Annotated in this window: 53 protein-coding genes, 1 other RNA gene and 1 pseudogene (1 of these 55 cut by a window edge); 13 read left to right on the forward strand and 42 right to left on the reverse strand. The window is 64.9% G+C overall.

What is annotated here, in order from left to right; genetic code table 11:
* From P0R31_RS41170 to P0R31_RS35260, 3 genes and pseudogenes are all read right to left on the reverse strand, one after another.
* A pseudogene (locus P0R31_RS41170) lies at window positions 1-142 on the reverse strand (septal ring lytic transglycosylase RlpA family protein); the annotation flags it as partial.
* 103 nt (window positions 143-245) lie between these two features.
* A complete protein-coding gene (locus tag P0R31_RS35255) occupies window positions 246-1,091 on the reverse strand; it encodes a CmcJ/NvfI family oxidoreductase (protein ID WP_275519341.1) in 846 nt (281 codons plus the stop codon).
* A gap of 475 nt (window positions 1,092-1,566) precedes the next feature.
* Window positions 1,567-2,022, reverse strand: coding sequence for a hypothetical protein (locus tag P0R31_RS35260; protein ID WP_275519343.1), 456 nt, complete (start codon window positions 2,020-2,022; stop codon window positions 1,567-1,569).
* A gap of 337 nt (window positions 2,023-2,359) precedes the next feature.
* Between P0R31_RS35260 and glgC the strand changes: the two genes are divergently transcribed.
* Genes glgC through P0R31_RS35275 form a run of 3 tightly spaced genes read left to right on the forward strand, consistent with a single transcriptional unit; the run spans window position 2,360 to window position 5,366 of the window.
* Window positions 2,360-3,622, forward strand: coding sequence for a glucose-1-phosphate adenylyltransferase (gene glgC / locus P0R31_RS35265; RefSeq protein WP_275519345.1), 1,263 nt, complete (start codon window positions 2,360-2,362; stop codon window positions 3,620-3,622).
* A complete protein-coding gene (glgA, locus tag P0R31_RS35270) occupies window positions 3,619-5,073 on the forward strand; it encodes a glycogen synthase GlgA (RefSeq protein ID WP_275519347.1) in 1,455 nt (484 codons plus the stop codon). Before glgC ends, glgA begins: the two co-directional genes overlap by 4 nt.
* 32 nt (window positions 5,074-5,105) lie before the next feature.
* Entirely contained in the window at window positions 5,106-5,366 is a 261-nt protein-coding gene (locus tag P0R31_RS35275; protein ID WP_036006700.1) for a SemiSWEET transporter, read from the forward strand.
* A 46-nt stretch (window positions 5,367-5,412) separates the two neighbouring features.
* Here the strand turns inward: P0R31_RS35275 and P0R31_RS35280 are convergent, their stop codons facing one another.
* Complete coding sequence (locus tag P0R31_RS35280; protein WP_275519349.1) at window positions 5,413-6,207, reverse strand: DODA-type extradiol aromatic ring-opening family dioxygenase; 795 nt, start codon at window positions 6,205-6,207, stop codon at window positions 5,413-5,415.
* Between the two features lie 154 nt (window positions 6,208-6,361).
* Here P0R31_RS35280 and P0R31_RS35285 point away from each other — a divergent pair, with 154 nt between their 5' ends.
* Window positions 6,362-6,541, forward strand: coding sequence for a hypothetical protein (locus P0R31_RS35285; RefSeq protein ID WP_124159907.1), 180 nt, complete (start codon window positions 6,362-6,364; stop codon window positions 6,539-6,541).
* A gap of 7 nt (window positions 6,542-6,548) precedes the next feature.
* Here P0R31_RS35285 and P0R31_RS35290 read toward each other — a convergent pair whose 3' ends face one another.
* Window positions 6,549-8,033 (reverse strand): carboxylesterase/lipase family protein, encoded by a 1,485-nt coding sequence (locus P0R31_RS35290; protein ID WP_275519351.1) that lies wholly within the window; start codon window positions 8,031-8,033, stop codon window positions 6,549-6,551.
* Window positions 8,034-8,110: 77 nt separating this feature from the next.
* Window positions 8,111-8,287 carry a hypothetical protein gene (locus P0R31_RS35295; RefSeq protein WP_225114513.1) on the reverse strand — a complete coding sequence of 59 codons (177 nt, stop codon included), beginning with the start codon at window positions 8,285-8,287 and terminating at the stop codon, window positions 8,111-8,113.
* A 264-nt stretch (window positions 8,288-8,551) separates the two neighbouring features.
* Here P0R31_RS35295 and P0R31_RS35300 point away from each other — a divergent pair, with 264 nt between their 5' ends.
* Window positions 8,552-11,236, forward strand: coding sequence for a flavin-containing monooxygenase (locus P0R31_RS35300; RefSeq protein ID WP_275519353.1), 2,685 nt, complete (start codon window positions 8,552-8,554; stop codon window positions 11,234-11,236).
* A gap of 85 nt (window positions 11,237-11,321) precedes the next feature.
* Here P0R31_RS35300 and P0R31_RS35305 read toward each other — a convergent pair whose 3' ends face one another.
* Window positions 11,322-12,710, reverse strand: coding sequence for an MFS transporter (locus tag P0R31_RS35305; protein ID WP_275519355.1), 1,389 nt, complete (start codon window positions 12,708-12,710; stop codon window positions 11,322-11,324).
* 60 nt (window positions 12,711-12,770) lie between these two features.
* Between P0R31_RS35305 and P0R31_RS35310 the strand changes: the two genes are divergently transcribed.
* The 3 genes from P0R31_RS35310 to P0R31_RS35320 all read left to right on the forward strand — a co-directional run bounded on the left by P0R31_RS35310 (window position 12,771) and on the right by P0R31_RS35320 (window position 14,557).
* Entirely contained in the window at window positions 12,771-13,736 is a 966-nt protein-coding gene (locus P0R31_RS35310) for a LysR substrate-binding domain-containing protein (RefSeq protein ID WP_275519357.1), read from the forward strand.
* A gap of 143 nt (window positions 13,737-13,879) precedes the next feature.
* Entirely contained in the window at window positions 13,880-14,152 is a 273-nt protein-coding gene (locus P0R31_RS35315) for a hypothetical protein (protein WP_275519359.1), read from the forward strand.
* 84 nt (window positions 14,153-14,236) lie between these two features.
* On the forward strand, window positions 14,237-14,557 hold the full coding sequence (locus P0R31_RS35320) for a hypothetical protein (protein ID WP_275519361.1): 321 nt from the start codon (window positions 14,237-14,239) through the stop codon (window positions 14,555-14,557).
* A 53-nt stretch (window positions 14,558-14,610) separates the two neighbouring features.
* Here the strand turns inward: P0R31_RS35320 and P0R31_RS35325 are convergent, their stop codons facing one another.
* From P0R31_RS35325 to P0R31_RS35395, 15 genes are all read right to left on the reverse strand, one after another.
* On the reverse strand, window positions 14,611-14,778 hold the full coding sequence (locus P0R31_RS35325) for a hypothetical protein (protein ID WP_275519363.1): 168 nt from the start codon (window positions 14,776-14,778) through the stop codon (window positions 14,611-14,613).
* Between the two features lie 104 nt (window positions 14,779-14,882).
* Window positions 14,883-15,401: a septal ring lytic transglycosylase RlpA family protein gene (locus P0R31_RS35330; RefSeq protein WP_036006723.1), complete on the reverse strand. Its 519-nt coding sequence runs from the start codon at window positions 15,399-15,401 to the stop codon at window positions 14,883-14,885.
* 201 nt (window positions 15,402-15,602) lie between these two features.
* Window positions 15,603-17,255, reverse strand: coding sequence for an NAD-dependent malic enzyme (locus P0R31_RS35335; protein ID WP_275519365.1), 1,653 nt, complete (start codon window positions 17,253-17,255; stop codon window positions 15,603-15,605).
* Between the two features lie 406 nt (window positions 17,256-17,661).
* Window positions 17,662-19,986 carry a mechanosensitive ion channel domain-containing protein gene (locus P0R31_RS35340; RefSeq protein ID WP_275519367.1) on the reverse strand — a complete coding sequence of 775 codons (2,325 nt, stop codon included), beginning with the start codon at window positions 19,984-19,986 and terminating at the stop codon, window positions 17,662-17,664.
* A gap of 827 nt (window positions 19,987-20,813) precedes the next feature.
* On the reverse strand, window positions 20,814-21,851 hold the full coding sequence (locus tag P0R31_RS35345; protein ID WP_275519369.1) for a patatin-like phospholipase family protein: 1,038 nt from the start codon (window positions 21,849-21,851) through the stop codon (window positions 20,814-20,816).
* Entirely contained in the window at window positions 21,848-22,777 is a 930-nt protein-coding gene (locus P0R31_RS35350; RefSeq protein WP_275519371.1) for a polyphosphate kinase 2 family protein, read from the reverse strand. The genes P0R31_RS35345 and P0R31_RS35350 overlap by 4 nt, the downstream gene beginning before the upstream one ends.
* Window positions 22,737-23,756: a branched-chain amino acid ABC transporter permease gene (locus tag P0R31_RS35355; RefSeq protein ID WP_275519373.1), complete on the reverse strand. Its 1,020-nt coding sequence runs from the start codon at window positions 23,754-23,756 to the stop codon at window positions 22,737-22,739. The genes P0R31_RS35350 and P0R31_RS35355 overlap by 41 nt, the downstream gene beginning before the upstream one ends.
* The gene (locus P0R31_RS35360; RefSeq protein ID WP_036006719.1) at window positions 23,753-24,634 is read right to left on the reverse strand and encodes a branched-chain amino acid ABC transporter permease; all 882 of its coding nucleotides are present in this window, start codon (window positions 24,632-24,634) and stop codon (window positions 23,753-23,755) included. The genes P0R31_RS35355 and P0R31_RS35360 overlap by 4 nt, the downstream gene beginning before the upstream one ends.
* A gap of 5 nt (window positions 24,635-24,639) precedes the next feature.
* Window positions 24,640-25,344: an ABC transporter ATP-binding protein gene (locus tag P0R31_RS35365; protein WP_275519375.1), complete on the reverse strand. Its 705-nt coding sequence runs from the start codon at window positions 25,342-25,344 to the stop codon at window positions 24,640-24,642.
* 3 nt (window positions 25,345-25,347) lie between these two features.
* Complete coding sequence (locus P0R31_RS35370; protein ID WP_275519377.1) at window positions 25,348-26,115, reverse strand: ABC transporter ATP-binding protein; 768 nt, start codon at window positions 26,113-26,115, stop codon at window positions 25,348-25,350.
* A gap of 12 nt (window positions 26,116-26,127) precedes the next feature.
* Window positions 26,128-27,450 carry an ABC transporter substrate-binding protein gene (locus tag P0R31_RS35375; protein ID WP_275519379.1) on the reverse strand — a complete coding sequence of 441 codons (1,323 nt, stop codon included), beginning with the start codon at window positions 27,448-27,450 and terminating at the stop codon, window positions 26,128-26,130.
* A gap of 93 nt (window positions 27,451-27,543) precedes the next feature.
* Window positions 27,544-28,248 carry an NUDIX hydrolase gene (locus P0R31_RS35380; RefSeq protein WP_275519381.1) on the reverse strand — a complete coding sequence of 235 codons (705 nt, stop codon included), beginning with the start codon at window positions 28,246-28,248 and terminating at the stop codon, window positions 27,544-27,546.
* Between the two features lie 28 nt (window positions 28,249-28,276).
* Complete coding sequence (locus tag P0R31_RS35385; RefSeq protein WP_036037483.1) at window positions 28,277-29,302, reverse strand: ABC transporter substrate-binding protein; 1,026 nt, start codon at window positions 29,300-29,302, stop codon at window positions 28,277-28,279.
* 148 nt (window positions 29,303-29,450) lie between these two features.
* Window positions 29,451-30,239 (reverse strand): ABC transporter permease, encoded by a 789-nt coding sequence (locus P0R31_RS35390; RefSeq protein WP_275519383.1) that lies wholly within the window; start codon window positions 30,237-30,239, stop codon window positions 29,451-29,453.
* On the reverse strand, window positions 30,239-31,057 hold the full coding sequence (locus P0R31_RS35395) for an ABC transporter ATP-binding protein (RefSeq protein ID WP_275519385.1): 819 nt from the start codon (window positions 31,055-31,057) through the stop codon (window positions 30,239-30,241). The genes P0R31_RS35390 and P0R31_RS35395 overlap by 1 nt, the downstream gene beginning before the upstream one ends.
* A gap of 156 nt (window positions 31,058-31,213) precedes the next feature.
* On the opposite strand from P0R31_RS35395, the gene P0R31_RS35400 reads away from it, so the two are divergent.
* Together P0R31_RS35400 and P0R31_RS35405 are read left to right on the forward strand one after the other, a co-directional pair.
* Complete coding sequence (locus P0R31_RS35400; RefSeq protein ID WP_275519387.1) at window positions 31,214-31,996, forward strand: ABC transporter ATP-binding protein; 783 nt, start codon at window positions 31,214-31,216, stop codon at window positions 31,994-31,996.
* A complete protein-coding gene (locus P0R31_RS35405) occupies window positions 31,993-33,552 on the forward strand; it encodes an ABC transporter permease/substrate-binding protein (protein ID WP_275519389.1) in 1,560 nt (519 codons plus the stop codon). The genes P0R31_RS35400 and P0R31_RS35405 overlap by 4 nt, the downstream gene beginning before the upstream one ends.
* A 3-nt stretch (window positions 33,553-33,555) precedes the next feature.
* Here P0R31_RS35405 and P0R31_RS35410 read toward each other — a convergent pair whose 3' ends face one another.
* A complete protein-coding gene (locus P0R31_RS35410) occupies window positions 33,556-35,268 on the reverse strand; it encodes a sulfatase-like hydrolase/transferase (protein WP_275519391.1) in 1,713 nt (570 codons plus the stop codon).
* Window positions 35,269-35,478: 210 nt separating this feature from the next.
* On the reverse strand, window positions 35,479-36,048 hold the full coding sequence (locus P0R31_RS35415; RefSeq protein ID WP_275519437.1) for a TetR/AcrR family transcriptional regulator: 570 nt from the start codon (window positions 36,046-36,048) through the stop codon (window positions 35,479-35,481).
* Window positions 36,049-36,238: 190 nt separating this feature from the next.
* On the opposite strand from P0R31_RS35415, the gene P0R31_RS35420 reads away from it, so the two are divergent.
* On the forward strand, window positions 36,239-36,859 hold the full coding sequence (locus tag P0R31_RS35420) for a hypothetical protein (RefSeq protein WP_275519393.1): 621 nt from the start codon (window positions 36,239-36,241) through the stop codon (window positions 36,857-36,859).
* A 223-nt stretch (window positions 36,860-37,082) separates the two neighbouring features.
* Here P0R31_RS35420 and ilvC read toward each other — a convergent pair whose 3' ends face one another.
* The 8 genes from ilvC to miaA form a co-directional block, all read right to left on the reverse strand.
* Window positions 37,083-38,102 (reverse strand): ketol-acid reductoisomerase, encoded by a 1,020-nt coding sequence (gene ilvC / locus P0R31_RS35425; RefSeq protein WP_027577255.1) that lies wholly within the window; start codon window positions 38,100-38,102, stop codon window positions 37,083-37,085.
* Between the two features lie 133 nt (window positions 38,103-38,235).
* Entirely contained in the window at window positions 38,236-38,838 is a 603-nt protein-coding gene (locus P0R31_RS35430; RefSeq protein ID WP_275519395.1) for a LysE family translocator, read from the reverse strand.
* Between the two features lie 8 nt (window positions 38,839-38,846).
* Window positions 38,847-39,722, reverse strand: coding sequence for an EamA family transporter (locus P0R31_RS35435; RefSeq protein ID WP_275519397.1), 876 nt, complete (start codon window positions 39,720-39,722; stop codon window positions 38,847-38,849).
* 50 nt (window positions 39,723-39,772) lie between these two features.
* On the reverse strand, window positions 39,773-40,468 hold the full coding sequence (locus P0R31_RS35440; RefSeq protein ID WP_225131730.1) for a class I SAM-dependent methyltransferase: 696 nt from the start codon (window positions 40,466-40,468) through the stop codon (window positions 39,773-39,775).
* Between the two features lie 3 nt (window positions 40,469-40,471).
* Entirely contained in the window at window positions 40,472-41,014 is a 543-nt protein-coding gene (ilvN, locus tag P0R31_RS35445; RefSeq protein ID WP_018640841.1) for an acetolactate synthase small subunit, read from the reverse strand.
* 22 nt (window positions 41,015-41,036) lie between these two features.
* Entirely contained in the window at window positions 41,037-42,008 is a 972-nt protein-coding gene (locus P0R31_RS35450) for a threonine dehydratase (protein ID WP_275519399.1), read from the reverse strand.
* Window positions 42,009-42,012: 4 nt separating this feature from the next.
* Window positions 42,013-43,788, reverse strand: coding sequence for an acetolactate synthase 3 large subunit (locus P0R31_RS35455; protein WP_275519401.1), 1,776 nt, complete (start codon window positions 43,786-43,788; stop codon window positions 42,013-42,015).
* A gap of 329 nt (window positions 43,789-44,117) precedes the next feature.
* Window positions 44,118-45,059, reverse strand: coding sequence for a tRNA (adenosine(37)-N6)-dimethylallyltransferase MiaA (gene miaA / locus P0R31_RS35460; protein ID WP_275519403.1), 942 nt, complete (start codon window positions 45,057-45,059; stop codon window positions 44,118-44,120).
* 11 nt (window positions 45,060-45,070) lie between these two features.
* Between miaA and serB the strand changes: the two genes are divergently transcribed.
* On the forward strand, window positions 45,071-45,976 hold the full coding sequence (serB, locus tag P0R31_RS35465) for a phosphoserine phosphatase SerB (RefSeq protein WP_157284713.1): 906 nt from the start codon (window positions 45,071-45,073) through the stop codon (window positions 45,974-45,976).
* Between the two features lie 143 nt (window positions 45,977-46,119).
* Here the strand turns inward: serB and P0R31_RS35470 are convergent, their stop codons facing one another.
* From P0R31_RS35470 to P0R31_RS35515, 10 genes are all read right to left on the reverse strand, one after another.
* Entirely contained in the window at window positions 46,120-47,643 is a 1,524-nt protein-coding gene (locus tag P0R31_RS35470) for a Do family serine endopeptidase (protein WP_275519405.1), read from the reverse strand.
* A gap of 144 nt (window positions 47,644-47,787) precedes the next feature.
* Complete coding sequence (locus tag P0R31_RS35475; RefSeq protein ID WP_025038031.1) at window positions 47,788-47,994, reverse strand: DUF2065 domain-containing protein; 207 nt, start codon at window positions 47,992-47,994, stop codon at window positions 47,788-47,790.
* A gap of 72 nt (window positions 47,995-48,066) precedes the next feature.
* Complete coding sequence (gene hflC / locus P0R31_RS35480) at window positions 48,067-48,963, reverse strand: protease modulator HflC (RefSeq protein WP_275519407.1); 897 nt, start codon at window positions 48,961-48,963, stop codon at window positions 48,067-48,069.
* Complete coding sequence (gene hflK, locus P0R31_RS35485; RefSeq protein ID WP_275519409.1) at window positions 48,960-50,096, reverse strand: FtsH protease activity modulator HflK; 1,137 nt, start codon at window positions 50,094-50,096, stop codon at window positions 48,960-48,962. The genes hflC and hflK overlap by 4 nt, the downstream gene beginning before the upstream one ends.
* 153 nt (window positions 50,097-50,249) lie before the next feature.
* On the reverse strand, window positions 50,250-50,759 hold the full coding sequence (locus P0R31_RS35490) for a dihydrofolate reductase (protein ID WP_275519411.1): 510 nt from the start codon (window positions 50,757-50,759) through the stop codon (window positions 50,250-50,252).
* On the reverse strand, window positions 50,759-51,244 hold the full coding sequence (locus P0R31_RS35495) for a GNAT family N-acetyltransferase (RefSeq protein WP_275519413.1): 486 nt from the start codon (window positions 51,242-51,244) through the stop codon (window positions 50,759-50,761). The genes P0R31_RS35490 and P0R31_RS35495 overlap by 1 nt, the downstream gene beginning before the upstream one ends.
* Window positions 51,245-51,250: 6 nt before the next feature.
* Window positions 51,251-52,045: a thymidylate synthase gene (locus P0R31_RS35500; protein WP_128263120.1), complete on the reverse strand. Its 795-nt coding sequence runs from the start codon at window positions 52,043-52,045 to the stop codon at window positions 51,251-51,253.
* 173 nt (window positions 52,046-52,218) lie between these two features.
* Entirely contained in the window at window positions 52,219-53,199 is a 981-nt protein-coding gene (locus tag P0R31_RS35505) for a tripartite tricarboxylate transporter substrate binding protein BugD (RefSeq protein WP_275519415.1), read from the reverse strand.
* 140 nt (window positions 53,200-53,339) lie between these two features.
* Window positions 53,340-54,854 carry a tripartite tricarboxylate transporter permease gene (locus P0R31_RS35510; RefSeq protein WP_157284717.1) on the reverse strand — a complete coding sequence of 505 codons (1,515 nt, stop codon included), beginning with the start codon at window positions 54,852-54,854 and terminating at the stop codon, window positions 53,340-53,342.
* 7 nt (window positions 54,855-54,861) lie between these two features.
* Window positions 54,862-55,623: a tripartite tricarboxylate transporter TctB family protein gene (locus P0R31_RS35515; RefSeq protein ID WP_275519417.1), complete on the reverse strand. Its 762-nt coding sequence runs from the start codon at window positions 55,621-55,623 to the stop codon at window positions 54,862-54,864.
* 583 nt (window positions 55,624-56,206) lie between these two features.
* Here P0R31_RS35515 and ssrA point away from each other — a divergent pair.
* Window positions 56,207-56,329, forward strand: a transfer-messenger RNA (tmRNA) gene (gene ssrA / locus P0R31_RS35520); it runs 244 nt beyond the window's last position.

Here is a 56,329-nt window from a genome sequence, read left to right on the forward strand (position 1 = left end):
GGTGGGCACAGGTCAGCTCGCCGCCTTTGCCGGCTTTTGCGTATCCGTAATAGGAGGCAAGTCCGCTTTCAGCATTTGCAATGGACGTGAAAGCGAGACTTGAAGTCGCAAGGCAAAGCCATAGCATCGGCTGCGCGCGCACGGCACTGCTCCCCGTTGGCCCTTGCCCGGCGCTGCAAACGTCGCTTTGTTCTCGGGTTCCTGAAACCCTGCCGGGAAATGCCCGGCAGGGCCATCACACTTTGTTACTGCCGCTGGAACACCAGCGAGCGGACCTCGATGCTCTCGCGGGGAGCGGCATCGGCCGGCGTGGTCGGATCGACGAATGCGGTATGCGGACCGAAACGGGTCCGGCCGTCGGTTGCGGAATCGTAGCACTTCAGCAGCAGCGCCTCGTCCGGCGTCATCTCGGGGAAATAGAACCAGCGGTGGTTCGGATTGTATTTCACCGAATAGGTCTCGCCGCGGCGGTTGGGATAGATCAGGTCGGAAGCGACGAGGTCTTCCGGCTTGACCGTGGTGCCGTCGGCCATGGCGAGCGGTGAATCCCGCAAGGGGCCGCGGATCGGCCGCCACAGATTGATCACCTGCACGCGCCCCTTCAGCAGCTCTTCGGCTTCATCAGGCAGATGCTCGCGGACGCGGTTGGCGCCGGACGTGATGGTCTGGTCGACATGGACGCGCGTGGCCGGCTGACGCGGGCCGCCGTCGCGGATATCAGGCGCGCCCTCGACACGCTTGCGCACAGTGTGGTCGAAGATGACGACACGGTCGGCCTTCAGCGTCGCGCGCAGAAAGGCCTCCACGGCGGGATAATAGACCGCCCTCACCTCGTCCTCGTTGTAGAAATCCTTCACCTGCGTCGGGTGACGCACCAGCGCAAAGCCCTCTCGATCCAGCGAGAAGTTCTGCGCGATCAGCCGCGCATCGAAGATCGGCACCTTGTGCGGCTCCGGCAGCGAAGTGCTCTTGGGCTCACCCGGCGGCGGATCGAACGCGTAGGTACGCGGCTTGCCGTCGATCGGTGCGAGATAGTTGAGTTCGGCAGTGACGAAGGGAAGCGATTCGATTTTTGTTTCTTGCAGGCCCATGGCCGGTCTCCCGATGTGGTCGTCGGATTGATCTTTGCGGGAGTGCGCCGCGCCGCAAGAGCTGCGGTGCAAATAGCAATGAGGGTTTTGTCGGCAGCGCTATGTGCAGGAGGATCGTTTCGAGGAACGCGATCGAGTTGGAAGTTGTCTTCCCGCTTCACGGATGCTTGAGCGCCTGAGAGGTCTCGTGCCCCGGACGCGCACATCACGAAGTGGTGCGCTGCTGAGCCGGACCCATCTAACCGGACGCGATCTGTGCGCCATGGATCCCGGCTCTGCGCAGCAGCGTTTCACGCTGCAGCGCGTCCGGGACACGAGAGTGTGCGTAGAGGCTACAACCCCGCCTTCGCGATCACGTCCGTGAACGAGCGATCGACGATCTCCGCGGCGGCCAGCTTCTGCTCAACCCGATCCTGCTCATGCATGTTGCATGCATGAGCCTGATCGTGTGGCTGTCATTCTAGCCGCGCGGTGCTCACCAATAGGCGCGGTAGTAGGGGCGGGGATAAACACCGAACGGGCGGTGATAAACCCGGTACGGCCGGTAATAGCCATAGCTGTAATACGGACGGTACGGCCGATAATAGCGCGGATAGACCGGTGCGTAGCCGTAGCCGCCGTAATAGGCGGGGGCATAACCATAACCGTAGCCCGGATATCCGTAGCCGTAGCCACCGTAATAGGGTCTGCCATAGTAACCGTAAGGCGCGCTGCTGGCGATGGCGCCGCCGATGATCGCGCCGGCTGCGAGACCACCGAGGGCAAAGCCCCAACCGCCGCCGCGCCAATGCACCGGTGTGACATTATCACCGGCCGCGGCCTTCATCGTCGCAACATTGGTCGGCATCGGGGCCGCTGCGGCCTGCCCGATCTGGGCCACCATGACCACGCCGGCCAATGAACAGGCAATCGCCGTCTTCCAGATCCTCATCGTCCTACTCCCTGTCTGACCTTTCGCTTGGAAAAAGGATCGCAGCGTCATGATCGGACATCCTTGCGCCAAGTCAAAGCATTGAATTTCAAAGCCTGGAGTTTGCGTGCACCGCACAAGACGCTTGCCTCCGTTCTGATCAACCGGTGCCCGGACGTCGCCGCCTGTGACAGCCGCGCGACGGTGGCTGAGGCCGATCACCCGGCAAGGCATTAAGCTTCCCGTGCATTCGCAACCAACAACCACCTTCACGCTTTACTATTCGTGCCATTACTATCGGTTCCAATGTGCGCGGCCGGGAGGCTTCTCGCGAGCGCCAGAGTTGTGGGAGGATCACATGAGCGCCGCGAGACCCGAGCCGCTTGCCCGTCAGGCGCTGGCGTTTGTCCTGGCCGGAGGACGCGGCAGCCGCCTGCTGGAGCTGACCGACCGCCGCGCCAAGCCGGCGGTCTATTTCGGCGGAAAGTCCCGCATCATCGATTTCGCGCTGTCGAACGCGGTGAACTCCGGCATCCGCCGTATCGCGGTGGCGACCCAATACAAGGCGCACAGCCTGATCCGGCACCTTCAGATGGGCTGGAACTTCTTCCGCCCCGAACGCAACGAGAGTTTTGACATCCTCCCCGCCAGCCAGCGCGTCTCCGAGAGCATGTGGTATGTCGGCACGGCGGACGCGGTGTACCAGAACATCGACATCATCGAATCCCACGCCTGCCGCTTCATCGTCGTGCTGGCCGGAGACCACATCTACAAAATGGACTACGAGGTGATGCTGCGCCAGCACGTCGAGAGCGGCGCCGACGTCACCGTCGGCTGCCTCGAAATGCCGCGGACCGAATCTTCCGGTTTCGGCATCATGCATATCGACGAGAACGGCTGGATCCAGGAGTTCCTGGAAAAGCCGAAGGATCCGCCGCCGATGCCGGGCAAGCCGGACGTCTCGCTCGCCAGCATGGGCATCTACGTGTTCGACGCGAAATTCCTGTTCGATCAGCTCAAGCGCGATGCCGAGGACCCGAACTCGAACCACGATTTCGGCAAGGACATCATTCCCTACCTGGTCAAGAACGGCCGCGCGATGGCGCACCAATATTCGACCTCCTGCGTCCGCTCCGGCAGTGACACCCCGGCCTATTGGCGCGACGTCGGCACGGTCGACGCCTATTGGGCCGCCAATATCGACCTCACCGACGTGGTGCCCGAGCTCGACCTGTTCGACCGCGCCTGGCCGATCTGGTCCTATGCCGAGATCACGCCGCCGGCGAAATTCGTCCATGACGAGGAGAGCCGGCGCGGTCAGGCGGTGAGTTCGCTGGTCTCCGGCGGCTGCATCATCTCCGGCGCCTCGCTGCGCCGCTCCCTGCTGTTCACCGGCGTGCGCATCAACTCCTACGCCAATGTCGAGAATGCGGTGATCATGCCTTACGTGAATGTCGGCCGCGGCGCCCGCTTGAGGAACGTCGTGATCGACCGCGGCGTCGAGATCCCGGAAGGGCTCGTCGTCGGCGAGGATCCCGAGTTCGACGGAAAGCGCTTCCGCACCACCGAGCAGGGCATCTCGCTGATCACCCAGCCGATGATCGACAGGCTCAATACATGACGCCTGTTCGCGTCCTCGCGGTCGCCTCTGAAGTCTATCCCCTCGTCAAGACCGGCGGCCTCGCGGATGTCGCGGGCGCGCTGCCGGTTGCGCTGAAGGCGCATGGCGTCGAGATGCGCACCTTGCTGCCGGGCTATCCCGACGTGATGCGCCTTTTGTCCGGCACAGAGGAACTGCGGCGCTGGCCGGATTATTTCGGCGGGCCCGGCCGGCTGCTGGCGAGCTCGCATGCCGGGCTCGATCTGTTCGTGCTGGACGTGCCGCATCTCTATGCGCGGCCGGGCAACCCCTATGTCACCACTGATGGCGTCGACTGGGCGGACAACGGCGCGCGCTTCGCCGCGCTGTCGCGCGTGGCGGCCGATATCGGCCACGGCCTCGTTCCGGCCTTCGTGCCCGATGTCGTGCATGCTCACGACTGGCAGGCGGGGCTCGCGCCCGCCTATCTGCACTACGACAATCGTCCGCGGCCCGGCACCGTCATGACCATTCACAACATGGCCTATCAGGGCAAGTTCGCCCCTGAGCTGGTCGGATCGATCGGCCTGCCCTGGTACGCCTTCAACATCAACGAACTGGAATATTTCGGCGGCATCAGCTTCTTGAAGGCCGGCTTGCGCCTTGCCGATCGCATCACCACGGTATCACCGACCTACGCGAAGGAAATCCAAAGCGACGAAGGCGGCATGGGGCTCGGCGGCCTGCTTCGTGAACGATCGAGCGTGCTGAGCGGCATCCTCAACGGCATCGACACCAAGGTCTGGAATCCGCAAACCGATCCCCACATCGCCTACCGCTTCGGCGCGGAAGACCTGACATTCCGGGCCGCGAACAAGGCGGTGCTGCAGCAGCAGTTCAACCTCGATTCCTCGGACGAAGCGCCGCTGCTCGGCGTCATCAGCCGGCTGTCGTGGCAGAAGGGGCTCGATCTCCTGATGGAGGCCATCCCGACCATCCTGCGCGAAGGCATGCAGCTCGCGCTGCTCGGCAGCGGCGACCGCGATTTGCAGGATCGCTATCAGGCCGCGGCCCGCGCCAATCCGGGCCGGATCGGCGTCGTGATCGGCTATGACGAAATCCTGGCGCATCTGATCCAGGCCGGCTCGGACGCGCTGATCGTGCCGTCGCGCTTCGAGCCGTGCGGCCTGACCCAGCTCTGCGCGCTGCGCTATGGCGCCGTGCCGATCGTCTCGCGCGTCGGCGGCCTCGAAGACACCATCGTCGATATCGGCGAGGCCGACGCGTCCGGCCACGATGCCACCGGCTTCAAATTCGCCCCCGTGACGGCGGATGCCCTCGCCGGCACGCTGCGCAAGGCCAACACCGCCTTCCACGACAAGCTGACCTGGCGCCGCCTGCAACGCAGCGGCCTTGCGACCGACGTCTCCTGGCGCAACCGCGCTGGCGACTATGCCGCGCTGTACCGCGATCTCATGGCGGCCCGCGCGTGAGGCAGAGCCGAATCCATGCTATAGAGCCGAACATGGACCCCTTCGCGATCAAGCTGCTCGGCTTTGCCGCCGCTACCTGCACCACCGTCGCCTACGCGCCGCAGTTCATCAAGGTCTGGAAGACCCGCTCGGCGCGCGACATTTCTCTCGGCATGTTCCTGGTCATGATGCTGGGCCTCACGCTCTGGCTCATCTACGGCCTGCTTTCAGGCGATGCCCCCCTGGTCGCGGCGAACGCCGTCACCATGGTTCTCGCCGGCGGCATTCTGGTGATGAAGCTGAGATATGGGTGAGGCTTTCTTCGCCTCTCCCCGCTTGCGGGCGAGGGAGAAGAGATCATTACCCAAACACATACGAGGCCATCGCCACATGCGCGACCTCGTCGACGAAGACGCGGCGGCCGACGTCGTTTGCGGCAGCACCGGCTGCCACCATCAGCGGCAGCAGATGATCCTCGCGCGGATGTGCAAGGCGTGCGCTCGGCGCGTTCTCCCAGTCGACCAGCATGGCATTGCGGCGCGCCGCATCGGGGTTGCTGATCGCCTCGTTCAGATAGGCCTCGAAATCATACGAGACGGGCTTGGACTCCGGACGGTTGAAGCCGCGCATGTTGTGATAGGTCAGGCCGCTGCCGACGATCAGGATGCCTTCGTCGCGCAACGATGCGATCGCCTGCCCCACCTTGACGTGCTCGGCCGCGTCATAGCTGGACTTCAGCGACAGCAGCACGATCGGCATATCGGCATTCGGATACATCAGCCCGAGCGGAACGAACGTGCCGTGGTCGAAACCCTGGTCGGGATCTTCGCGGCAATCGAGGCCGGCATGCGTGATCAGTGCCTTCACCTGCGCGGCAAGCTCGGGCTTGCCCGGCGCCGGATATTTGAGGTGGTAGGTATGCTCGGGGAAACCGTAATAGTCGTAGACCATCGGCGGACGCGGCGAGGTCGAGACCGTGAAGGCGTCGGCTTCCCAATGCCCGGTGATGACCAGCACCGCCTTCGGCCTCTCGGGCAGAAGCTGCGGCAAGTTCGCGAACGCCTCGGCGGTCTTGGCATATTGCACCCGCCTGTCCTCCATGAAGGGCCAGGGGCCGCCGCCATGCGACAGGAACAGGGTCGGAAATCGCGTCATCGGCTCGTCTCATGGACAACAGGCGCGTGCGAGCGGTCCGCACGATCGGCGATGAGCATAGGCAAAGCAGCATGGTTAGCAAGTCGTTAACGATTTGCCGCCCAGAATCCCCGCTGGGCCGAAGCAGTCGGCCTGAAGACAAGTGAGACGTGCGATGAGGAAGTTTGCGCTGGGGGACGTCGTCAACAGTGACAAGGGCCGCCGCGGTGTCGTCCGCGCCGCCTTCAAGTCGCGGGATGGCCAGCAATTCTATGCCGTCGAGAAGGACGGCGCGATGGATTACCTGGAGGAAGACCGGCTGAGCCTGGCGCCGCGCGTCGAACTCGCGGCTTAAATCCTGCTCATCTCCTGCCCTCATTTGCGAGCCGGTCGAGACGATCCGCGATTGGATCGTCGCCGCTCGCGATGCCATCGTTCGTGATCAGCAGCAGGCGATCGCCGCTAGCTGCGTCCCAGCGTGGCAGGTCGGGACCATGTAGGTCGGGACCATTGGGATCGCCACTTCGGGCGAAGTTTATCCAATAGGCGCGCATGCGGCCTGCGACCTCGCGGTCGCGCCGCGACAGGATGCCAGCACCGGGCACGCCTTCCGCACCGAAGATGAACTGCAGCTCGCGCCCGTGGCCGACGTCCGGATTGGCGCGCCTGGCCTCCGGCACATAGGCGAAGCGGTAGCGAAAGGTCGGCGCGCCGCCTGCCGCGTGCAGACGTGCCAGCAGCCGCACCGGCTCGGAAAAGACCTTGTCGGTGTAAATTCTTGCCGCGAGATCCGAAGGTCTGGCGAGATCGGGATAGAGCTTGCGCAACTCGCTGCCGCCCGCGCCCGGCAGCGCAAGCTCCTCCTTGATCGCGGTCTCGTTCTCCAGGCCGGTCTCGTCGTCGTTCGAGCCGATGATCAAGGGAATGCGGCTTTGGCGTCCGGCCGCAAAGCCTGCGGCGAGGTCCTCGGTCGCGAGACGTCCATCCATCATCGGTGCAAAGCTGCGCGGCGATTTCTCCAGCAATTGTTTCTCGGCGGCCAGCAGGCGCCGCGGCTCGACTGCGCGCAGATCCGTCTTCGGCGAAAGCGCGGCCACGAACTGTCGGCCGATGGCCTCAGCCTCTTCTGCCGAGCGCAGGCGCGCGCGGCCGGGCAGCGATTGCAGAATGGCCTTGTGGAAGAGATTGCGCGCTTGCGCGGACAGCATAAGCAGCGCGATCGATGTTGCGCCCGCGTCGCTGCCGAACAAAGTGACGTTATCAGGATCGCCGCCGAAGGCCGCGATGTTGTCGTGCACCCAGTGCAGCGCGGCGACCTGGTCCATCAGGCCGAAATTTCCGGAGCCGGCGTCCGACAGCGCGGGATGCGTGAGCCAGCCGAGCGCGCCGAGGCGATAATTCACGGTAACCACGATGAGGCCCGCCTGCGCCAGCTTGGCGCCATCGAACAGCGGATCGTTCGCGGTGCCCGAGACGAACGCGCCGCCATGGATGAACACCATCACCGGCAACGGGCCGTCGACCCCGAAGGGACGAAACACGTTCAGCGTCAGGCAATCCTCGCTCGCCGCCGGCAGCGCCGGCTGAAGGCACGGCGCACCGTAATCGTAGGCGGTGCGCATCTCCGAGCTTTCGGTCGTTGGCTGCGGCGGTTGCCAGCGCAGCGCGCCGAGCGGCGGCGCCGCGTAAGCCAGCCCCTTGAACGAGGCCACCTCGCCTTCCACGGCGCCGAGCATCTGCCCTTCACGCGTCAGCGCGAATGGAAACTGTCCGACCGGCTGAGCGGCGGCCGGGCCGGCGCCACACAGGGCTGCAATAGCCGCAACGAATGCAAGCAGGGCCCGCATCTTCGCAACGATCTCGATGAAGGGTTTCGGCAGGTTATGTCTAGAGCCGTCGGCGAGGCAAGCCTTGCGCCTTGAGCCTAACCGCCTTTGCCGATCAGCTCCGCGAGCGCGTGGCGCGCGACGATGCCGAGCTCGCCAAGCGTGGAGTGGCCCGCCCGTGCCGCCTCGATCAGGCGCTCGGCAATGAACCTGCGGCTGTCGTGATCGCCGCCATGCGGCAATTGCCGGCACGTCTGCTCGAGAACGACGTCCATGTTCGCTCTGGTTCGCTCACTCAACTCTGTCATGACGGCCGGGGCGGTACGCGTGGCTTGTAAGCGCAAGCATACACAGAAGGAGGATGGCTGATTACCCCGGGCTATCACGGCCATTGTGCATCGCGGTGCGTGTGGTACCGCAACCTTCGCGCGGTCACGAAGCCGCCGCAAACGACCACCCTAAGATTGCACTTGCTCTAATGACAAGCTGAGCCTGCGGCGATAGCCTGCCGCCAAAACAAAGCATACGGGAGGAACACCATGCCTGACGCAATGATTGCCACACGTGCCTCCGATGAGCGCGGAACCGCTCAGCAGGTCGATGTCGCCGTGGTCGGCGCCGGATTTGCCGGCCTCTACCTTCTCCATCGCCTGCGCAAGGCGGGGTTCTCGGCGGTCGGGCTCGACGAGGCCGGCGATGTCGGCGGCACTTGGTATTGGAACCGCTATCCGGGCGCGCGCTGCGACATCCAGACCATCGACTACAGTTATACGTTCGATCCGGAGCTCGAGACCGCCTGGACCTGGTCGGAAAAATACGCGACCCAGCCCGAGATCCTGCGCTACCTCGGCTTCGTCGCCGATCGCTACGATCTGCGCCGCGACATCCGTTTCAAGACCAAGGTCACCGAAGCCAGATGGGACGAAGCGTCCGAGCGCTGGCTCATCACTACCGACAATGGGCCACCCGTCTCCTGCCGCCATTACATCATGGCAACCGGTTGCCTCTCCGCGCCAAAGCCGCCGGAGATCGACGGCGTCAAGGACTTCAAAGGCGAGGTCTATTTCACCGGGCGCTGGCCGCATGACGGCGTCGATCTCACCGGAAAGCGCGTCGCCGTGATCGGCACGGGCTCCTCGGCGATCCAGTCGATCCCTGTGATCGCCGAGCAGGCCGCGCATCTGACGGTGTTCCAGCGCACACCGAATTTCGCATTGCCGGCGCATAACGGCCCGGCGCCCGCGGACCGCATGAGCCTGCTGCAGAGCGACCGCGCCGCCTATCGCGAGCAGGCGCGGCAGTCGATGGCCGGCGTACCCTACCCGCAGCAGACGGTCGTGAGCTGGCAGCTCAGCGATGCCGAGCGCCGCGAGCGGTTCGAGCGCGCCTGGGCGGCAGGCGACCTCGTCCACATCCTGACGCAGCTCTGGGCCGACCAGGCCGTCGACCTCGACGGCAACAAGATCGTCCAGGACCTGATCCGCGAGAAGATCCGCGCCGCCGTCAAGGACCCCGAGACGGCCGCGGCACTGATGCCGGACGACCATCCTTTCGGCGCGAAACGCCCCTGCCTCGACACCAATTATTACGCAACCTACAACCGGCCGAACGTCACGCTGGTCAATCTGCGCAAGGAGCCGATCAAGGCGATCACCGCGAACGGCGTCTCCACGAGCGGCCGCAGCTTCGATCTCGACGTCATCGTCTTCGCAACCGGCTTCGACGCCATGACCGGCGCGATCCGCGCCGTGCATCCGATCACCGGGCGCGGCGGCAAGTCGCTGTCCGATGTCTGGGCGCAGGGGCCGCAGACCTATCTCGGCCTTACGGTCGAGGGCTTCCCGAACTTCTTCATGATCACCGGCCCCGGCAGCCCGTCGGTGCTGTCGAACATGGCGGTGTCGATCGAGCAGCATGTCGACTGGGTGGTCGATCGTCTTGCCGCGCTGCGCGCTGCCGGCTTCACCACGATCGAGCCGACCGAGACGGCACAGGCCGGCTGGAACAGGCACATGGCCGACTGCTCGATGCTGACGCTGCACCGGCTCGCCAACACGTGGTACACCGGCGCCAACGTGCCCGGCAAGGTGCAGGGCCTGATGCCCTATACCGGCGGCGTCGGCCCGTACCGCAGCATCTGCGACGAGGTGGTCAGCCGCGGCATGCTCGGCTTCAAGCTCACCGGCCCCGATGGCGCCGCCCAATGCAATGACGGCGAGGTGGTGCGCCTGCAGCCGGACGTGCGGCTGGTGCTGAACCTGCTCGCCTCGCTCAACCTGCCGCCGATCGAGTCGATGGGCGCGATCGGCGCCCGCGCCTTCGTCAACGAGTTCAACAAGGGCCGGCCTGCGGGGCGGCCGATCGGCGAGATCGTCGACGGTACCCTGCCCATTGCCGACGGCTCGCTCCCCTACCGCGTCTACAAGCCGGCAACGCCGGGACCGCATCCGGTCGTGGTTTATTTCCACGGCGGCGGCTGGGTGCTCGGCGACGAGCAATCGGACGAGCCGTTCTGCCGCGACATGGTGCGGCGGACCGGCATGATGTTCGTCAGCGTCGGCTATCGCCACGCACCGGAGCATCGCTTCCCGACGGCTGCGGAAGACGGCTATGCGGCCACGCGCTGGATTGCCGAGCACGCCGCCGAGCTCGGCGGCAGGCCGGGCCCGGTGCTGGTCGCCGGCTGGAGCGCCGGCGGCAACATCGCGGCCGTCACCTGCCAGCTCGCACGCGACCGCGGCGGGCCCACCATCGCCGGCCAGCTTCTGGTTTGTCCGGTCACCGACTGCACGTTCGATCGGCCCTCCTACAATGAAAATGGGACCGCCTACTTCCTGACGCGCTCCCTGATGTACTGGTTCTGGGACCTCTACTGCTCGCCGGCGGACCGCACCGACCCGCGGGTCTCGCCGCTGCGCGGCAAGGTTGCCGGCCTGCCGCCGGCCCTCGTGGTCACCTGCGAGTTCGATCCGCTGCGCGACGAGGGCATCGCCTATGCCGAGGCAATGGCCGCAGCGGGCGTGCCGGTCGAGCAATTGAAGGCGCGCGGCCACTTCCACTCGTCCTTTGCGATGGTGGACGTGGTGATCACAGGCGTGTCGGGCCGGGTGCAGATGGCGGAGGCCTTGCGGCGCTTTGCCGGGCTGCCGCCGGAGGTCCGCCGCCGCGACAGCAACCAGGAGCATGACAGCCCCGGGCACAGGATCGCGGCGGCCGCGAGCTGAATGGCGACAGGCGGCCGGGAGCCGTTTCCCGGCCGGCGTGGCGATTGGTGTGGCCCCGGCAGCCGGCTGTATCCGCCGGATACAGCTAAGGCTGCTGGTCAGGCAGCAACATCGCTGCGGCGATGAGGCCGCCTGCTGACCCAAGAGCCGCAACAACCCACGGCCACGCATAACCGGCAGCCGTTGCTTCGTCCGATAGAATCGCACCGAGCGCTGCGATGCCGAGTGCGAATCCGGCCTGCCGCATGACCACGGTGACGGCCGAAGCCATGCCGGCTTGGGCCGGAGGCACCAGCGCAACGACGGCGCTCGACAGTTGCGGATGCGCGAGGACTGCGCCAATCCCGGTCAACAGCATTCCGGTCGCCGCCGCAGCGAGAACGACTTGCGCATTCAGCAGCCAGCCGCTCGCCGCCAGGACCAGAATGAGATCGCCTGCCAGCAGCGCCAGCATCGCCGTCGCGAACAGCCGGCGCCAGCCCCAGCGTGTTGCGAGGCGAGCACCATAGGGCGGCAGCAGAAGCATCGGCAACGTCGCGAAGAGCATTGCGAAGCCAACGGACGGGCCTGCCCAGCCGAACGCTGCGCTCAGGAACGGAGGCAGATAGACGAGCACCGCCCAGTATCCAACGGAAACGGCAATCAGCAGCGAGGAAATGCCGACCATGACCGGCCGCATGAACACAGCGGGGTCGAAGATCGGAACGGGCCGCCGCCGCTGCTGCATCACGAAGATGGCGAGCAGACAGGCGCTCAGCCCGAGGCCCGCTGCAATCCGGGCCGGCACTTCATCTCCCTTCAGCAGGCTCTCGATCGCAATACCAAGCGCAAGCGTGAGAAGCACGACGCCGCTCCAGTCCAGCGGACGGCCGGCGGGATCACGCGATTCTGCGACCAACCGCGGAACGGCCAGAAGCGTGAGCAGACAAAGCGGGATATTGGCGAGGAAGATCCAGCGCCATCCGAACCAGGCCGAGACAAGTCCCCCGAGCGCTGGTCCGAGCGCCATGGCGATGCCTGAGAGCACGCCCATGAACGCGAAGGCGCGGGCGCGCTCGTCAGGCCGGGCATAGGCATTCGCAAGCAGCGCAATGCCTCCCGTGATGACGAACGCCGCGCCGAGGCCTTGAACTGCGCGCGCGGCCCACAGCATCGGACCGCCCGCCGCGAAGCCGCAAATGATCGATCCGACCAGGAACACGATGTTGCCGCCAAGCAGAGCGCGGCGGCGTCCATACTTGTCGGCCAGCGCGCCCGCAGCGAGCAGCCCACCGGTAAATGCCAGACTATAGGCATCCATCACCCAGGCGTAGGCAGCGCCACCGAAACCGAGTTCGGCGGCCATGGCCGGCATCGCGACAACAACCGCGGTCACGTCGAACTGCGTCAGAAAGGCCGCCATGCCGAGCACCAGCATTGGCAGCCGGTCGTGCCAACGCCTCGAGGGCTGCCGATCGGGTTCAGGCGTGATCATCGTTGTCCCATCGTGAAAGTGTCTGGGACCGATATGCATGCCGGGGCGAGGCCTGTGCCAATGCAATGCATTCACATCGTCATGAAAATGATTCATGATGATGCAATGCGCTCATTTCCTCCCTTTGACGGGCTGATTGCGTTCGAGGCGGCCTTGAGACATGCGAGCGTCACGCGTGCCTCCGCGGAGCTCGGGCTCACGCAGAGCGCGGTCAGTCATCGGCTCCGCAAGCTCGAGAACTTCGTCGGGACGCCCCTCCTCATTCGGCAGCCGAGTGGCTTATGTGCCACGCCCGCCGGTATTGCCCTCTCGAACGAGTTGGCCGGTTTGCTCGACAGGATGGCGGATTTTCGTGCGCTTTGTCGCGCCGCCGCTCCGCCGCCGGCGTTGAAAGTCGGCGTCGGTGCAGCGCTCGCCGACTATTGGCTCGTGCGCCGCTTGCCCGATTTTGCGCTAACGCATCCCGGCATACCGGTAGAGCTGGCCGTACGTGACGCCGACGCACATGCAAGGTCGACCGATCTCGACGTCGCGGTTGTGTGGCAACCAGCGGCGGGCTTGAGGCCGACGTCGACGCAGCGCTTGCTAGTCCGCGAGCATATCTACCCCGTCTGCCACCCACGCCTGCTGCCTGGCCAGCAGCCACTGACCGACGTGACGCGCCTCAAATCCTTGCCGCTCCTGCACAAGGGCCGGACCGGCGATGACCGCGGGGTCGAATGGTCATGGACCTCCTGGTTCGAACGATTGGGCCTCGGCCGCCCGCCACCCGCCGAGATACGTTTTGCGACGATAGCCACCGCCATAGCCGCCGCCCTGGCCGGCAACGGGATCGTGCTTGCGCGTTCGCTGCTGGTCCAGGACGCGCTCAGGGACGGCAGGCTGGTACGGGTGCTTCCGCCATCGTGGGACTTGCCGTCGAGCAAGGCTCAAATCGTGCGCTGGCCCGCGGCAATGGCCAAAGATCCCCGCGTGAAGGCGTTTGTCCGCTGGATATTGCAAATTCCGAAGATTTCCGGCGATTGAGCCCTGCTCCGTAGCGGATGAGCCGGGAACCTTTTCCCGGCTGCCGCGTTGGCTGACCTGTGGCATTGAGATGCAGCGACAGGTGTATGGGCCCCGGCACGCGAGCACGTGTGCTGGGGTCGCGTTTTGCGTGAGGCAGGGCGATGGGGGACGTGGTCGGGGATTCAAAGGTCGATTTCGGTGCGCTTGCGGTGCTGCATAAATGGCCATCACTTGCCAATCAGCGCCAGCCTGACCGGGAGCCCTACCGGCTCATCGAAGGCACGCTCGACGATTGCATCTCGGCTTTCATGCAGAAGCCGGCGACGACCCGCCATCTCTACGAGATCCGCACCATAGCGCAGCCGCCGCTCGTCACCGAGATCCTCTCCCCCGAACACGTCCTTGAGCTGTCGCGCTTGAGAGAATTTCTCTGACGCCCTTCACAAGCGCGCGAGCAGGAACCTTCTTCCGGTTCTTCCCGTTGTCAGGGATCAAAGCAATGACGTGAGCGCCTCAAGATGTTTGACGCCGGCGTATCATCACCGATCGTGCCTTACGGAGCGGACCAGACCCTGTTCGTGGTGGTCGATCGCCGCGACGAGGCGACCGAAATCCGCATCGAGCGCAGCGATCTCGACGCCACGATCGGCGAGCTTGTCGCCGGCTGCTTCAATGACCCGATCAAGGTGATCTCGTTCAACACGCTCGAGCACTGGATGAGGGATATCTCGTGCGACGTCGCCGGCGAGATCCGCGCGCGCTGCGACATCTATGGAATAGAGCTTCCCGATTATCTCAGCGACTTCATCGAAAGCCATTCTCAAAGTGCGATGAAATGAAGCGAGCTTGCCGAAAGGACGGAGGTGCGCTCCCTCCTAGCAATCAAACCCGATCACATTGCGCGCTGGTTGCGGCGGTGCTTGCCGGCGATGACCTCGATCTCGCGGCGGCGTTCGCCCGCGAAGGTCAGCAGCTTTTCGATCGTCAGCGTGTCCGTGATCCGTTTGGCGAGCCGTTCGGCGCGCGCAGCCTGATCTTCGAGATGCTGGATCGTGTTCAAAGCGCCGCCTCCCCCAAAGTCCCGAATTGTGCGGGCAGCCATGGTGCTTGAGAAGCCGCTAACAGCCGGTTAAGCGCGCCGCCTCGGCCGCGACGCGTGGCGCCCTATTGCACGACCTCGAGCCTGACGTTGGTGATGCCCTTGTCGACCATGCCGAGCGCCTCGGCGGCGGAAGGCGAGATGTCGACCACGCGTCCGCGCACGAAGGGCCCGCGATCGTTGACCCTCACGGTGACGAAACGGCCGGAGGAGGTCTCGGTGACGCGCAGCTTGGTGCCGAACGGCAGGGTGGGATGCGCTGCGGTCAATTCGTTCCTGTCGAACTTCTCGCCGCTCGCGGTCTGTGTATCCGAATAAAAGCTGGCGATGCCGTGCGAAGCGGTTTGCTTTGCGTCACGGTCGGGGACGCGCGCCCGGCTGATCGGGCGCGGATGCAGCGCCGCCACCCGGTGCGGGCGCTCGACCGCGGCTTGCCGGGTTGTTCCGGCGAGATCGGCTTTCTGACGGCCGACCGGCGATTGCGAGCAGGCGGCGAGCGATGCGGCGCCCAGGACCGCGAGCAACAACCGGCTCGAGCTTGCCAGCGACATCCGGGCAGTTTCGGCACTTGCAATGCGAGACATGATGCGCCCTCCGAACAACCCCAAGTTTCGGTGGGCAATGAGGGCAGAACCTTGTCGGAACAAAAGCGGCTCTGGGGCCGCCGGCGTTTCGCGCCGCGCTGTGACGATTCCACCACAGTGACCTGTTCAGAATCGGGACAGATCAGCGAAGGATCAGCCCGATACGGCCCGCGAGCCGCGCGTTTCGGCGCGGCCCGATTTCTAGTACTTCGGCTCGTACATCTGCGACTGGACCAGAGCCTTCACGTCATTGGGCGCCGGACCATCGGCGAGCCCACGCTGATAGGCCACGTCCGCAACCGCCGCCGCGATGCGGATCGAGACCTCGCGGATGCGCGGCAATGCCGGATAGAGGCTGCCCTGTGCGAGGTCCTCCCTGCCGACGCAATCGGCGAGCGCATGCGCCGCTGCCATGAACATCTCGTCGGTCACGAGGCGCGAGCGGCTGGCGATGACGCCAAGGCCGACGCCCGGGAAGATGTAGGAATTGTTGCCCTGGCGCGGCACGAAGCTGCGGCCGTTGAGCTTGACCGGATCGTACGGGCTGCCGCAGGCGAACAGCGCGCGTCCCTCAGTGTAGCGATAGGCATCCTCCGCCGAGCACTCGGCCTTTGAGGTCGGGTTGGAGAGCGCGAACACGATCGGCTGCTCATTGAGCTCGGCCATCGCCTTGAGCACATCGGGCGTGAAGGCGCCGCCGACCGCCGCGACGCCGATGATCGCCGTCGGCTTCAGCGTCTTGATGGCGGTGAGGAAGTCGGCGATCGGCGCCTGATCGGTGTGCGCATAGCGCAGCTTGTGGCCATGAAGGCCCTCGCGCCCCGCAACGACGAGACCGCGGGAATCCACCAGCCAGTTGCGGGAAAGCGCATCCGCCTCGGAGGCCCCCTCCGCCATCATGGCGGAGACCACGAGATCGGCGATGCCGGTCGCCGCCTCGCCCGCGCCGAGGAACAGGATCTTCTGGTCCTTCAGCTTGCCCCCGGAGATTCGCAGAGCCGAGAACAGGCCGGCGAGCGCCACCGCCGCGGTGCCCTGGATGTCGTCGTTGAAGACGCAGGCCTCGTCGCGATATTTGTGCAGCAGCTTGAACGCCGAATGATTGGCGAAGTCCTCGAACTGGATCAGCACGCCCGGAAACGTCTTGCGCGCGGCTTGCATGAACTCGTCGACGAAGCTGTCATAGGCCTCGCCCGTCAGCCGCCGCTCGCGCAGGCCGAGATAATAGGGGTCGTTCAACAGCTCTTCGTTGTTGGTGCCGACATCGAGCACGATCGGCAGGCACGCTTCCGGATGCACGCCCGCGCAGGCCGAATAGAGCGAGAGCTTGCCGACGGGGATACCCATGCCGTTGGCACCGAGATCGCCAAGTCCCAAAATGCGCTCGCCGTCGGTGACGACGATCAGCCTGGCCTGGTAGGGCCAGTTCTTCAGGATCTCCGCGATCTGGCCGCGGTCGCGTGAGGAGATGAACATGCCGCGCGGCCGCTGGAAGATCAGGCCGTATTTCTGGCAGGCAAGCCCGACCGTCGGGGTGTAGATGATCGGCTGGATCTCGTCGATATTGTCGACGACGACGCGGAAGAACAGCGCCTCGTTGCGGTCATGCAGCGCGTTCAGGGCAACGTATTTTTCCAGATCCGTCGGCAGCGTGCGCAGATTGGTGAGCACGCGCTGAGCCTGCGTCTCCATCGTCAGCACACAGGGCGGCAACAGGCCGCGCAAGCCGAGTGCGGCGCGCTCCGCTTCCGTGAAGGCCGTGCCCTTGTTGAGCAGGGGGTCGCGCAGCAGCGTCATGCCGTGCGCGGTCTCGGATGATGTCGAATGGGCGCTGACCCGAGCAGGTCTATTCACGATTCCCCCAAGGAGTTTCTTATTGAACCGCAGCCATTGTCGGCCAGCGTTCAGTCGAGATCAAGGACGTAGCGACTCCGGCCGCGATCGTGATCTCGCACCGCAGCAGATTTTTGCAAACGCCTGGCACTTTCGCGCGAAAAGGTTAACTCGGCAGGGCACTAACTCCTCATGGTGGGGAGCCGCGTCAGCGCCATCTCGAACCATGGAGGCCCCTATCTCACCCGCGGCCATCCTTCGAGACGCCCGCCGTTGGCGGGCTCTCAGGATGAGGACGGAGTGCGCGACATCAGGATCAACGGGCACCGATGCCGATTAGCCTCATCCTGAGGAGGCGCGTAGCGCCGTCTCGAAGGACGAGGCGGGCGCTCAGGCCGCCGCCAAGAACTGATATGCGCTCGCCTGCTTATCCCGCCGCCCGCCGGGGCGTCAGATTGGCAGCGCTGTCCGCCGGCGGCGCGATGTGCATCAGGATGGTCTGCACCGACGATGCAACCTCGATCCCGTTCTGCTGGAAGCGCAGCTTCATGCGGCGGTTGAATTCGCGCTGGACCGGCCAGCGGCCGGCCTCAGTGCAGCGGATCTGGCCGACGATCGACACCATCGCGCCGTCGACCTTGTCGACGCCCCAAAGCTCGAGGTCGCCGCGGATGAGCGCGCGGAAATCCGCTTCACGGCGCATCTCGTCGACGATGTCCTTGAGGATCTGGCCGGCGCGGTCGGTGTCTTCCTTGTAGGCGACGTTGACGCTGACCGAGGCGTTGCCGGCGCCGCGGCTGGCATTGGTGATGGTCGTGACCGCGCTGAACGGCACGATGTGCACGGCGCCGTCGCCCGCGCGCAGGCGGATGGTGCGGATCGAGACGTTCTCGACGACGCCCGACAGCCCCGACACGCTAACGGTGTCGCCGACCTGCACCGTATTCTCCAGCAGCAGGAACAGGCCGGTGATGAGATCCTGCACCAGCTTCTGCGAGCCGAAGCCGATCGCAATGCCGACGATGCCGGCGCCCGCCAGCAGCGGCGCGACATTGACGCCGATCTCGCTCAACGCCGTCAGGCCGACGATCGTCGCGATCAGACAGAGCAGCGCGGTGCGCAGCATCGGCTGGAAGGTGCGCAACCGCGCGGCGCGGGCATAGTGCCCGTCCCGCGACAGCGTATTGATCTGGCGGTCCAGGAGCGCATTGCTGGCTTCCCAGATCGCCGCAGCGATGAGTACGGCGAGGCCGATGGTCACCACGGCCGAGATCAGCCGGCTGCCGATCTGGCCGCCATAGAACCAGACGATCGCGTCCACGCCCCAGACCTCGAGCACCGCCACGAAACCAATGAAGGCGATGACACCGGATACGATCCTGCGGAGCAGCGGCAGATAGCGGTTGGCACGGATCTCGAGGCCGGGAAAGCGCTGGAGGATCTCCGGATTGATGCGGAAGCCGCGGTCGATCAGGCTCAGCGTCAGCATGATGACGACACGCGCGACCAGCGCCACTGCGATGGTGCCGACGAAATATTGCAGCAGCAGCGAATAGCCGTTGCGGATGTTGAGCGCCCATACCGCCCACAGTGCGAGGTCGAGCGCGATGGCAAGATAGTGCCAGCCGCCGGCGATGCGGTTGCGCAAACGGTCCGCAATCCCCTGCCGCTCGGCCGGGGCGCGGATGGCATCGGCGACCTGGCGGCGGCATTGCAGGATGATGACGGCGATGAAGAGGTGCACGACCAGCATCACCATGCGCAGCAGCGCGGCGTAGCCGGCGCGGTGCAGGCCGAGCAGCAGCGCCACATTGGCAAAGGCGATGCCGGAGACGCCGACGCCGACGATTCGGCGCGCCCAGATCTCGATATAGGCGGCGGTCTCCGCGCGCACCGGAAACAGGCCGAACGGCCCCGCCAGCGCCCGAACCAGGCAGATGAGCCCGCGCGAGAACGCATAGGCGTTGACGACGGCGAGGATCACGAGGCGGACGGTTGTCGGTTCTCCGATCTCCGTCCCGAGCAGCGCGGTGGCGACGCCGACGAAGACGAGCACGGGAAGCAGCTCGAGTACGAAACGCCCGAGCACGAAGGGCAGGCGCAGCATGATCTGCCAGACCCGCGCAAGGCTGTGGCGTCGCTCCTGCATTTCAGGTGCCGGCGTAACGTCGGCGACTGACGATGGCGGGTCGGCAAGCGGCAGCGCCGGTGCCGGCAGGCGCGCGCTTTGCGGCACGCGTCCCTCCAGGAACGCGACCGGCCGGCGGATCAGGCGGAAGATCACCCATTCGGCCGAGAGGGCGCAGCCGAGCACCAGCGCGAGCTTCCAGGCGATCTCGATCAGAAGATTGTAAGCCGCAGGATCGTTCGCGGTGCGCACGATCCAGTAATAGAACGCCGGAAAATGCGTGAGCGTCCGCGCCATGCCGGCGATCTCACGCGAGATTTCGCCGATCTCCTCCGAGACCGTGAGCATGAGCTGCGCACCGAGGCCGTCGGCCGAAAGCGGGATCGGCGAATTCGGCTGCGGCGCGGGCTGTTGCGGACCAGACGCGTTGGCGATCGCACGGAGCGTATCGATCATCTGCGCGCGCTTCTTGTCGTCCTGAAGCGTGTCCAACGCTCGCCTGGCTTCGTCAGGCGATAGCGCCGCGGCACCGTTCGCGGCCGGCGCATCGGCGCGGGCGCAGGAGAGAGAAGAGATCGCAAGGAAAAGAGCGGCGAGAAGCGCCGGGACAAGCTTTTGCGACACGCAGATTCCCTGGAAAAGTGAATGTGCTCGCAGGTAGCGTGGCCGCCACCGCCGAAGCACATCCGTCATGTCGGATCGGCGCTATTCGCCCCCAGCCTGTGTCGGAAGTTGGCCTTTGGGACGACATTCTCTTGGCATTTGCCGCAGCGCAGGATCGGGAGTTGATGTCCCGGCGAGCCTCATCAGGCAGCGCGCGCAAGACCTCTGTGCGGATCGACAGGAGGATTAAGAATGCGGGGTGTCAAAGGACTTTGTTGCGGCGGCCTTCACGGCAATCCGACACGATCGACGGGCTCAAAATACAGCGCCGGGAAGGTAGGGGCTTTGCCTCACTGATGCAGCCCGCTAAACCTTCTCCCGGCGTGCCGTTCGCGGTTTCTGCCGCTATGCGATAGTCCGAACGAGCTCCATCGCAATTAACGCGGCTGGATTTGCGGAGGTGGCGTCATAGACCTCCCCTTGCTCATGAGGTGGACGTTGCGCGTCGCTTGTTTGCGACCGCGGGCATGGTCCTCCTGCGACACAAAACTGTCAAGCGGGATCAATGGCGCAAAGGATCACAATTGAACGCGCGAGTTCCTTGGACGGCTGCGCCCGATGGTGAGTTGCTGCACCTGGCAATCAGGAGCACGCGCGCGCCGGGCGAGGACATTGAGCGAGACAGCCGGCATGGTGACATCATGCCCCTGTTTTGCCCGACAAGGCAACCTGACTTCGTGAAATCCGCATCACGGATGATGAGCGGGATAAGCCATTGATTCCGCTATGCCTGGCTACTGTGCATGGGGTTGTTTTTCGCGTTTTTTGTCATTGGCCGGCTCGGTCGCCTAGAGAAACATCTCCGTCAGGTCGACCGTCGAGGCCTTTCCGATCTGGTCGAAGTTTCGCGCCAGCCAGCTTCGCGCCGCCGCGCGGCCCTCGTCGCGCAGGCGGCACAATAGGCTCCATTCGGGGTGGAACTGCGTGGCCGTGCCGAGCTGCGACATCAACGCGTCGTTGCCGATCCAATGCATGTACATGCGGCTGTGCTTATTGCTGTCGAGCTCGCCGTCATCGATCAGCCGGGTGGCGAAGGCGATCGCGCGCATCTCGCGCATCAAGGATGAATTGAAGCTGATCTCGTTGATTCGGTGCAGGACATCGGCAGCGCTGCCCGGCAGCTCGTCGCGCCGGATCGCCGTCACCTGCACGATGACCACGTCGTGACTGCCCTTGCGGTAGATCAACGGATAGATCGCGGGATTGCCGAGATAGCCGCCGTCCCAGTAATGCTCGCCATCGATCTCGACGGCCTGGAAATAGGGCGGCAGGCAGGCCGACGCGAGCACGGTCTCCGCCGTCAGCAGCGGGCTCTGGAACACCTTGATCTTGCCGGTGCGGACGTTGGTGGCGTTGAGAAACAGCTGCGGCGCATCCGGCGAGGAATTGAGCCGGTCGAAATCGATCACGCGCTGCAGCAGCGCGCGGAGCGGATTGAAGTGAAAGGGATTGAGCAGGTTCGGCGGCAGCGTGTGTGTCAGCGTATGGATGAATGCGTGGACCGGATGATATTCCGGCGGCAGCTTCAGGGCCTGGATCCACTGGTTCAGCGGCGACATCAGATCGTACGCCATGTCCATGCGCGAGACTTCGTACCAGAATGCGTGCAGGCTCTCCCGCGCGGCCTCCGCGCCCCCATGCGCCATGCCGGAGGCCATCGCGACCGCATTCATCGCGCCGGCACTGGTCGCGCTGATCGCCTCGATCGCGAGCCTGCCGTCCTCGAGCACCTGGTCGAGCACGCCCCAGACGAAGGCGCCGTGCGCGCCGCCGCCCTGGAGCGCGAAGTTGACGTTCTTGCAGTTCGTGGTCCCGCCAGCTGTCACTTTGCTTGCCTCTTGCCTCCCGTCCCTTCTTTCTCCAGCGCCTTGCGCACCTGCTTGAACTCCTCCAGCGAGGCCCTGTCGGCGCGGGGGAAGCGCAGGTCGAGCTTTTCCAGCTCGGCGTTGATCACCGAGCCGATCACGACGCGCGCGAACCATTTGTGGTCGGCGGGCACGACGTACCAGGGCGCGTGGGAGGTCGCGGTGTGGCGGACGATGTCCTGGTAGACCGCCTGGTAGCGTGGCCAAAGCGCACGCTCCCTGATGTCGTCCATGGAGAACTTCCACTGCTTGGCCGGATCGTCCAGCCGCGCGAGGAAGCGCTCGCGCTGCTCTTCCTTGGAGATGTTGAGGAAGAACTTCAGCACCACGGTGCCGTTACGGCAGAGATAGCGCTCGAAGGCGGAGATGTCCTCGAACCGCTCCTTCCAGATGTTCTTGGTCACGAGCTTTGGCGGCAGCTTCTCCTTGGCGAGAATCTCGGGATGCACGCGCGTCACCAGGCATTCCTCGTAATGCGAGCGGTTGAAGATGCCGATATGGCCGCGCTCGGGCAGCGCGACCGCGTGACGCCAGAGGAAGTCGTGGTCGAGCTCCTTGCTGCTCGGCGCCTTGAAGGCCGTGACCTCGCAGCCCTGCGGATTGATGCCCTCGAAGATCGCCTTGATCGCGGAGTCCTTGCCGGCGGCGTCCATCGCCTGGAACACGATCAGGAGCGACCAGCGGTCCTGCGCGTAGAGCTTCTCCTGAAACGCGATCAGCCGTTTCTTGTTGGCGTCGAGGATCGCCTGCGCCTTCTCCTTGTCGAGATCGCCCTTCTCGTCGGTCTTGTGGTCCTTGAGGTGAAACTTGCCCGAGCCATCGTAGCGAAACGGCGTGATGTAGCGGTCAAGCTCCTGGGCGAGCGACTTGGACGGCTTTTTGCTCATGAGCGCGGGGCACCTTGCGTTGCAACTTCAATCGGTCGAGCAAGCTACCAAGGATGCCCTTGGGAAGGAATATGATGAAGAGCACGAGCAGCACGCCGTAGACGAGATTGTCCCAGCCGACCGCCTTGGTGCCGAATCCGATGCGCAGCGTTTCCGCCAGCAGGATGGTGATGATGGCGCCGACGGTCGGGCCGAGCGAGACGAACAGGCCGCCGACGATCGCGGCGAACACCATCTGCAGAGAGACCGCGATGCCGCTGACCGTGTCGGGCGTGATGAACATCTGGTACTGGCAGTAGATCGCGCCCGCCAGAGCCGTCATCACCGCGCTGAGCAGCGTGATCTTCAGCTTCTCGGCGGTGACGTCGACACCGGCCGCGGCCGCAGCATCCTCGTCCTCCGAGATCGCCTCCAGCGCATAACGCGCCATGCTGCGGTCGACCCAGTGCCAGACCACGATGCCGAACAGCCAGACCGCAAGCGCGATCAGGTACCAGGTCGTCTTGTCGTCGAATTGCAGCGCCAGCAGCCTGTTGCCGGACGCGCGGTTCGGGGTGTAGCCGAGCGAGCCGCCGGTATAGTCGCGCGTCGCGGTGATGACCTGGAGCACGATGCCTGACAGCGCCAGCGTCACCAGCACGAAATAGTGCCCGGTGATACGAAAGCGGAAGCAGGGATAGCCGACGATCATCGCCAGCGCGCCGGCCGCCGCCATGCTGATGGGAATGCCGATCCAGGGCGACAGGCCTGCGTGATTCCACAACAGCGCGGTGACGTAAGCGCCGATCCCCATGAAGCCGCCATGGCCGAGCGAGACGAGGCCGAACCTCCCCATCATCGACCAGGACGTATAGGCGAACGACCAGATCAGGATCAGCACCAGGATGTGCAGATGATAGGGATCGCGATAGACGAAGGGCAGCGCGACCAGCGCCGCCAGCCCCACGCCCCATGCAGCAAACCGCCCCTGCCCCATCATCGGCGCCTCGCAAGCAGGCCCGCGGGCCGGATGAACATCATGACGATGAAGAACGCGAAGGCCAGCACATAGCCCCATTCGAGGTCGGAGAACAGGCCCCCGAGCGAGATGATCTCGGCGAACACGAAGGCGGCGATGAAGCCGCCGATGAAATTGCCGAGGCCGCCGAGCACGCAGATCAGGAAGGTGATCGGCCCGAAGGACAGGCCGACGAAGGGATGCACGTCGTATTGCAGCACCAGGAGGCAGGCGGCGAGGCCGGCGAGCGCGCCGCCGAGCGCCGACGTGATCAAGTAGATCCGCTTGGTGTCGACGCCCATCAGCGCCATGATCTGGCGGTCCTGCGAGATGGCACGGATCGCAGTGCCGGTGAAGGTGCGCGTCATGAACAGATAGACCGCGACCATGCCGACCAGCGCGGCGACGAACGAAAGCAGTCGTGCGTAGCTGAAATTCATGTCGCCGAAGGCGAGCACCGGCAGGCGGATGCCGAGATTGCGGAAGTCGATGCCGAAGGCAACGGTGGCAAAGCTCTGTAGCACGAACAGCACCCCGCCGGTCGCGAGCAGCTGGTTGATCGGTGGCGCGGTCAGCAGCGGCGCGATGACGAGGTAGTGCAGCGCCGCACCAAGCACGGCAACCAGCAGGATAGTGAGCGGGGCAGCGACGAAATAGCTGACGCCGTAATATTGCACCATGAAATACATGCCGTACATGCCGATCATGACGAGCTCGGCATAGCAGATCCAGGTCACGTCGATGACACCGAAGATCAGGTTGAGCCCGAGCGCAAGAAGCGCCAGCACGCCGCCGAGCAGAATGCCGTTGATGACGGCCTCCAGCAGATAGATGTCGAATACGTCCAGGAACGCCTGCATGCCCATCACACCCCGAGATAAGCTTCCTTGACCGTGTCGCTCGCCAGCATCTCGGCCGACGTGCCGGACGCGCGGATCGTACCCGCTTCGATCAGATAGGCGCGGTCGACCACCTTGAGCACCTGCTGCACGTTCTGCTCGACGATCAGCACGGTCAGCCCGCTGGCACGGATCCGCTTCACCAGCTCGAACACCTGCTGCACCACCACCGGCGCGAGCCCCGCCGAGGGCTCGTCGAGCAGCAACAGCTTCGGATTGGACATCATCGCGCGGCCGATCGCGCACATCTGCTGCTCACCGCCGGACATGGTGCCGGCCATCTGGTGGCGGCGCTCCTTCAGACGCGGAAACAGCTCGAACACGACCTCGAGGCGCTCGGCGTAGCGGTCCCGCGCCTCCTTCATGAAGGCGCCCATCTTGAGATTGTCGTCAACCGTGAGCTGCGGAAACAGCCGCCGGTTCTCCGGCACATGCGCAATGCCGAGGCTGACGATCTTGTGCGACGGCGTCGCCACCAGGTCGACGCCCTCCATCTTGATCGATCCGCGCGACGGACGGATCAGGCCGGAGATGACGCGCATCAAGGTGGTCTTGCCGGCGCCGTTGGGGCCGATCACGCCAACGGCTTCGCCGGCCTTCACGTCCAGATTGACGTCGAACAGCGCCTGGAAGGTGCCATAGCCGGCATTGACGCCGCGAAGCTCCAGCATCGCCTACCCCCCTGCGCGGCGGCGCACTTCGGCGGCCGCGGCCTGCGTGGTCTCGGCATCGGTGCCGAGATAGACCTCGATGACGCGCGGATCGCCGGCGACCGCGCTCGGCAGGCCTTCCGAGATCTTCTCGCCGTGATCGAGCACCATGACGCGGTCGACGACGCGCATCAGGACGCCCATGATGTGCTCGACCCAGATGATGGTGATGCCGAGCTCGTCGCGGATATTGCGCAGCATGTCCGCGGCCTGATCCATCTCGGCCTCGTCGAGCCCGCCGAGGCTCTCGTCGGCGAGCAACAACTTCGGCGCGGTGGCGAGGGCCTTCGCCAGCTCGAGCTTCTTCAGCCCCGCCGCGCCGAGCCCATCGACGCTGGCATGGCGGTCGGTCGGCAGGCCGACCATCGCCAGCGACCGCTCGGCCGCCTCCTCCGCCTTGGCGCGGCTGTGGCGGCCCTGGCCGTAGAAGCCGGCAAGCGCGACGTTCTCGAAAATGCTGAGGCGGCGGAACGGCCGCGGGATCTGGAAGGTCCGCCCGATGCCGCTGTTGATGATCCGGTGAGGCGCAAGGCCCGCGATCTCGTGCCCGGCGAACAGGATCGATCCGGAGGTCGGCGCCAGCGTGCCGGAGAGCATGTTGAAGATCGTGCTCTTGCCCGAGCCGTTGGGGCCGATCAGGCCCAGGATCTCGCCCTGGTCGACCCGAAACGAGACGTTGTTCACGGCGGTGAAGCCGCCAAACCGCTTCACCAATCCGCTGACTTCCAACACCGCAGAACTCCGCTACTGGTTGCTGTAGGTGGTGCCCTTGGGCAGCGGCAGCACAGCCTCGCGCTGCGCCTGGCTCTTGGGCCACACCACATAGGATTTGTCGTCGACGTATTGGATCACGACCGGGAACGAGCGCTCGTTCTGGCCGGCCATTGGCGAGCCCTCGCCGTGGAATTTGACGCCGAAGCCGAGCATGGTGCCACCTTCGGGTATGTCGGTGTCCAGTGCTGCCTTGCGCAGGGAGTCGGGATCGACGCCGCCATATTTCTTGATCGCTCGCGGCAGCACGTCGTTCAGGAACAAATAGGTGTTCGACGCAGCCATGCCGACATGGGCCGAACGGATGGCGACGCCCGGCTTGCGCTTGTCGAACTCCTCGCCGACCGCCTTGATGATCGGCGGCAGCTTCGGATCCATGCTCTTCTGGTTGGCGAGCCAGATCGAAATCGGATCGGTGTTGAAGACGTAGTTTACGTCGGCGCCCAGGCCTTCCTTCAACTTCTCATAGACCCCGTAGCCGGCGCCATGACCTACCAGTGCGCCGAACTTCAGCCCCTGTTCGCGGGCTTGCCGAAGCAACAGGGTGATGTCGGGATTATAGCCGGTATGGAACACCACATCCGGCTTGGCCCGCTTCAGCTTGGTGACCAGCGCAGACAGATCCGGGGCCGTCGCCGAATAGCCCTCTCTGAGCACGATGTTGAAACCGGCCTTCTTGGCACCGGCCTCGTTGCCTTTGGCAACGTCGACGCCGTAGGCGCCGTCCTCGTGGATGATGGCGACCCGCAGGTCCTTCGGGTCCTTGCCCAGCTTTTCCTTCGCGTTCTGCGCGATGAAGTCCATCGTCATCATGCCGAACTGGTCGCCGGAGGCCTGCGGGCGAAACACGTATTTGTAGTTCTTGTTCTCCAGCACCGCCGACGAAATGCAGGTCGTGATCCACATGAACTTCTTCAGCTGCTCGACCCGCGCTGCCACCGGCACGCATTGCGCCGAGGAGAAGAAGCCGAGCAGCATGTCGACCTTTTCCTGCTCGATCAAACGGATCGCTTCATTGATGGCGATATCCGGCTTGCTCTGAGCATCGGCATAGATCGCCTCGATCTTGTAGCCTTCGACGTCTTTCGCGCTGTACTGATCCAGCATGATCCTTGCGCCGGTATATTGCAGCTCCGAACCGCCGCCGGCGAGCGGGCCGGTCAGATCGTAGATGACGCCGATCTTGAGCTTTTTCTCTTGAGCTTTCTCTTGGGCCTCGGCGGACGCCGCCAAGCCCGTCGCTGATATCGCGACCAACAGCCCACGTACCAAGCGGGCAGCCATGCGCAGGCGCATCAAAACCTCCCTGGACGATTTGTGCATTGCATTCTTGGTGCAATTCTTCGGCCCATCACATGGGCTGCGCGCGGCGATGTCAAGCCTCGCGCATCAGCGCGCTGCGAACTGCTGCTCGACGAAGGCCGTGACAAATCGCGGCATGGACGGCCTGAGATCGCTGGTCCCGCGGACGAGATGAATGGCGGACAGCTCCGGCTCGGTCTCGCGCGCAAGGTTGGCTTCGATCCGGGCGCGAGCCACATCGCCCGGCATGTCCAGGTTGATGACCTGCAACATCGCGATCGTCGGGCCCGTGACCACGCAATGCCAGCCCGGCTCGATCCGACAGTCGGCCGCGGTCAGGCCGGTCTCCTCGCCGAGCTCGCGGACGACACTGCCGGGAATATCGAGCGCGCCGTCGCTGACATCGTCGAGATCAGGCGTTCCCGAGGGGAAATAGATGCGGCCCGCATTGGCGGTGTGGGGCGCCATCTCGCCCATGATGAAGGCGCCGTCGGAGGCGCGCAGCGCGCCCATGCCGAAGCCGTTGAACACGGCCTTGTCGGGAAAGCCCCAGTCGCGCCAGGCGAGGAAGCTTGCAAAATCCGTCTCGAAATAGGTCGCCGTCAGGTGACCGTCGTTGAACACGGCGTCGCGCCCGAGCAGGACGCGGCCGTTCCAGATTCTCGGCCGCTCGCGCTGCTTCTCGGCGAAATGCGCCGCGATCTCGGCGCGCCGTTCCTCGGCGAACGGCCAGACGATCGGCCGCACCGCAAGATCGAGCGTCGCGACGCGATGTATGACCGGTGACGTCATGACGCCTGATACCACGCCATCGCGTCGGCTATTTGGCGCTCCCCGTTGTCTTCTTGGCCTGCTCGACGAATTTGTTGGTGAAGGTCTTGCTGACGTCGATCTTGGCGTTCGCCACTTCGGGCGAGCCGACGCTGAACACTGCAAGCACGGCGTCCGCACCCTTCGGGTCCATCTTGCCGGTCTCGGAATACATCGGGATCGTATTCTTCAGTGCGGCAAGATAGAGGTCCTTGTTCTTGCCGACGGTCTGCTCGGGCATCTTCGCCATGATCTCCTCCGGCGTATGCGAATGGATCCAGGCGAGCGTGGCGAGAATCGCATTGGTGAGCGCCTGCGCCTCCTTCTCATGGCCGTTGATCCAGGCCACGGTCGAATACAGCGCGCCGCCCGGATATTCGCCGCCGAACGTCTCCAGCGTGTCTTTCTGGGTACGGGTGTCCGAGAGGATACGCAGATCCTTGTGGCTGCCCTGCAGCACGGTCACGGACGGATCGAGCATCACCGCCGCATCGATCTGGCCCTGCTCCATCGCGGCCACCGCGGTGGCCCCGAGGCCCACCCCGATCACGGCGACGCTGGTGGGATCGAGCCCGTTCTTCTTGAGCATGTATTTCAGGAAGAAGTCGGTGGAGGAGCCGGGCGCACTGACGCCGACCTTCTTGCCGGCGAGATCCTTGACCGACTTGATGTCGTTGGTGCGCGAGGGCGCGACCACCAGGACGAGGCCGGGATAGCGGTCATAGACCACGAAGGATTGCAGCTCCTGCTTCTTGGCGGCGAGATTGACGCAATGGTCGAAATAGCCGGAGACCACGTCGGCGCTGCCGCCGAGCACGGCTTTGAGCGCATCCGAGCCGCCCTTGAGGTCGACGAGCTCGACACTGACGCCGGCCTTCTCGTATTCGCCGAGCTGCTTGGCCAGTACCGTCGGCAGATAGCACAGGCAGGAGCCGCCGCCGACCGCGATGGTGACCTTGCTTTGCGCCGCGGCAAGCGAAGTGGTGAGCGTCAGCGCGAGCAGTGCGCCGGCGAGCCTGGCAATCGTGTTCTTCATTGGTTTCCTCCGTTCGGCCGCCGGCACCATAGAGCAGCGGGGCTGGCTTGAGAAGCTCCGCCTGAGCGGGCTAGCCATCAGCCCCTCGACGCAACAGCATGTCCAACGCACGTTCGGGATCGTCGACGCGATCAAATAGACCTGCTTCCTACCCCCGCCCGTCCGACGCGGCCGGCCGCCACACCAGGAGGCGCCGCTCCACCAAGGTGACACCGAAATCGATCAGGATGACGAAGGCCGACAGCACGAACATGCCGGCGAACACGCCGGCGACATCGAAGATGCCCTCGGCCTGCTGGATCAGATAGCCGAGCCCGGCCGCCGATCCCAGATATTCGCCGACCACCGCGCCGACCACGGCAAAGCCGACGGAGGTATGAAGCGACGAGAACATCCATGACAGCGCCGACGGCCAATAGACATGCTGCATCAACTGCCGCTCGCTCATGCCGAGCATGCGGCCATTGTCGAGCACGGTCCGGCTGACCTCCTTGACACCCTGATAGACATTGAAAAAGACAATGAAGAACACCAGGGTGACGCCGAGCGCGACCTTGGACCAGATGCCGAGCCCGAGCCACAGCGCGAAGATCGGCGCCAGCACGACACGCGGCAGGGCGTTGACCATCTTCACATAGGGGTCGAACACCGCGGCGACCAGCGGCTGGCGCGCGAACCAGAAGCCGACCAGCACCCCGCCGAGCGATCCGATCACGAAGGCGAGGATCGATTCCGCGAGCGTGATGCCGAGGTGCTTCCAGATCACGCCGGAGGCGAACCATTTCACGATCTGGCTGAACACGTCGACGGGGTTGGAGAAGAAGAACGGCGGCAGCAGGATCTTGCCGAACACCGGGACAGTCGACAGCACCTGCCACAGCACCAGGCCCACGACAGCGACCAGAACCTGCAGCGCAAACAGCGTCGTGCGCGACATCAGACCACCTCCGCCGCCTGGGTGGACTGTGCGTATCCCTTCATCACCTCGTCCTTCAGCACGCTCCAGATCTCGCGATGGAGCGCATGGAATTCCTTGTCGAGGCGCACCTCGAAAATGTCGCGCGGGCGGGCCAGGCCGACGCGCCAGTCGCCGATGATGCGCGAGGACGGCCCCGCCGACATGATCACGACGCGGTCGGCGAGCGCGATGGCCTCTTCGAGATCGTGGGTGACGAACAGCACGGCCTTGCGGTCGGCACTCCACAGATCGAGCAGCAGATTGCCCATCACCTGGCGCGTCTGCGCATCGAGCGGCCCGAACGGCTCGTCCATCAACAGGATCTTCGGATCGCGGATCAGCACCTGCGCCAGCGCCACGCGCTTGCGCTGGCCGCCCGAAAGCATGTGCGGATAGCGGTTCGCGAAGGCGCCGAGGCCGACGGCGGTCAGCCATTTCTGCGCCTGCGACAAGGCCTCCGTGCGCGGCGTGCCCTTGACCTCGAGCCCGATGGCGACATTGTCGAGCGCAGTCTTCCAGGGGAACAGCGCATCAGCCTGGAACAAATAGCCGGCATCCCGATTCAGCCCCGCCAATGGCTGGTCGAAGATCCTGACCCTGCCCGCGGCGGGTTTGAGCAGGCCCGCCGCGACGTTAAGCAGCGTCGATTTTCCGCACCCTGTGGGCCCGACAATGGCGACAAACTCGCCCTGTGCCACCGCAAGATGGGCCTTCTCCACCGCCGTATAGACCCGGCCGTCCCCCAGCCGGAACGCAACCTTGGCATCTTCCAGCGCCACTGCCGTGGGCGTCGTCATGTGCTTCCTCCAACTCAGGCCGATGCCTTAGCCGCTCGCGCGGCCAAGTTCAATCGAGGCGCCGGGCGTGCTACGCATGCTGTGCTGCCGCGCTCTTACCCTCCCCTGGAGGGGTCCCTGGAGCGGGAGGGTAAGAGAAGAGAGAGCTCACCTGCGATGTCTTCCAAGCCGGCGATCAGCTACCAGCACGTCACCAAGCGCTTCGGCTCCCTTGCAGCCGTCGATAACGTGTCGCTCGACATCGTCGAGGGTGAGTTTGTGGCCGTCGTCGGCGGCTCGGGCTCGGGCAAGACCACGCTGCTGCGGCTCGCCAACCGGCTGATCGAGGCCGATAGCGGCACCATCACCGTTGAAGGCGAGGACGTGCGGAATGTCGATCCGGTCGCGCTGCGGCGGCGGATCGGTTACGTCTTCCAGAGCGGCGGCCTGTTTCCGCATCTGAGCGTCGCCGACAATATCGGCATCACGCCGAAGCTGCTCGGCCAGCCGGAAACGGCCGTTGCAGGGCGCGTCGACGAACTGCTGGAGCTCGTCCAGCTCGACCGCGCAAAGCATCGCGACCGGCTGCCCGAGGCGCTCTCCGGCGGCGAGCGCCAGCGCGTCGGCGTGGCGCGGGCGCTCGCGGCAAGACCCCGCCTCGTGCTGATGGACGAGCCGTTCGGCGCGCTCGATCCCCTCACCCGCGATGCGCTCGGTGACGATTATCGCGCGCTGCACCGCAAGCTCGGCCTGACCACCGTGATGATCACCCATGACATGACAGAGGCGATCCTGCTCGCCGACCGCATCGCGGTGATGCGCGGGGGACGATTGCTCGCACAAGGTACGGCTGCGGAGCTCTCGAATAGCAGCGACGATTACGTGCTCGAACTGTTGCGTACCCCGCGGCGCCAGGTCGAGCGACTGAATGCGTTGCTGCCGACGGGCGGTGCGGCATGAGCCTCTTCACCGATCCGCGCTGGGGCGAGGCGCTGGCGCATCTGCCGGACTACCTTGGCAACCATGTGCGGGTGAGTCTTGCCGCGCTCGCGCTCGGCCTCGCGGTGAGCCTGCCGCTGGCGATCTTGACGCGCAATCGTCCGGCGCCACGCGGCATCCTGCTCGCGTTGGCCAGCATCGTGCAGACCGTACCCGGGCTGGCGCTGCTCGCGCTGTTCTATCCGCTGCTGCTGCTGGCTGCTTCCGTCACGCTGGCCTGGTTCGGCGTATCCTTCTCCGCGTTCGGCTTCCTGCCGGCGATGCTGGCGCTGGCGCTGTATTCGATGCTGCCGGTGCTGCGCAACGGCATCACCGGCCTCAACGGCATCGATCCCGCGCTGATCGAGTCTGCCGAGGGCGTCGGCATGACCGCGCGGCAATCGCTGCTGATCGTCGAGCTGCCGCTCGCGCTGCCGGTGATGATGGCCGGCATCCGCACCGCGGCGGTGTGGGTGATCGGCACCGCAACGCTGTCGACGCCGATCGGACAGACCAGTCTCGGCAATTACATCTTCGCCGGCCTCCAGACCCAGAACTGGGTATTCGTGCTGTTCGGCTGCGTGGCTTCCGCCCTGCTCGCGCTCGCAGTCGACCAGTTGCTCGGCCTGATCGAGAGCGGCCTGCGCCGCCGCAGCCGCGCGCGCAGCGGCCTCGGGGCGCTCGGAATCGCGGCGCTGGTCGCAGCAACGCTGGTGCCGACCATGGGGCGCTCGTCGTCAGGCTATGTGGTCGGCGCCAAAACTTTCGCTGAGCAATATGTGCTGTCGGCGTTGATGAGGGACCGCCTCCAGGCGGCGGGCCTCGCGGCGACCGCGCGCTCCGGCCTCGGCTCCAGCGTGGTCTTCGGGGCGCTGAAGGCCGGCGACATCGATCTCTATGTCGACTATTCCGGTACGCTCTGGGCCAACCAGCTGCATCGCACCGACATCAAGCCGCGCGCCGAGCTGGTGGCGGAATTGAAGGCGGCGCTCGCCAAGGACGACATCACCCTGCTCGGCGAGCTCGGCTTCGAGAACGCCTATGCGCTGGTGATGCCAAGACGACGCGCCGATGCGCTCGGCATCCGAACCGTCGCCGATCTCGCCGCACATTCGGCAACGCTGTCGATTGCCGGCGACTACGAGTTCTTCTCGCGCCCCGAATGGGCAGCGCTGCAAAAGGCCTATGGGCTGCAGTTCCGCGCCCAGCGCCAGATGCAACCGGACTTCATGTATGCGGCCGTGGCCAGCGGCGAGGTCGACGTCATCGCCGGTTACACCAGCGACGGCCTGATCGCCAAATACGAGCTCACAGCGCTCGACGATCCCAAACGCGCGATCCCGCCCTACGACGCCATCCTGCTGCTTGCGCCGAAGCGTGCCGGTGACGCGCGACTGCAGGCGGCGCTCAAGCCATTGCTCGGCAAGATCGACATCGCCACCATGCGCGAGGCGAACCTGCGCGCCAGCGGCAATGATGCGAATTCATCACCGGATGCGGTGGCGAGGTGGCTGTGGGAGAAGGTGGGCGGGCGATAAGGGCTACAGTCCCCGGATCATCCCTGCGTCGATCAGCAGCCGGTTCAGCCGCCGCGCCTCGGCGCCATCCTTGCAGCCGTAAAAGATGCCCTTGCAGCGGAGCATGATCTCCTTCTGCTCGGCGAAGGACGGGTCGAGCGGGATGCCGGCGGCTTCCTGAACAACCAGCGGCAGATAGGGACCGTCGATCGTGTCCATCACGGCCTGGCTTCCGACCGGCTCGAAATTGATGGCGTCGATGGCGTAATAGGTCGCGTAGAGGCGCGCATCGTAGGCGTCGAGCTTCTTGCCGATCGCGCCCTCGTCGAGCCCGGGCTCGAGGATGGCAGCCGCAAACTCCGGCTGATGATCGCCGTACCGCACGATCAGGAAGGGCTCGCCGGGAAAGGTCTTCTTCAAGCCGGCCACGAACGCCTTGTACTGCTCGGCACTCATGGTCTGGCGGCGCAGATATTCATCGATGGACGGCAGATTGCCCGGCGCGCGCCAATTCGGCAGCAGATCGGGACGGAAGCGGGTTTCCCAGGGGAAGTGGTTGGCACCGAGATAGATGAAAGCGAACAGCGGCTTGTTCGGCGGCTGCTGGCCGATCAGCTGAAGCGCCTTGTCGTAGAAGAAGCTGTCGGGCTCGACGTCCTTGGCGCCGAGATCCTTGGAATCGAGGAAGCGCTCGATTCCCGTCGTCATCTGGAAGCTGCGCGCGCCCATGAAGCCGCCATGGGCGGGATAGAGCGACAGCGTGTCGTAGCCGCAGCGACGCAGCGCCAGCGGCAGCCCGCGCTCGACCCGGTTCGAGGCGATGCGCGTGACGAAATAGGCGAAGCGGCCGAACGAACGCGAGGAGAGCCCAGCGAACACGTTGTATTCGGTGAACCAGCTCGGCCCGCCATTGCTCTCGGCAAGGAATGTGCGCTGCTTGCCGTCCCACGATTTGAAATGGTCGCCATAGCGCGGCGGCACCTTGATGCCCTGGGCGGCGCGGATGTCGAAGCTCGATTCATCATGGATCAAGATGATGTTGGGCCGGCGGCCCGCCGGGTGGCAGGCATCGACCAGCGGCATGTTGAGCCGCTCGCCAGTCGAAGCAGACGCCTCCATGAAGCCGTACTGCGCAAAGTCGGAGACGGCCGTGACGCCCGAGCGGAAGAATTTCGAGAGATAGCCGTCATCGTAATAGCCGCGCCAGGCCTCGTCCGGGTGATAGAGCGAATAGCCGACCAGGGCGGCGAGGCAGGCGAGCTTGCAGGCGAGCGCCGGCAGGCGGCGGATGCGGAACGGATCGAGCCACCACAGCGCATACATCAGCGGCAGCGTGACGAGACCGGCCAGGATCACCGACCAGCGCAGATTCGGGAAGATCGTGAAAAGGAACGCGACGGAGTCGCGGTCGATCATCATCAGGTCGATGAAGTTGACCGTCATCTGCACGACGTCGTGCTTGAGCCGCGACAGCAGCACCAGCACGACCACCATGGTCAGCGACAGCGCACCCGACAGCGCGGGGCGACGCAGCAGCGTGATCCAGAAGAAGTTGAGGATGCCCCAGGCCAGCGCGAAGGACAGGCGCGAGCCGAAATCGGTCTCGGTCTCGTACATCAGGGCGAGTGCCGCCAGATGCGGCGCTGCAACTGCGAGCAGCCGCCAGATGCCGAGCGCGGCGACGCTCGCCAGCACGGCCGTCGTGGCAGAAGGACCTGGATTGGGCGCGGACGCCATCGACGACACGCAACTTCTGGTCCGGCGCGGTGATGCCAAGCCTGGCTGGCCGACCTAAAAACAGCCAGGGCGTCCGGAGCAGCCGGAAGCCTGCACCGTGTCATAAAACTGTAACGGAATGGTCAAGGAGAGGCAACGCGCGGCGCGGTCCGACCTTCGCTTAATGTTAGCGGGCTGCGCCGTACGGCATCGACCAGAGCCGCTGGCCCGCTAGGGCTTTGCGATACCTGCGATGAACAGGTCGATCACCCCCTCCGCCATCCGCTCGATCTCGCCCTCCCCGACGCCCCAGCGCGGGAAATGGCCGTCGAGGTTCATTCGGGCGAAACCGTAGACGAGGGCGCGCCCGGCGATCTGGGTGCGCTTGAGGTCGGCCGACCGCAGCAGGCCTTGCTCTGCCGCATCGGCCAGCATCTGCTCTGTCAGCGCGATCAGCTCGGCGTTGTCTCGTGTCAGGTCCGGCGAGCTGCCATGGGCAAAATAGCGCCCGGTCGAGATGATCTCGAAATGCGCGGGATTGCGCAGGGCCCAACGCAAATAGGCGAGACCGAAGGCGCGGAAGCGGGCGAGCGGGGCGGCGGCCGGAGCCTCGCGCAGCGCCGCATCGATCTCGGCGCGAAAGCGCCGCTGCGCCTCCTCGGCCGCGGCCGCCATGAGCGCATCGCGCTTGGGAAAGTGTCGGAACGGCGCCCCCGGCGACACCGCGGCCCGGCGCGCGGCCTCCCGTACCGAGACTTCGGCGCCTTCCGCCGCGAGTTGCAGCGCAGCATCGATCAACACGCGGCGGAGGTCGCCGTGATGGTACGGCCGGGCTTCGGTGGCAGGGCGGCGGGCGCGCCGCTTGGACGGAGGACGGACAGGCATGGATTCTTCTAGCCTCACCCGAACGTGAATGTAAGCAATGATTACACCATTGACGGCGCGTTCACTGCCAAATGTAATCGTCGATTACATAGAGAGGGAGATCGCCATGTCCGAAGGTCGAAGCTGGCTCGAAGGCTGGCGCCTGCTGGCCGTCCTCTGCTTGAGCCTCGTCGCCCTCAGCCTATGGATCGCCTCGATGCGGCAGTTCGAGGTCGAGGGCGTTCGGATGGTGATCCGCTTCACGGCGCGAAGCTCGCTCCTGTTGTTCTGCCTCGCCTTCAGCGCCGTGGCGCTGGCGCGGCTGTGGCCCAATGCCTGGACGCGCTGGCAAAGGCGCAACCGCCGCTATCTGGGCCTTAGCTTCGCGGCCTCCCACGCCATCCACGCGGCGGCGATCATGACGTTTGCCGGGATGGATCCGGCCGGATTTGCCGAGGCCACCTCGGCGGCCTCCTACATCTTCGGCGGCATCGGCTACGGCTTCATCATCGCCATGAGCGCGACGTCGTTCGACCGTACCGCCGCACTGATCGGCCCGCGCGCCTGGCGGGCCCTGCACCTTGTGGGCGGCTATTACCTCTGGCTCCAGTTCATGGTCTCGTTCGGCAAGCGCGTGCCGACGATGCCGCTCTATGCCGCCTTCCTGCTTCCGCTGCTCATCGTAATGGCGCTGCGCATGATTGCGATGGCCCGCCATCCGCGTGGGCAGACCGTCCCGGCGGGCTGATGCGACGGCTTACTTGGCAAGAGCCGAGCCGCTCAACTGCTTCAGGCCGCGGACAGAATGAGAGAGCGATGTCTCGCCGAGACGAAAAGAGCGAGACCGCTGTTTGCGATCTCGCTCGACCATCATCGCCAAGGTCCAGATTTGGCTTGGCGAGCGAAGCTTGAATTTCGCTCGTCATTCCGGGGCGCGCGTTAAGCGCGAACCCGGAATGACGCCGCAGACGTCAGTTCTTGCTCTTGTCGACCAGCGCGCCCTTCTTGATCCAGGGCATCATGTCGCGCAGCTTCGCGCCGACTTCCTCGATCGGGTGCGCGGCGAGCTTGGCGCGGGTCGCCTTGAACGAGGTCTGGTTGACCTTGTTCTCGAGCATCCAGTCGCGGGCGAACTTGCCACCCTGGATGTCGGCCAGAACCTTGCGCATCTCCTTCTTGGTCTCGTCGGTGATGATGCGCGGGCCGGTGACGTACTCGCCGTACTCGGCGGTGTTGGAGATGGAGTAGTTCATGTTGGCGATGCCGCCTTCATAGATCAGGTCGACGATCAGCTTCACTTCGTGCAGGCACTCGAAGTAGGCCATCTCCGGCGCGTAGCCGGCTTCGACCAGGGTCTCGTAGCCGCCCTTGATCAGCTCGACCAGGCCGCCGCACAGCACCACCTGCTCGCCGAACAGGTCGGTCTCGCACTCTTCCTTGAACGTGGTCTCGATGATGCCGGCGCGGCCGCCGCCGATGGCGGAGGCGTAGGACAGGCCGAGGTCATGGGCGTTGCCCGAGACGTCCTTCGCAATTGCGATCAGGCAGGGCACGCCGCCGCCGCGCTGATATTCCGAACGCACGGTGTGGCCGGGACCCTTCGGCGCGATCATCAGTACGTCGAGGTCGGCACGCGGATCGAGCAAATTGAAGTGGACGTTAAGGCCGTGCGCGAACACCAGGGCAGCGCCCTTCTTCATGTTGTCGTGCAGGTGCTCGCGGTAGATGTCGCCCTGGAGCTCGTCCGGGGTCAGCATCATGACGAGGTCGGCCCATTTGGCGGCTTCCGCAACTTCCAGCACCTTGAAGCCGGCGGCTTCCGCCTTCTTGGCCGAGGCCGAACCCTTGCGCAGCGCAATGGCGACTTCCTTGACGCCCGAATCCTTCAGGTTGAGCGCATGGGCGTGACCCTGGCTACCGTAGCCGACGATGGCGACCTTCTTGCCCTTGATCAGGTTCAGGTCGGCGTCGCGATCGTAATAAACACGCATAGGTCGTTTCCTCGTTCAGGGCCGAAATCGGCCATTGGTCAGTGTCCGAAGGGTGGAATTTGCGGATTTCGGGGGCTGTCTAGAGCATTTTCAGCCCTGAGGGAAACCCGTTTCTGCATGGAAATCCGCGACATCATGCATCCATGAAAACGGGGTAGAGGGAGGCCAGCAGCAGGATCGCCATCAGGATGTTGAAGGCGCGGACCAGCCGCTCGGAAGTCAGAACCGGCCGCAACGCGGTACCGAATAGCGCCCAGACCACGGTCGAGACCGTGCCGACGACGAGGCTGATCACGGTCTGAATGGCGATGTTGAGCGGGAATTGGGCGATCGCCGCATAGGCAGTGATGGTGCCGATCACGATCACCCAACCCTTGGCATTGATCCACTGGAACATGGCCGCGCCCCGGAAGGTCATGGGGCCGCGGCCATTCTCCTCGCCCGGCTTGGCCGGACCGGCCATGGCGATCACGGCGGCGAGGTAAATCAGGTAGGCGGCGCCGGCATATTTCAGGATGGTCTGGAGGATCGGATAGGCCAGGAACACGGAGCCGAGCCCGAGGCCGACCGCGGCGACCATGAAGGCGAAGCCGAGCACGATGCCGACGATGTGCGGGATGGTGCGCCGGAAGCCGTAGGTCAGGCCGGAGGACAGCAGCATGATGTTGTTCGGCCCGGGCGTGAAGTACATCACAACCATGAAGACGAGGAAGGCGTAGAGCAGCGAGTAGGTCATCATCACCCTCACGCAGTCTTCGGCAGAACTTGCGGGCGGTTCGCCAGCACCATCACGGCGATCCCAAAGATCACGGTCAGCATGCCGGCGAGGCGCAGCGGCCCGAAGCGTTCGCCGAACACGATGCTTGAGGCCGCCGAGCCCACGAACGGCACCAGCAGTGCGAACGGCACCACTTGTGCAGCCGGATAGTCGCGCAAGAGGCGGCCCCACAGCCAATAGGCGATGCTGGTGGAAATGCCGCCGAGCATCAGCATGCAGAGCGCCGATGTGAGCGACATGTGCGTCAGCGACGTCCAGGTCAGCGCCGGTCCGTTGGCGATCAGCGCCAGCACAAACAGCGGCACGGCCGAGGCGAGGCAGAGCCAGGCGAACAGATCGAACATCGGCACGCCGCGGGCACCGCGCAGCAGCAGATTGCCGATGGCGAAGCTGAGTGGCGAGATCATCAGAACCGCGAAGGCGGCAACGCTGAAATCATAGCCGACGGTGCCGCAGATCATCAAAAGGCCGGCCGCGGCAATGACGATCCCCAGAGTCTGCATCGGCGTCGGCCGCTCGCCGAACGCGAGCGCGGCAAAGCCGATCGTGAAGAGTGCCTGGCTCTGCACGACGACGCTGGTCAGGCCCACGGGCACCCCATGAGCGATGCCGTAGGCCTGCGACAGGAACTGACCGAGGAACAGCGTGAAGCTGATCGCGATCAGCAGTGACCAGGCGACCTTCGGCTTGGGAATGAACAGGCACGGCACCGCTGCGACGGTGAAGCGCAACGCCGTCATAAGCTCCGGCGAAAGTTCGTCAAGCGCGATCCGGCTTGCCACGAAGGCAAGCCCCCAGATGATCGCCACCATGACGGCGATGAGGATGTCGGCCGGCTTCATTGTTATTTCCGGTTCTGCTTTGTCTCGCAGCCCTTGTTTGTTGTTCTGGTCTAGCCTTGCTCGCCGGCTTTCGGTTTCCGCAGCAGATACGTGCCATGCATCGGCGCGTGGTAGTCGGCCGCGACCAGGGCGAAGCCGACGTCGGTCAGCATCCGCTCCATCACCCAGCCGAAGGTGGAATATTCGTCGCGCATGTGGGTCACCACGCCCTCGCGGGAGAAATCGTGGTTCTTGATCTGGAAGTCGGCCCATTGCTCGACGTCACGCTCGATCGCGTCGGGCATCGATGAGTAAACAATGTCGCGGAGATAAAACGTCGCTCCGGGCTTGAGCGCGCGAAAAATCCGCGACATCGCTACCGCCTTCCAGAAATCCGGCAGGTGGTGCAGCGTGAATTCGCTGACGATGAGATCGTAGGACTCGGGCCGGTAGGCGAAGCTGAGCAGACCGGCGGATTGGGTGCGCACAGGCGCCTTGCGGTCGCGAGCGTAGATCTCGGCCAGCGCCAGCATCGCCGGCGAAATGTCGATGGCGTCGACGTCGGCCCCCATCAACGCCGCTTCGGTGGCGAGCACGCCGTTGCCGCAGCCGATATCGGCGATACGCCAGCCGCGCTGGACCCCGAGCATCTTCAGAGCGGCGCGCGCCCGCAGATCGGCATCGTCATGGTTGTCGTAGATCGAGGCCACAGCGGGCTCGATTCCCATCCGGTTCCGCTCGTTGTAGTACCAGTCGCGCGCCAACATGGCTCACATCCCTTCAGGCCCGCGACCGATCGCGGCAACACCCGTGCGCGACACCTCGACGAGGCCGAGCGGGCGCATCAGATCGATATATTGATTGATCTTGTCCGTATTGCCTGTGATCTCGAACACAAAGCTCTCGGTGGTGGCGTCGATCACCCGGGCGCGGAACGCATCCGCCAGCCTGAGCGCTTCGACCCGATGCTCGCCCTGCCCGCGCACCTTGACCATCGCCAGCTCGCGCTCGATCGAACGCTTGGTCTGGGTCATGTCGACGACCTGATACACCGGGATCATGCGGTCGAGCTGGTTCTTGATCTGCGCGATCACCATCGGCGTGCCCGTGGTGACGATGGTGATGCGCGACAGATGCTTCTGCGCCTCGGTCTCCGAGACCGTGAGGCTCTCGATGTTGTAGCCGCGCCCCGAGAACAGGCCGATGACGCGCGCGAGCACGCCCGGCTCGTTCTGCACGAGCACCGCAAGCGTATGCGTCTCGTTGGGATCGTGACGGTCCTCGATGAAATAGGCGGATGCGGGCTGGTTCATTGTCGTCCCCTCTGTCTCTCCGTCACGCCGTCGCCGGCGCGTCCGTCCCGACCCAACGGCGGAACAGATCGAAATCGATATTGCCGCCGGACAGCACGAGACCGACGCGCTTGCCCTTCAGCTTGCTCTTTTCCTGCAGCGCCGCCGCCAGCGCGGCGGCGCCGGCGCCCTCGGCGAGATTATGCGTGTCGGTCCAATAGGCGCGGACCGCGGCGGCGACCTCGTCGTCGGTGACCTCAACAATGCGCGAGGCGCCCTTGCGGATCAGCGCGAATGCATCCTCGTCGGGGATGCGCGTCGCCATGCCGTCGGCGTGCGTGTTGCTGGTTCCGGTCGTCACGATTTTTCCGGCCGCGAACGACAGCGCATAGGACGGCGCTTCCGTCGACTGCACGCCGACAATCTCGGTCTTCAAGCCGAGCAGGTCGCGCGCCATGATGCAGCCGCAGATGCCGGAGCCCTGCCCGATCGGCACATAGAGGATATCGAGGTCGTGCACTGCGCGGAACAGTTCGAGAGCGTAGGTCGCAACGCCAAGAACGAGATCCGGGTGGAACGAGGGTACCATGTGGAGCCCCGCGAACTCCGCGCGGCGCTCGGCTTCCTCGCGTGCCGCCTGAAAGTCCTCGCCGTGTTCGACGAGTTCGGCACCAAAGGCCTTCATCGCCCGGTTCTTCTCGACCGAGTTGCCGCGCGGCACATAGATCACCGCGGGCACGCCGTGGCGGCTCGCGGCAAAGGCGAGGCTCTGGCCGTGATTGCCGCGCGTCGCCGAGATGATGCCCGATGTCTTCGGCCGCTCACGCTTCAGGCGTTCGAGATAGACGAGGCCGCCGCGCACCTTGAAGGCGCCGATCGGCGTGTGGTTCTCGTGCTTGACCACAACCTCGGTGCCGAGCCGACCTGCGAGCAACGGCCAGGCATGCGCCGGCGTTGCCGGCACCGCCTGCCCCACGATCGCATGTGCGCGCTCGAGTTCGTTCAGGTCGAACATGGCGTCACACCAGCGCCTTGCCGCCGGCGAACGCCTTCGCGGTCGCCTCGTCGTTGGCCTGCTCCGGCAGCAGCATCTCGTTGTGGGCCTTGCCGGAGGGGATCATCGGGAAGCAGTTTTCGAGCGCCGCGACGCGGCAGTCGAACAGCACGGGGCGCTTGACCGAGATCATCTCCTTGATGGCGCCATCGAGATCGGCCGGCTTGTGCACCTGAAGCCCGACGGCGCCGTAGGCCTCCGCGAGCTTGACGAAATCCGGCAGCGCTTCCGAATAGGAATGCGACAACCGGTTGCCGTGCAACAGCTGCTGCCACTGGCGCACCATGCCCATGTACTGGTTGTTCAGGATGAAGATCTTGATTGGCAGCTCGTACTGAACCGCCGTCGACATCTCCTGCATTGTCATCTGCACCGAGGCATCGCCGGCAATGTCGATGACGAGGCTGTCGGGATGGGCCACCTGAACGCCGACCGCGGCCGGCAGGCCGTAGCCCATCGTGCCGAGACCGCCGGAGGTCATCCAGCGATGCGGATCCTCGAAGCCGTAGAACTGCGCCGCCCACATCTGATGCTGGCCGACCTCGGTCGTGATGTAGGTATCCTTGCCGCGCGTCTGCTCGAACAAGGCCTGGATCGCGTGCTGCGGCAGGATGACGTCGTTGCTCTTCTTGTAATAGAGCGAGTTGCGGGCGCGCCATTGCGCGATCTGCTGCCACCACGACTTGATGTCGGGCTTCTTCGCCTCCGCCTTGAACACCTGGAGGATGTCGCCGAGGACGTTGCCGCAATCGCCGATGATCGGCACGTCGACGCGGATGTTCTTGTTGATCGAGGACGGATCGATGTCGATGTGGATCTTCTTCGAGCCGGGCGAAAACGCATCGACGCGGCCGGTGATGCGGTCGTCGAAGCGCGCGCCGACGCACAGCATGACGTCGCAATCATGCATGGTCATGTTGGCTTCGTAGGTGCCGTGCATGCCGAGCATGCCGAGCCAGTTCTTGCCCGACGCCGGATAGGCGCCGAGGCCCATCAGCGTCGAGGTGATCGGGAAGCCGGTGACCTCAACCAGCTCGCGCAACATCTTGGTCGCCTCGCGGCCGGAATTGATGACGCCGCCGCCGCTGTAGATCACGGGACGCTTGGCGTTCGCGAGCAGCGAGACCGCCTTGCGGATCTGCGTCGCATCGCCCTTCACGCGCGGCGCGTAGGAGCGGTGCACGTCGGACTTGCGCGGGGGATGGTAAGTGCCGGTGGCGAACTGCACGTCCTTGGGAACGTCGACCAGCACCGGGCCCGGACGGCCCGAGGTGGCGACGTAGAAGGCCTCATGCAGCACCTTGGCGAGATCGTTGACGTCGCGCACCAGCCAATTGTGCTTGGTGCAGGGACGCGTGATGCCGACGGTGTCGCATTCCTGGAACGCGTCGTTGCCGATCAGATGCGTCGGCACCTGGCCGGAGATGCAGACCAGCGGGATCGAGTCCATCAGGGCATCCGTCAACGGCGTCACCATGTTGGTGGCGCCGGGGCCGGAGGTCACCAGCGCAACGCCCGGCTTGCCGGTGGAACGCGCATAGCCCTCGGCGGCATGGCCCGCGCCCTGTTCGTGGCGGACCAGGATGTGCTGGACCTCGCTCTGCTGGAAGATCTCGTCATAGATCGGAAGCACCGCGCCGCCGGGATAGCCGAAAATGTCGGTCACGCCGTGATCGATGAGTGCGCGGACGATCATCGCGGCGCCGGTCATCTGGTTCGGATCGTGGCTCTTGTCGCTCATTGGCTTGCTCCGGATGCGCTGTCGTCAGCGGCTTCATTCGTGTCGGGTTCGGGAAATAAAAAAGGCCCCGAAGAGGGCCCCATGCACACCGCCTGTCATGTGGATGGCAGCTAGCCACCCCCGGCGGTGTGCCTGGGTACGACGGCGATAAGGAGTTTGGTAATAATGTTACGCATGGCAGGCGCTCGGCTTCCCAAAGGTTGCGCGAAACATAGCGGCCAAACCTTGGATGTCAAGGCAATGCGGCCGTTCTCGCGCAATTTTGGCAGTGTAGCGGTGTTCCCCGGGTTCGGCGAGAGGTAAATTCGGGAACCCGGCACAAAAGCGCGTCAGCTGGAGTCCCGCTCCGACGTCACGGCCGCAGCGAGCCATCCCCTCGCCTCCTCCGGCCTCACCCATTCGAAGTCCGGCAGCTGGTGCCGGAACCAGGTGAATTGCCGCTTGGCGTAATGGCGGGTATCGGCGCGGCCAATGCTGGCGGCCTCCTCCAGGCTGAGCTCGCCGCGCAGATGCCGGATCAAGGATGGCACGCCATGGGCCTTCATGGCCGGCAGCAGCGGATCGAGATGCCTGGCGGCGAGCCGCTCGACCTCCTCGAGCGCGCCGGCGCCCAGCATGGCATCGAAACGGGCATCGATGCGGGCATAGAGCTCGTCACGTTCGGGCGCGAGGAAGACCGCGCGAAATCTGTCCTTGGGCAGCAGCGGTGGCTGTCCCTCCCGCTGCCAATCGACCAGCGAACGGCCGGTTGCCTCGATCACCTCGAGCGCGCGGGCGATGCGGGTGCGGTCGCGCAGGTTCAATCGCTCGGCCGCGCGCGGATCGCGGGCTGCGAGTTCCGCGTGCAGCGCTTCGACGCCGTTCCGTTCCAGCCGCGCGCGCACATCCTCGCGCAACTCGGCAGGGATCGGCGGCACCACGGAGAGACCTGTGGTCAGCGCCTTGAAATAGAGCCCGGTGCCGCCGATGAAGATCGGCAGCCGTCGCTGAGCCCTCGCCTCGTCGAGCGCCTTCGCCGCATCGCTTACCCAGGCACCGGCCGAGAAATTCACGGCGACATCGACGTGGCCATAGAGACGATGCGGCACGAGCGCCTCGTCCGCAGCGGTCGGCCGCGCCGTGATGATGCGGAGGTCACGATAGACCTGCATGGAATCGGCATTGATGACGACGCCGCCGGCGGCGCGCGCAAGTTCGAGCGCCAGCGCCGACTTGCCGCTGGCGGTCGGGCCTGCGATAAGCACGGCCTTGCTCGAATACCCCTCGCTCACGAAAACCTCAAATGTCCCTCGTCGCCACGCTGATCTGCAACCCTGACAATCCCGCGCTCGACTCGACCATCGTCGATGGCGCCCGCGCCGTGCTGCCGCAGGCGGCGCCCGCGCACTGGCTGTTCGACGGGGTTGCGGTCGACATCCCCTTCGGCGCGGACAGTAACCTCGAAGGCGACCGCAACGCCATCGAGCAGCGGCTCCGCGAGCTCCGCGGCGATTTGCCCATCGACATCGTCGTGCAGCCTGTTGGCTTCAGGCGCAAGAAGCTTTTTCTCGCCGACATGGATTCCACCATGATCGGCCAGGAATGCATCGACGAGCTCGCCGATTTCGTCGGGGTCAAGGCGCATGTCGCAGACATCACCGAGCGTGCGATGCGCGGCGAGATCGAGTTCGAGCCGGCGCTGCGCGAGCGCGTCGCGCTGCTCAAGGACCTGCCCGCCAGCGCGGTCGACGAGGTCCTGGCCAAGCGCATCACGCTGACGCCGGGCGGCCGCGAGCTGGTCGCCACCATGCGCGCGAACGGCGCCTATACCTGCCTCGTCTCCGGCGGCTTTACATTGTTCACGCGCGCGGTCGCCGCCAAGATCGGCTTCCAGGAGAACCGCGCCAACGAGCTCGTCGTGCGCGACGGCAAGTTCACCGGCGAAGTGAAGGAGCCGATCCTGGGCCGCGCGGCGAAGCTCGCGACCTTGGTGGACCTGATGGAATCGTTCGATCTCGACGACATCGACTCGGTCGTGGTCGGCGACGGCGCCAACGATCTCGCGATGATCCAGGCGGCGGGTCTGGGCGTGGCGTATCACGCCAAGCCGGCGGTGGCTGCCGCCGCGGCCGCGCGGATCGATCACGGCGACCTCACCGCGCTGCTGTATGCACAGGGCTATCGGCGCGACGAGTTCGTGGAGGGGTAAAGCCTCCCCTCTCGCTGTCATCGCCCGCGAAGGCGGGCGATCCAGTATTCCAGAGCAGCGAAGCTAGAACCGAGAAGCCGCGGCGTACTGGATGCCCCGCCTTCGCGGGGCATGACAGTTGAGTGTGGGACGAACAGCGCCCCTTACTGCACGCTCAGCGCGACGAACCGCAGCTCGCCCTCGCCGTTCGAGACCAGCAGCAGCACCGATTTCTTGCCGTCCTTCTTGAGCTGATCGACCCGCTTCTGGATGTCGGCGCCGCTCGACACCGCCTCCTGTGCCACCTCGACGATGACGTCGCCGGCGGACAGGCGCTTTTCGGCGGCGTCAGAATTGGCGTCGACATTGGTGACGACCACGCCCTTGACGCTGTCCTTGATCTTGTAGCGCGTGCGCAGATCCTTGCTCAGGGCGGCGAGATCGAGGCCGAGCGCCTTCTGCGTCACCGGCTTCTCCGGCGCTGGCTCGTCGGTCTTCACCGCCGCCTGCACCTTGTCGGCATCCTGGAGGCGGCCGAGCGTGACCTTCTTGGTCTCCTCCTGGCCCTTGCGGATGATGACGACGTCGACCTCCTTGCCGACCGCGGTGTCGGCGACGACGCGGGACAGGTCCTTCGGGTCCTTGACGTCCTTGCCGTCGAACTTGACGACGACGTCGCCGGGCTCGATGCCGGCGGGCTTGGCCGGGCCCTTGTCGTCGACGCCGGCGACCAGCGCGCCGCGCGCGGGCTTGATGTTGAGGCTTTCGGCGATCTCGTCGGTGACGCTCTGGATGCGCACGCCGAGCCAGCCGCGGCGCAGCTCGCCGAATTGGCGGAGCTGGTCGACGACGCCCACCACCGTCTTCGACGGCACGGCGAAGCCGATGCCGATGGAGCCGCCGGACGGCGAGATGATCAGCGTGTTGACGCCGATGACGTCGCCGTCGAGGTTGAACAGCGGTCCGCCGGAATTGCCGCGGTTGATGGAAGCGTCGGTCTGGATGTAGCTGTCGTACGGCCCCGAGGAGATGTCGCGGTTCTTGGCCGAGACGATGCCGGCCGTCACCGTGCCACCGAGACTGAAGGGATTGCCGATCGCCACCACCCAGTCGCCGAGGCGCAGCTTGTCGCTATCGCCGAACTTCACCGCGACCAGCGGCTTCGGCGGCTTGATCCTGAGCACGGCGAGATCGGTCTTCTTGTCGACACCGACCAGCTCGGCTTTGATCTTGGTGCCGTCGTTGAGGATGACGTGGATCTCGTCGGCATCCGCAATGACGTGGTTGTTGGTGACGACGACGCCCGCCGTGTCGATGATGAATCCGCTTCCGAGCGAGTTGGTCTTGCGCGGCGGGTTGTCGCTGCGCTCGCCGCCCTTGCTGCCGCCACCGGGACCCCGGCGGTTCTTGAAGAAGTCGTCGAAGAACTCCTCGAACGGCGAGCCGGGCGGCAGTTGCGGCATGGTGTTGCTGCCGCCCCCCTTGGCTTCGACCGTCTGCGAGGTCGAGATGTTGACCACCGCGTCGATCACCTTCTCGGCGACGTCGGCGATGCCATCCGGTCCACGCGCATGGGCCGGCGCGCCGAACGCGCTGCAAGCACCGATGGCGAGCGCAACCAGCCCAAGTCGAACACCAAATCGCGCGCGGCGGCGCGAGCGGGACGGGGCAATGGTGGCAGCGGTCATTGTGATCTCCAGGCAAAAGGGATTCGGCGCCAGACTGCGCTCGAACGGGGGCGCGGCGCAAGCGCGGAGCTTAACAGGCCTCAAGAGCCCGATAATACGGCGAAAACCAGTCTGGCGCCTTCACTTTGGCGTTGGGCCGAAGGCTTAAATCGGGCGCCGCATAACCCAGATCAGGACCAGGCCGGCCACGGCCGAGCCAATCCCGACCGCCCGCAGGATGTTGTCCGGCGTGGCGATGGCGCTTTTCATGGCTTTGCGCATCCAGTTTGGACTGGCCGCGAACATCAAGCCTTCGAGGACGAACAGGATGCCTAGGCCGATGAGGAAGTCGGCGAACGCAATGGACCTCATCGGAATGGAACCTCCCGCTATGCTGTTCTTGTCTGGACGAAGGGCGGCGAAATCCGCCGCCCTTTGTCTAACTTACGGCTTCGCCGGCGTCTCGGTTGCCATCTTGCCGGACGGGTTACTGAAGTACCGGAAGAAATCCGAGTCCGGCCGCAGCAGGAAGCGGGTGTCGTTCGAACGCAGCCCGTTCTCATAGGCCGTCATCGACCGGTAGAACGCGAAGAAGTCGGCGTCCTTGCCGTAGGCTTCCGCAAACAGGCGGTTGCGCTCGGCATCGCCCGCACCGCGGGTCTGCTCGGCCTGCGAATTGGCCTCAGCGATGATGACGGTCGCCTCGCGGTCGGCCCTGGACCTGATCTCCTGAGCCTTCTGTCCACCCTGTGCCCGGAACTCGGCGGCCTCGCGCTCACGCTCGGTCTTCATGCGCAGGTAGACCGCCTGGCTGTTCTGCTCCGGCAGGTCGGCGCGGCGGATCCGGACGTCGACGACCTGAATGCCGTAGCCGTCGGCCTCGCGGTCGAGCTGGTCGCGAATGCGCAGCATCAGCTTCTCGCGGTCGTCGCGCACCACGTTGATGAAGGTGACCTCGCCGAGCACGCGGCGCAGCGCCGCGTTCAGGAGCGTGGTGAGCTGGATGTTGGCAGCCTGGATCGAGCCAACGCTCTGATAGAAGCGCAGTGCGTCCTTGATGCGGTAGCGCGCGAAGGCGTCGACCACGAGCCGCTTCTGGTCGGAGGCGATCGCCTCTTGCGACGGGTTCTCCAGATCGAGAATTCGCTTGTCGATGTTGATCACCGAGTTCCACGGCGCCTTGAAGTGCAGGCCGGGCGCGGTGACGACGTCGACCGGCCTGCCGAACTGGAGCACGATCGTCTGCTCGGTCTGCTGCACGGTGAACAGCGACATATAAGCCACGACCAGGACCAGGAGCAGCCCGAGCAGCGTGACGAAACCTGTAGCCGGAGACCTCATCGGTTGCCTCCGCTAGAGGGCTGACCGGCGGTAGGCGGCCGCCTGCTCGTCAACTCGCCAAGGGGCAGATAGGGCACGATGCCCTGGCCCGAAGACCCGCCGTCATAGACCAGCTTGTCGGCGCCGCCGAGCACGCGCTCCATCGTCTCCAGATAAATCCGTTCTCGCGTCACGTCGGGCGCCTTCTTGTATTCCTCGTAAACCTTCAGGAAGCGCGCGCTCTGGCCCTTGGCCTCGGCGACCGCCTGCTCCTTGTAGCCTTCGGCGTCCTGCAGGATCTTGGCCGAGCGTCCGCGCGCCTGCGGCACGACCTGGTTGGCGTAGGTCTGCGCTTCGTTCTGCAGCTGCTCCTGATTGGCGCGGGCCGCCTGGACGTCGCGGAAGGCATCGATCACCTGCGCGGGCGGATCGACCTTCTGCATCTGCACCTGGGTGATCTGAATGCCGGCGCCGTAGCTGTCCAAAGTCTTCTGGATCAGCTCGTGCACGCCTTGCTCGGTGACGTTGCGCGCTCCGGTCAGGATCGGCTGGATCTGAGACCGGCCGATCACCTCGCGCATCGCGCTCTCGGCAACCGCCTTCACGGTGCCCTCGGGATTCTGGATGTTGAAGAGGAAATCACCAACACCGTCCGGCTTGATACGCCAGAGCACGGTGAAATCGACGTCGACGATGTTCTCGTCGCCGGTCAGCATCAGGCTCTCTTCCGGCACGTCGCGGATCGAGCGGCCGCGCCGCGCCGGATCCTCTATCACCGTCATGCCGATGGAGGTGGTGTTGACGCGCAGCGCCTTCGGCAGCAGCACGGTCTCGATCGGATAAGGCAGATGATAGTTCAGGCCCGGCTGCACGGTGCGCACGTGCTTTCCGAAGCGCATCACGACGCCGAGCTCTTCGGACTGCACGCGGAAGAAGCCCGACAGCAGCCAGAATGCGACGATCAGCAGGATGATCAGCGTGATGCCGATGCCGGAGAAATAACCGCCCGGCATGATCTGCTGGAGGCGGTCCTGGCCGCGCCGCAGAAGGTCTTCCAGATCCGGCGGCCTCGGCCCGACCGGTTGCGGGCCTGAGCCCCACGGTCCCTTTGGACCCGAGCCCCACGGGCCACCGCCCTGATTCTTCCACGGCATTCGACGTTCTCCTCGGCAGGGTGGAATTGCCACCGCCCGCTTTGTCCGGTCCGGCTTTATAGGGGACCGGCAAGTCCCTTACAACGCAGCCTTGACCGTCCTCCGAGCTATGCTCGGGCACGAAAAAGTCAATGTAAACATTGACGAAAGCGGTTAATGGCCGCGCCGCCGACGATATGTCACATAGGACAGGTCGGCGCTGTCGTCGGGGCCGGACGGATGGCGGATGCGTTCGACCTCGTCCCATTCCGCCTTGTCGATGTCGAAATGCGTGTCCCCTTCGGGGCGCGCGTGCACTTCGGTGATCTCGAGACGATCGGCACGACCGAGCCATTGCCGGTAGATCTCGGCGCCGCCGATCACCGCGATCTCAGTGACCGAACGCCGCAGGGCGTCGCCGCGCGCGACCGCCTCGGCATCCGCTGGCGACGTCGTGACGATGGCCCCATTGGCGCGATAGGCCGGATCGCGCGTGACCACGATGTTGGTGCGGCCCGGCAGCGGCCGGCGCAGGGTCTCGAAGGTCTTGCGGCCCATGATCACCGGCTTGCCGATCGTCAGCGCCTTGAAGCGCGCCATATCGGACTTCAATCGCCACGGCATCGCATTGCCCGCGCCGATGACGCCATTCTCTGCGATGGCGACGACGAAGACGATCTCCATCAGGCAGAGCTCCCGGCAAGCTGAGTCAGCGCAGGCCCGGTGACCCGGCACAGCGTCCAGTCGTCCATCATGACCGCGCCGATCGATTTGTAGAACGCGATCGAGGGTGCGTTCCAGTCGAGGACCGCCCATTGCAGGCGCGACCAGCCGTTGTCGACGCACTCCCTGGCGAGATAGGCCAGCAGCGCCTTGCCGAGGCCCTTGCCCCGATGTGACGGCCGCACATAGAGATCTTCGAGATAGATGCCGTGGCGGCCGCTGAAGGTGGAGAAATTGAGAAACCACACCGCGAAGCCGACCGGCGCACGGTCCCACTCCGCGATCGCGCAATAGAGCTGCGGCCGCTCGCCGAACAGCGCGTCGGCGATGTCAGCCTCGGTCGCCTCCACCTCGTGCGACAGCTTTTCGTACTCGGCGAGCTCGCGGATGAAGGAGAGAACGAGCCCAGCCTCTCCGGGCTGCGCACGGCGGATGGTGAGCGACATAGGGCGCTAGACCGCCACTTCCGCCTTGATGTGCGGATGCGGATCGTAGCCGACGAGTTCGAAGTCCTCGTAGCGGAAGGAGAAGATGTCCTTCACATCGGGATTGATCCGCATCACCGGCAGCGCGCGCGGGGCGCGGCTGAGCTGCAGCCTCGCCTGCTCCAGATGGTTGGAGTAGAGATGAGTGTCGCCGAGCGAATGCACGAAGTCACCGGGCTTCAGGCCTGTGACCTGCGCGACCATCATGGTGAGCAGCGCGTAAGAGGCGATATTGAAGGGCACGCCGAGAAACACGTCGGCCGAGCGCTGATAGAGCTGGCAGGACAGCTTGCCGTTCGCGACATAGAACTGGAACAGCAGGTGGCAGGGCGGCAGCGCCATCTTCTCGACGTCGGCCGGATTCCAGGCGGTGACGATCAGGCGGCGGGAATCAGGAGTGCGCTTGATCATGTCGATGACATTGGCGATCTGGTCGATGCTGCGTCCGTCGGCGGTGGGCCAGGAGCGCCATTGATGGCCGTAGACCGGGCCGAGATCGCCATTGGCGTCCGCCCACTCGTCCCAAATGGTGACGCCGTTGTCGCGCAGATATTTGATGTTGGTATCGCCCTTCAGGAACCAGAGCAGCTCATGCACGATCGCTTTCAGCGGCAGCCGCTTGGTCGTCAGCATCGGGAAGCCGGCCGACAAATTGAAGCGCATCTGGTGGCCGAACACCGACAGCGTGCCGGTGCCGGTCCGGTCGGTCTTCTCGGCGCCGTCGGAAAGAATCCGCTCGAGCAGGTCCTGGTACTGGTGCATGTTGCGACTGAGCCTTTGGGGAGGCGGCGAACTTAGCGACACCCCCAGCGCTGCGACAGCGGCGATTCGCTGTCTCCGTCGATTATACCCGGAAAAGTGAGTGTTCCCGGCACAAACGACAAGGGGCGAAACTCAGCGTTCCGCCCCTCGCCTAGCGCCTTGATCGCCTTCGCTTAATTTGCCGGCTTGAGCACCGGGCTCCACTTCGCGATCTCGCTCTTGACTAGGGTCGCCAGCGCCTCCGGGGTTCGGTCCTTCGGCCCGGGGATGACGCTGCCGAGCTCGAGCAGGCGCTTCTTCACCGTCTCGTCGTCGAGCGCCTTGACGACGGCGGCGTTCACGCTTGCCACGATCGCCGGCGAGGTTCCCTTGGGCGCGAACATCGCGTTCCAGGCCTGAGCCTGGAATGCCGGCAGGCCAGCTTCCGCCGTGGTCGGCACGTTCGGCAGCGACGGGTTGCGCTCGGCCGTGGCGATTGCATAGGCCTTGATGGTGCCGGCATTGATCTGCGGCACGGCGTTGACGATCTGGTCGCACATGTAGTCGACTTGACCCCCGACCAGCGCGTTCATCGCAGGTCCCGTGCCATTGAAGGGCACGCCGACCGGCTTGATGTCGAGGATGGAGTGAAGGAGCTCGCACGAGACGTGCGAAACCGAGCCGACGCCGGCATGCGCGGCGTTCACCTTCTCGGCATTCGCCTTCACATAGGTGACGAACTCCTTGAGGTCCTTCGGCGGAAAGTCCTTGCGGGCCAGGATCAGGATCGGCGTGCCGGCCAGCAGTGCGATCGGCACGAAGTCCTTCTCGGGGTGATAGGCCAGCTTCGGATAGAGCGGAACGGAGGCGGCATGCGTGCCCATATGCCCGGTGATCAGCGTATAGCCATCGTTGGCCGCACGCGCGGCACGCGTCGTGGCGGTGGTGCCGCCGGCGCCGACCACGTTCTCGATGATGATGCTCTGCCCCAGCGTCTGCGCCATATGCCCGGTGACGATGCGTGTGATCACGTCAGTCGGCCCGCCGGCCGCGAACGGCACGATCACGGTAATGTTGCGCGTCGGATAGGTCTGCGCCTCAGCCGTTGCGATGAAGGCGCCCACCGATGCCATCACTGCTGCACATGCGCCTGTGAGCGCGCGAATGAACGTCATGGCGATCCTCCCTTTGGACATAATAAAATGCCGGCCCAAAGGCCGGCATTTCCATTTCACAAAGCCGTAACACAAGTCGATTCGACTTCCGAATGCGGCGCGCCGACGCAGGACCGAAGCCGGCGCAGGCGCACACACCATCAATTCTCGGACTCGGTGAACACCTCGTCGCGCTTGGCGCGCAACGCCGGTAGCACCGTAAGGACAAGCAGGCCCGCCGCGACCGCGAGCAGCACCGCTGACAACGGACGCGTCAGGAACACGCTCCAGTCGCCGCGCGAGATCAGCAGCGCCCGGCGCAGGTTCTCCTCCATCAGCGGTCCCAGCACCATGCCGAGCAGCAACGGCGCCGGCTCGAAATCGTGCTTGATCAGCCAATAGCCGACCAGACCGAAGATGCCAGCGAGGATGACGTCGACTGGCGCGTTGTTCACCGAGTAGATTCCGATCGCGCAGAAGATCACGATCGAAGGGAACATCAGCCGGTAGGGCACGCGCAACAGCCGCACCCAGATTCCGACCAGCGGCAGGTTGATGATGATCAGCATCAGATTGCCGATCCACATCGAGGCGATCATGCCCCAGACCAGATCCGGCTGCTTCTGCATCACCTGCGGACCGGGCACGATGCCGTGGATGGTCATCGCACCCACCATCAGTGCCATCACCGCGTTCGGCGGGATGCCGAGGGTGAGCAGCGGAATGAACGAGGTCTGTGCCGCGGCGTTGTTGGCACTCTCCGGCCCCGCCACGCCCTCGATAGCGCCGCGGCCGAACCGGGACGGGTTCTTTGAGAGCTTTTTCTCGAGCGTGTAGGCCGCGAAGGACGCGATCACCGCGCCGCCGCCGGGCAGGATGCCGAGGATCGAGCCGAGCACGGTACCGCGCAGGATCGGCGGCGTCGCATCGGCCAGGTCCTTCCTGGTGGGCATCAGTCCGGTGATCTTCTGTTGCACGAGATCGCGGTTCATCCCGGCGCCGTGGTCGAGATTGCGGATGATCTCGGCAAAGCCGAACACCCCCATCGCCACCGTCGCAAAGCCGAGGCCGTCAGCAAGCTCCGGAATATTGAAGGCCATGCGCGAGGCACCGGTCTCGATGTCCGAACCGACCATCGAGAGCAGCAGGCCGAACACGATCATCGCGATCGCCTTCAGCACCGAGCCCTTGGCCAGCACGACCGCGAAGATCAGGCCGAGCACCATCAGCGAGAAATATTCGGCCGGGCCGAACGCCAGCGCGAGTTTCGTCAGCGGTGCGCCGAGCAGTGCGATCAGGACGGTCGCGACGCAGCCAGCGAAGAACGAGCCGATCGCCGCGATCGCCAGCGCCGGGCCGGCGCGGCCCTGCTTGGCCATCTGGTGACCGTCGATGGCGGTCACGACGGATGTCGCCTCACCGGGTATGTTGACCAGGATCGACGTGGTCGAGCCGCCATATTGCGCGCCGTAATAGATGCCGGCGAGCATGATCAGCGCGCCAACCGGCGGCAATCCGAAGGTAATCGGCAAGAGCATCGCGACGGTGGCGATGGTGCCGATTCCGGGGAGAACGCCGACCAGCGTTCCGACCAGGGCGCCGATCAAGCACATCAGCAGGTTGATCGGAGTAAACGCGACGGCAAAACCGTGAGCGAGGTTGGCAAAGATATCCATCACGCCCTCACTGGATCAGAAAACGCGGATACATCGGCATCGGCAGCCCGAGTATGTAAGGAAACAGAATGGCGCAACCGAGCGTCAGGCAGGCGCCGACGATCGCCGCTTCGAGCCAGCGTGTCTCGTGCGAGCCGGCCGCCGAAATCATGAAGCTGGTAAAAGCCGTGACTACGAGGCCGAGGGAGCGGATCGACAGGGCGAAGAAGACGATCGCAGCCACCACGAACAGCGGTCCCCGCCAGGAATAATGGGCCATCGCCGGCCCTTTCGTCAGAAGACCCGTCAAGGCAATGCCGGCTGACAAGGCGACCAGCAACCCGCCGAACATGCGCGGCGCGGTCCCTGCGCCGAAGGAGAAGCCCCGCATGCCCTGCAGATCGCTCCCTGCCCACAGCGCGAACAGGGCGACGGCCATCAGAACGACGCCGCCGACATAATCCTGTGCCGATCGGATCGTCATGAACAACGTGAGGATCGCCACCGCAAACAGCGGATAGGAATAGATCAGCGCCAGCAGCACCTCGGACGACATCTTCTTGGCGCCGCCGCCGAACGATCCGAACAAGGCGCTGGGCGCGCCAATGAGCAGTGCCGTCGCGTGACTGGTGACGACCGTCGCGGGGCCGCGGCCGGCCCCCCAGCCAAAGATCGTCCCGATCGACCAGATCAATTCGAAAATCTGCGGCGCAATCGCCAGCAGACAAAAGCCGAGCGCCAGCCTGGTATTTCGGGTGGCCGTCGCTGAGTGGCCCATCGTGTCGGCCATGCCTGTCTCCTCCGCGACCCGTAAGTCACGAGCACTGTTGTTTTAAATCGACTGGAACTGGATCCCCCGCCCCGGATCACTGCCTAGCGATTTTCGTTACACAATGCCAGCAAAACCCAACGCGGCGCCGGCAAGCAGAAGCCGGACTGGATAGTTGCGCGAGATGGACGCGACCGCCGCAACCATTGCGTCAGACGCAGTGCAGCAATTGCTGGACCAGGCCGATTTAACATCACGATAAGCACGTTCGGACCTGGCGAGACCTGTGAAGTCGCGTGGGCGTTTTAGTCGGTGCTTTGCCCTGACCGCGATGCTGTGCGTCTCGGGCACTGCCGCCGCAGGCCCCGGCGAGAGAGCGAGATCCGGCCGAAGCTGGAGATCAGCTTGCGGCTCCTCATGCTGCTACTTTCCGCCGCAGGAAATTAACCGACGCCGAGACTGACATGTCGTTCGCTGGAGCAGCAGCGTCATCATGCGCAAGGATTCAGCACATCGGGCCGGCGACCTCTGCCAAAGGCCAGAGCCGCGATAGGCCCGGCAGTCCGAAGCCTATCCAAAGGGAACCGCGGGATCGCGCCCCAACCCTCTGTTTTTCGAAAGCTTTGCCCCCTATATTGGGGGTGCCGGTTCGCCGGCTATGGAAATAAACGGTCGTCGCAATAAACCATTCGGACCCGGGGGCGGTACCCGGCGCCTCCACCAAAGC

Source organism: Bradyrhizobium yuanmingense (genome assembly GCF_029167105.1).
GTDB lineage: Bacteria > Pseudomonadota > Alphaproteobacteria > Rhizobiales > Xanthobacteraceae > Bradyrhizobium > Bradyrhizobium yuanmingense_A.

What these genes read in the sequence shown, in the direction of transcription:
- P0R31_RS35255 (WP_275519341.1), bottom strand. Translation starts at nt 1,091, where the DNA reads ATGGGCCTGCAAGAAACAAAAATCGAATCGCTTCCCTTCGTCACTGCC.
- P0R31_RS35260 (WP_275519343.1), bottom strand. Translation starts at nt 2,022, where the DNA reads ATGAGGATCTGGAAGACGGCGATTGCCTGTTCATTGGCCGGCGTGGTC.
- glgC (WP_275519345.1), top strand. Translation starts at nt 2,360, where the DNA reads ATGAGCGCCGCGAGACCCGAGCCGCTTGCCCGTCAGGCGCTGGCGTTT.
- glgA (WP_275519347.1), top strand. Translation starts at nt 3,619, where the DNA reads ATGACGCCTGTTCGCGTCCTCGCGGTCGCCTCTGAAGTCTATCCCCTC.
- P0R31_RS35275 (WP_036006700.1), top strand. Translation starts at nt 5,106, where the DNA reads ATGGACCCCTTCGCGATCAAGCTGCTCGGCTTTGCCGCCGCTACCTGC.
- P0R31_RS35280 (WP_275519349.1), bottom strand. Translation starts at nt 6,207, where the DNA reads ATGACGCGATTTCCGACCCTGTTCCTGTCGCATGGCGGCGGCCCCTGG.
- P0R31_RS35285 (WP_124159907.1), top strand. Translation starts at nt 6,362, where the DNA reads ATGAGGAAGTTTGCGCTGGGGGACGTCGTCAACAGTGACAAGGGCCGC.
- P0R31_RS35290 (WP_275519351.1), bottom strand. Translation starts at nt 8,033, where the DNA reads ATGCGGGCCCTGCTTGCATTCGTTGCGGCTATTGCAGCCCTGTGTGGC.
- P0R31_RS35295 (WP_225114513.1), bottom strand. Translation starts at nt 8,287, where the DNA reads ATGGACGTCGTTCTCGAGCAGACGTGCCGGCAATTGCCGCATGGCGGC.
- P0R31_RS35300 (WP_275519353.1), top strand. Translation starts at nt 8,552, where the DNA reads ATGCCTGACGCAATGATTGCCACACGTGCCTCCGATGAGCGCGGAACC.
- P0R31_RS35305 (WP_275519355.1), bottom strand. Translation starts at nt 12,710, where the DNA reads ATGATCACGCCTGAACCCGATCGGCAGCCCTCGAGGCGTTGGCACGAC.
- P0R31_RS35310 (WP_275519357.1), top strand. Translation starts at nt 12,771, where the DNA reads ATGCAATGCATTCACATCGTCATGAAAATGATTCATGATGATGCAATG.
- P0R31_RS35315 (WP_275519359.1), top strand. Translation starts at nt 13,880, where the DNA reads ATGGGGGACGTGGTCGGGGATTCAAAGGTCGATTTCGGTGCGCTTGCG.
- P0R31_RS35320 (WP_275519361.1), top strand. Translation starts at nt 14,237, where the DNA reads ATGTTTGACGCCGGCGTATCATCACCGATCGTGCCTTACGGAGCGGAC.
- P0R31_RS35330 (WP_036006723.1), bottom strand. Translation starts at nt 15,401, where the DNA reads ATGTCTCGCATTGCAAGTGCCGAAACTGCCCGGATGTCGCTGGCAAGC.
- P0R31_RS35350 (WP_275519371.1), bottom strand. Translation starts at nt 22,777, where the DNA reads ATGAGCAAAAAGCCGTCCAAGTCGCTCGCCCAGGAGCTTGACCGCTAC.
- P0R31_RS35355 (WP_275519373.1), bottom strand. Translation starts at nt 23,756, where the DNA reads ATGATGGGGCAGGGGCGGTTTGCTGCATGGGGCGTGGGGCTGGCGGCG.
- P0R31_RS35360 (WP_036006719.1), bottom strand. Translation starts at nt 24,634, where the DNA reads ATGCAGGCGTTCCTGGACGTATTCGACATCTATCTGCTGGAGGCCGTC.
- P0R31_RS35365 (WP_275519375.1), bottom strand. Translation starts at nt 25,344, where the DNA reads ATGCTGGAGCTTCGCGGCGTCAATGCCGGCTATGGCACCTTCCAGGCG.
- P0R31_RS35375 (WP_275519379.1), bottom strand. Translation starts at nt 27,450, where the DNA reads ATGCGCCTGCGCATGGCTGCCCGCTTGGTACGTGGGCTGTTGGTCGCG.
- P0R31_RS35380 (WP_275519381.1), bottom strand. Translation starts at nt 28,248, where the DNA reads ATGACGTCACCGGTCATACATCGCGTCGCGACGCTCGATCTTGCGGTG.
- P0R31_RS35385 (WP_036037483.1), bottom strand. Translation starts at nt 29,302, where the DNA reads ATGAAGAACACGATTGCCAGGCTCGCCGGCGCACTGCTCGCGCTGACG.
- P0R31_RS35390 (WP_275519383.1), bottom strand. Translation starts at nt 30,239, where the DNA reads ATGTCGCGCACGACGCTGTTTGCGCTGCAGGTTCTGGTCGCTGTCGTG.
- P0R31_RS35395 (WP_275519385.1), bottom strand. Translation starts at nt 31,057, where the DNA reads ATGACGACGCCCACGGCAGTGGCGCTGGAAGATGCCAAGGTTGCGTTC.
- P0R31_RS35400 (WP_275519387.1), top strand. Translation starts at nt 31,214, where the DNA reads ATGTCTTCCAAGCCGGCGATCAGCTACCAGCACGTCACCAAGCGCTTC.
- P0R31_RS35405 (WP_275519389.1), top strand. Translation starts at nt 31,993, where the DNA reads ATGAGCCTCTTCACCGATCCGCGCTGGGGCGAGGCGCTGGCGCATCTG.
- P0R31_RS35410 (WP_275519391.1), bottom strand. Translation starts at nt 35,268, where the DNA reads ATGGCGTCCGCGCCCAATCCAGGTCCTTCTGCCACGACGGCCGTGCTG.
- P0R31_RS35420 (WP_275519393.1), top strand. Translation starts at nt 36,239, where the DNA reads ATGTCCGAAGGTCGAAGCTGGCTCGAAGGCTGGCGCCTGCTGGCCGTC.
- ilvC (WP_027577255.1), bottom strand. Translation starts at nt 38,102, where the DNA reads ATGCGTGTTTATTACGATCGCGACGCCGACCTGAACCTGATCAAGGGC.
- P0R31_RS35430 (WP_275519395.1), bottom strand. Translation starts at nt 38,838, where the DNA reads ATGACCTACTCGCTGCTCTACGCCTTCCTCGTCTTCATGGTTGTGATG.
- P0R31_RS35435 (WP_275519397.1), bottom strand. Translation starts at nt 39,722, where the DNA reads ATGAAGCCGGCCGACATCCTCATCGCCGTCATGGTGGCGATCATCTGG.
- P0R31_RS35440 (WP_225131730.1), bottom strand. Translation starts at nt 40,468, where the DNA reads ATGTTGGCGCGCGACTGGTACTACAACGAGCGGAACCGGATGGGAATC.
- ilvN (WP_018640841.1), bottom strand. Translation starts at nt 41,014, where the DNA reads ATGAACCAGCCCGCATCCGCCTATTTCATCGAGGACCGTCACGATCCC.
- P0R31_RS35450 (WP_275519399.1), bottom strand. Translation starts at nt 42,008, where the DNA reads ATGTTCGACCTGAACGAACTCGAGCGCGCACATGCGATCGTGGGGCAG.
- P0R31_RS35455 (WP_275519401.1), bottom strand. Translation starts at nt 43,788, where the DNA reads ATGAGCGACAAGAGCCACGATCCGAACCAGATGACCGGCGCCGCGATG.
- serB (WP_157284713.1), top strand. Translation starts at nt 45,071, where the DNA reads ATGTCCCTCGTCGCCACGCTGATCTGCAACCCTGACAATCCCGCGCTC.
- P0R31_RS35470 (WP_275519405.1), bottom strand. Translation starts at nt 47,643, where the DNA reads ATGACCGCTGCCACCATTGCCCCGTCCCGCTCGCGCCGCCGCGCGCGA.
- P0R31_RS35475 (WP_025038031.1), bottom strand. Translation starts at nt 47,994, where the DNA reads ATGAGGTCCATTGCGTTCGCCGACTTCCTCATCGGCCTAGGCATCCTG.
- hflC (WP_275519407.1), bottom strand. Translation starts at nt 48,963, where the DNA reads ATGAGGTCTCCGGCTACAGGTTTCGTCACGCTGCTCGGGCTGCTCCTG.
- hflK (WP_275519409.1), bottom strand. Translation starts at nt 50,096, where the DNA reads ATGCCGTGGAAGAATCAGGGCGGTGGCCCGTGGGGCTCGGGTCCAAAG.
- P0R31_RS35490 (WP_275519411.1), bottom strand. Translation starts at nt 50,759, where the DNA reads ATGGAGATCGTCTTCGTCGTCGCCATCGCAGAGAATGGCGTCATCGGC.
- P0R31_RS35495 (WP_275519413.1), bottom strand. Translation starts at nt 51,244, where the DNA reads ATGTCGCTCACCATCCGCCGTGCGCAGCCCGGAGAGGCTGGGCTCGTT.
- P0R31_RS35500 (WP_128263120.1), bottom strand. Translation starts at nt 52,045, where the DNA reads ATGCACCAGTACCAGGACCTGCTCGAGCGGATTCTTTCCGACGGCGCC.
- P0R31_RS35505 (WP_275519415.1), bottom strand. Translation starts at nt 53,199, where the DNA reads ATGACGTTCATTCGCGCGCTCACAGGCGCATGTGCAGCAGTGATGGCA.
- P0R31_RS35510 (WP_157284717.1), bottom strand. Translation starts at nt 54,854, where the DNA reads ATGGATATCTTTGCCAACCTCGCTCACGGTTTTGCCGTCGCGTTTACT.
- P0R31_RS35515 (WP_275519417.1), bottom strand. Translation starts at nt 55,623, where the DNA reads ATGGCCGACACGATGGGCCACTCAGCGACGGCCACCCGAAATACCAGG.